This window comes from Enterococcus sp. DIV1368f (genome assembly GCF_051712245.1).
In the GTDB taxonomy this organism is placed as follows: domain Bacteria; phylum Bacillota; class Bacilli; order Lactobacillales; family Enterococcaceae; genus Enterococcus; species Enterococcus faecalis.
The window spans coordinates 2435172-2492842 of the sequence record NZ_JBIOON010000001.1 but is presented as its reverse complement, the minus strand read 5'-3'; the positions used below and the strand labels follow the sequence as shown (position 1 = coordinate 2492842).

Genomic DNA, 57671 nt, shown 5'->3' with positions numbered 1-57671 from the left:
AAATTTACGCCCGTGGTTTTTCCGAGTAACATTTAATTACTACATTACGATGTATCGAAAAAAGAAACGAGAACGTACTTTTGTGGCAAACAGCCATCCTGTGCAATCAATAGAAAAAATGGAAGGGCAAGAGTTATTATTATTGATCGATTCCTTAAAAGATGAGGAACAAGAACTATTACTTTTGAAATATTATTATCAATTATCGTATGCCGAGATTGCGTTGATTTTAGAATTATCTGTTGAAAATGTTCGCAAAAAATTGTATCGCACACGTCAAAAATTAAAAAAAGAACTGGAGGAATAGAAGTGGATTTAAAAAAAAGTATTCGTAAAGCGAAAAGAAAACAATTTATCATGATTGGTGCAATAACAGTTGTTAGTTTTGCCGTATTGTTTGTCGGTTTTTTTGTGGGAATGGATAAACTTTCGACGAAAAACTATCATACCCTACTAGAAGTAATTAATGATCAAGAAATGATTGCTTCACCAAACACTCAATTAGATTCCCAAGTAATTGTTAATAGTTCGCCTTTTGGGGGCGAAGTTGTAACTAATCGTTCAAAAAATATTGATGGTTACACGGTGGAGTGGAGTAATTTACGTAGCAGATATAGCTTTTTCAGAAATTCGATTGACTGGAATGAAGTCTATCCTGGTAGCTATTATTCTTCTAAGAATTTTTATGAATACAACCGACAAACCAAGCAGAAAGTAGCATCTTTTTATAACCCAGCGATTACCAATTACTATGGTGATGTTAAAAACGAATTAAGTGAATTAGATAAAATGGAAAACCAAGTAGCGGAAGTGGCGATTTCTTTTGATAAACCTTATCCATATGAAGAAGTCCGCAAAATGTTACCGAGCAATGTCAACTTAGTTTGGCTCTATGTTTACTCCGAAACGGTTAATGAAAAAGGGGGTCCTTCTGGTACGCTGCCTTATGGTTTTCAATTAAGCATGGACGATCAAAATGAAATATTTGATCCTGAAAACGACAAGCAACACTTTTTTGAAACCTTAGAAAAATCCCCCATGTTTGCTGACAACCAAGAAGGCCAAAAGTTTATCCAACAAAATAAAAATAAAAAAGTCGAAAAATTACCTATTTGGGGAGTCATGCTCACCGGACAAACTAAAAATTTCAAAGCCTTACAAAATGAACCTTTTGTTCGTGGTGCTTCAATTGGCGTGACCGCACCTATCGTTCCTTATATTCAGCCAGAGAAATAAACGTTCTTCAAAACTCTAAGCCTTCCGACTGATTTTGCTTCAACGATATTGTCAGTAAAAATAGAAAACGTTATAATAGAATGGATCACAGGAAGTGCTTCTACAATGCGTGGGAGCACTTTTTTTACTTATCTATGAGGAGGGCAAGTGAATGTTTTTTAATTTTATTGGGTTAACGTTATTTTTTGGTATCGGGATCTTAGTTGCGAATGGCGCCAAAATTGTAGCGAATAAAGGGAAAAAGAGTAAGGGGACCATTCTATTAATGGTGATGGAATTGCTCTTGTTAGGTATCTTTTTATTTGTGACTTTGCCAAGTAAAAATCTTTCAACCGTGTTGTGGATTAATCTGATTGGCGCAGTGATTGCTAGTGGGGTGTTATTAAGTACGCGCTTAGCTAGTAAAGTCGAAGTTCCTGGTATCCAAAAGGGCCGCAAAGAAGTAGGAAAGAATACCAACAAAACGGCTAACAAAGACTGGTCTGGCAAAATTTTGGGTGTTGCCGTTTTGGCAATGATTTTGTTGACCATTGTCAGTAGTATTACCAGAATTTCTTCTATTGATGAAATTTATCAAACGATTCCTTTAAAAACGGAAGAAAAAGCTGAAGTTTTAACTTCGGCGAAAGAAACACCCATTGCGATTGCACCACAAACGGCGAAACGAAAAATGTTACAGAAATTTTCCGTCATTCCCAATTCCAATATGTTTACTTTGGATGGTATAACAGCACAAGTTGTCAATGGCGAGTATGTTTATGTAGCAACAGTCGAATTTAATGGCTTCTTTAAATGGCTAAAACTGGGGGAAGTACCTGGCTATTTCATCATTAGTGCGACAGATATCAACGCACAGCCAGAATTTGTAGAAAAACCAATTGTTTATACTCCTTCAGCTTACTTTGGCAAAGATGCCGCACGAAAAATTTATTCCGCTTATCCAGGTTATGCAGCAACTGGCACAATCAATTTAGAGCTGGACGACCAAGGGAATCCTTACTATATTCAAACGCTTTACAAAGAGTATGGGGTTTCTGGTCGCATGCACTATAATGAATTTAAAACGGCGGTATTAAATGCTACAACAGGAGAAGTTAACGTTTATGGCAGTCAAAAAGCCCCAAGTTTCGTTGATGCGCCGATTACTAGCTCAGCGGCGAATAGCTTAAATGAATTCTTTGGTCGTTATAGTCAAGGCTGGTGGAACCAGACAATGTTTGGTGCCAAAAAAGATGTCAAAATTCCAACTGAAAATGGTATTTATGCATCAGGACAAATTACGCCGATGATGAACAAGGAAGGGAACCAGTTGCTTTATTTTACGGACTTTACAAGTAGTGAAAAAGACCAAGATTCCGCTTTAGGTTACTCCTTAATCAATGCCCGAACAGGTCAAGTTACGTATTATCGTGATACTAAAGTCGGCATTATGGATAGTGATGGCGCCATTTCTATCGCCTCAAAAATTTATCCAGAAAAGAAATGGAAAGCTAGTATGCCAGTCCTTTATAACATTGATGGCGTGCCAACGTGGATTGTTTCGTTAATGGACAGTAAAGGGATTTTCAAAAAATATGTCTATATAAACGCCGTAGATAATGATATTGTGATTGATGCAGACACGGCACAAGGCGCATTAGACGCTTATCGAATTGAGTTAGTAACCAAAGGAAGTAACAATGAAAATACAGACAAAGCCAACTTGAAAACGATGCAAGGTAAAGTAGCTCGTGTCTCAGTAGTAGCTGGGGAAGCGCAAACGGTAGTTTCATTTTTACTAGAAGATGAAAAAACCATTTTTAGCGTAACGACTAATAACAGTCCGCTGGCGCTATTCCTAAAAGAGGGTGACCAAGTGACATTTAAAGCCGTAGTGACTGAAAATGCTAAAGCAGCGAATGTTGAAGAATTGAAAATTGCAGGATTAAACTAAGAGGTCGGGACAGAAGTGTTTAACTCCGAGAACCAAGTAGGTACTGTTCAACATCTATTTGCTTTGCCAATAGTGTTTCTCAGCAATAAGAAGGAATTTCCGAAAATTGTTCTTTAATTTTTGGAGACCAAGTAGGTATTGTTCATCATCGAATCACTACGTTCTTCGTGATTCTCAACAATTTCGGCTTATTTCCGAAGGACCTTCACCAAGTAGGTACGATGATTTCATCTGTTCATGCTTCACAGTGAAACATCGCAACTCTTAGAGCTGTAGCTCTTTTGAATGCTGTACTGTGACGAGACGCATGTCGAGAAAACACCTTAGAAGTTGTTGAGATCGGAGCAACGCGTAGTGTTGCTTTTGTTCCCGCCGTTTATCAATTTTTAAGCCTGGAACAAAAATCCAAAGTGATTTTTGTCCCAGGCTCTCTTGGAAAAGAAGAAAAATCCACCTATTTCTGCTATGATAAGAGAGAAAAAGAATACGAAGGAGCTTCGCCCATGCGCAACATAAAATTAATCATTGAATATGATGGTAAAAGATACTCAGGTTGGCAACGACTAGGCAATTCAGAGAAAACGATTCAAGGGAAAATTGAAAGTATTTTAAAACAAATGACGGGTGAACCGATTGAAATTATTGGCTCAGGCAGAACGGATGCCGGCACACATGCACGTGGTCAAGTAGCGAATTTTAAAACGACTAGTTCACTAACAACAACCGAAATGTTATCCTTTTTAAATCGATATTTACCTGGCGATATTGTTGTTAAAGAAGTTACAGAAATGCCTGAACGTTTTCATGCACGGTATAACGCCACAGGCAAACAATACAGCTACTATGTTTGGAATAGCCCAATTCCTAATGCCTTTGAACGGTATCATAGTTTTCACTTTCCCAAAGCGTTGGATCAAGAAAAAATGGAACAAGCTTGCCAAAAATTAATAGGGACCCATGATTTTATTGGCTTTTCAGCATTGAAAAAAACCAAAAAATCGACTACTCGAACGATTGAAAAGATTACGATTGAAAGAAACGGTGAAATGTTACAGTTCACTTTTGTGGGCAATGGTTTCTTGCATAAAATGGTCCGCATCCTCGTTGGGACACTTTTAGAAATTGGTGCAGGCACCAAAGAATTAGCGATAATTGATGAATTGTTCGCAACAAAAGTCCGAGAAGGCGCAGGTGAAACGGCTCCTGCACAAGGATTGTTTTTAGATGAAGTGTATTATAAATAAACAACTTTAGAGGTGGGGGAAAAGTGAATAAAGATTGGAGAAAACTAAAAGCGTCTAATGAAGGTATTCCAACATTTGAATCATTAATGCCATATACTTTAGAAGTTTTGAAAGATGGAGATGTACTGAACAGAAAGATCATTTTAAAGCGTATTATTCAGTTCTTAGATATTCCGGATGAAATTGCCTCAATGATGTATCCAAACTACCCTCAAGGAGATGGGATTTTAGCAAATCGTTTCAGCTTTGCTATCAGCGATTTGTATAAAGCTAGAGCTGTTGAACGGATTAAACGAGGTATGTATCAAATAACAGAACTAGGTTTGGATTTATTAAATAATTATGGTGAAAAAATCAATAGAAAACTTTTGGAACAACAACCTGCATATCAAAAATATATGCAAGAATTAGTCGAACGAAATAATCGTGTTGGAACGACTACTATCGAAGCAAGCGCACCAATTGAAAGTGCTAAAATAGACATTGAGGATATGATCAACAATCAAAATAATCAAATTGCGATTGAACTATTAAATAAAGTTCGACAAGTGGAGCCAGTATTTTTTGAAAAGTTAGTTATACATTTATTGGAGACAATGGGATATAGTGGAAAACACGGAACGGCAGTTGTTACATCCAAATCAAATGATGGTGGAATAGATGGTATCATCAATCAGGATCCATTAGGAACTAGTACTGTTTATGTTCAAGCAAAGCGATATCACGAAACTAATACCATTGGTCGCCCTGCTATACAAGGATTTTATGGCGCTTTAGCTGCTGTAAATGCAGATAGAGGAGTTTTTATAACAACTTCTAGTTTTAGTGCTAATGCGCACGAATTTGCCAAAAATCAAGGGATAGTTTTAATAGATGGTATTAAATTAACAGAGCTCATGTTAGAGTTTGGTGTTGGTGTAGAAATAGCCAAGACGTACAAGCTATTTAGAATTGATAATGATTACTTTGAAGATGAGCTTTAGCTTATTATAAATAACAAAAAAATAAATTTTCTTTAACCACACCAATTAAAAAGTTGAACTTTATCTAAAAAGTGCTAACGTTAAGAAGAGATTAACAATAGAAAGAGGTCATTTTTTTGCTATCTTTACTTATTTCTGTCAAAAAACTATTTTCATCTTTTTTAGGTATCTTAAAAAAAGAAGACACTCGTGCCTTGTTCTTTTTACTGGCAACCACGTTGTTGAGTGGGACTATTTTTTATTCAACAGTGGAAAAATTGTCGCCATTAGATTCGTTATATTTAAGTTTCATGACGTTAACCACGATTGGTTATGGAGATGTTCATCCAGTTACTGACTTGGGAAAAATCTTCACTATGGTTTATGCTACAGTAGGCTTGGGAATTATGGCTATGTTTATTTCGGTCGTAGCAAAATCCTACTTGTATTCTAAACAAAGTCATCACCACCATCACCATAAAAACAAAGAACATTCAGCGGAAAAGTCTTCAGAAAAATAGACGAAATTGATGAGTTGACCAAGTGTTTCTCGAAAAATGAAAGTTTTTTGAGAAACACTCTTTTTTTATCTTAATAATTATGGTAGTATGTCCCAAACTGTATTTTATTTTAAAGGAGCGTGAAGTGAATGGTCAAAGCGATTCGGAAATTATCGTTAATTCAAAAAATCATGATAGGGATTGTGATTGGAACCACCTTGGGTTTCTTGGTGCCGGAATGGACCTTCATCAGCGTTCTTGGTGAATTGTTTGTGGGCGCCTTAAAAGCAATTGCGCCGATTTTAGTTTTTGTCTTAATTATTGCGTCGCTAGCCCAACAAAAGGCTGGGGCGAAAACATATGTTGGATCAATTTTAGTTGTGTATCTGTTAGCGACATTTTTGGCAGCTGTTGTTGCCGTCACGGCAAGCTATCTGTTTCCCGTTAAGATTGTTTTGGAGGCGGTGCAGGAAGCGCAAGCAGCCCCAACGCAACTTAGTGATGTTTTAAGCAATGTGTTAACAAGCGTTGTCCAAAATCCGATTCAAGCGATGATTGAAGGCAATTATTTATCTGTTTTATTTTGGTCCTCATTAATCGGTATTGGGTTACGTCAAAGTTCGGTCGCTACCAAGGATGTGATTGCCAATCTTTCAACAGGGATTACCACGGTCGTTCAAATGATTATCGGCATTGCCCCAATTGGAATTCTAGGTTTGGTGTTTCATTCGGTGGCAACCACAGGCATTGCAGGGTTAGCCAAGTATGGTCAGTTACTATTATTGTTAATTGGTACGATGGCCGTGGTTGCTTTAGTCGTTTATCCAGCGATTGTTTTTTGGAATATTCGGCAAAATCCGTATCCGTTAGTCTTTTTTGTATTAAAGGAAAGTGCGATTCCCGCATTCTTTACACGCAGTTCTGCGGCCAATATTCCCATTAATATGGAATTGGCGAAAGCAATGGATTTAAATGAAGAATCTTATGCGGTCTCTATTCCGCTAGGCGCAACGATTAATATGGGCGGCGCAGCCATTACGATTACTATTATGACATTGGCGGCAGTCCACACATTAGGCATGTCCGTGCCAATCTATTTAGCCTTATTGTTGAGCATCATCGCCGCTGTTTCTGCTTGTGGGGCTTCAGGAATTGCTGGTGGCTCCTTGTTGTTAATTCCGCTTGCATGTAGTTTGTTTGGCATTTCCAATGACATTGCCATGCAAGTCGTCGGCGTTGGCTTTATCGTCGGCGTAGTCCAAGATTCCATTGAAACAGCGTTGAACTCTTCTAGTGACTTGTTGTTTACCACCTCAGTTGAGTTAGCAGACCGACGTAAAAATGGTGAAATTATTGATGTCAAAGCATTAATTGGCAAAAGTCAATTGGTGGTCGAACAAGAAAATATTTAAAAGAAAGGAACAACCCACTAAAATGCGGGTTGTTCCTTTCTTTAATAATCTCGGCCCCATTTTTTTCAGGGGCCACTGAAATTATCGACCATTTTGTGAAGAAAATTCTCTCTATAATAAAGGTATCAAGTAAATAGGAGGTACACGAAATGAAATGGTATCAACTTTCCTCAACAAAAGTAATCGAGCAGACTAAGACGAAGCAAACGGGTCTTTCTAGCGAAGAACGTCAGCAACGTTTACAAACGAATGGTCCAAATAAAATTGAAGAAAAACAACAACTGAAAACGTGGCAAAAGCTAGCCAAACATTTTACAGATTTACTAATGGTGGTCTTACTCGCTGCCGCAATTCTAAAATTTGCCACAGGCGAAGTGGTCGAAGGAAGTATCATTTTTCTAGTGGTGCTTGTCAATGGCTTTGTCGGTTATTGGCAAGAGCGTAAAGCAGAAGAATCATTAGACGGCCTTAAACAGATGATGGGCCAAGAGGCAGTCGTTCTAATTGATGGACAAAAAACAACCGTTTCTTCTGAAACATTGGTTCTGGGAGATGTAGTCACGTTACAAGCTGGCGATGTAGTTCCAGCAGATTTGCGCTTATTTGATGTTCATAATCTGATGATTGAAGAATCAATTTTGACAGGTGAATCAGAAGCCGTGGAGAAAATTACCGGTTCCTTGAATGAGGAATTGCCAACAGGCGATCAAAAGAATTTGGCTTTTTCAGGAACACTTGTCCAAGCGGGCTCAGCCTTAGGTGTTGTAGTAGAAACAGGAGATGCCACTGAAGTTGGAAAAATTAATCACGCGTTGCAGTCAGTAGATCAAAAAACAACGCCGCTCGTGCGGAAAATGCACCAATTAAACAAGCAAATTTTCCAAGGGATTATGGTCTTGATCGTGTTTCTGATTTTCTTTACCACTTTTCGTCATGGCATGGAATGGAGCCTCTTATTTTCTGCGATGATTGCATTAATTGTAGCAATGATTCCAGAAGGCTTACCTGCTGTGTTAACGATGATTTTATCGATGGGTGTTCATGAGATGGCTAGAGAAAATGCGATTATTAAAGGCATGCCTTCCGTTGAAACATTAGGCTCAATGACAGTTATCTGTTCAGATAAAACAGGAACGCTAACTAAAAATGAAATGACGGTAATGGATGTAGTGACTGAAGAAATGACCATTGTCAAAGAGATTATGGCCAACTGTCAAGAATTGAAATTACAAGACCAACAAAAAATCGCCGACTTGCAGGGGAATCCTACCGAGTTAGCTTTACTACAATATGTTGATCAGGATCAACTGTCTTTACGCCCTGTAGAAAAGAAAATTCCGTTTAGTTCAAGTTATAAATACATGGCCACTCGCCATCCGCAAGCAGAAGGTTCAATTATTTATGTCAAAGGTGCGCCAGAAGTATTGTTACAACTTTCTATGTTATCTGATAATCAAAAAGGTGCTTGGCAAGCACAAGCTGCGCAATTAGCGCAAAAAGGACAACGGGTATTAGGTTTCGCTTATAAGACAGTTACGTCACAACAGGAACTGACACATGAAACATTGTCAGGATTGACGTTTGCTGGACTGGCAGGCATCATCGATCCGCCAAAAGAAAGTGCCATTCAAGCCGTCAAAGAATCTCAAGAAGCAGGTATTTCCGTCAAAATGATTACCGGAGACCATAAAGATACAGCGCAAGCCATTGGCGAGCAAGTTGGTTTAAAGCATACGAAAAAAGTCCTTGAAGGATTAGAAATTGATGCTATGTCAGATGAAGAATTAGCTCAGCACGTTCAAAAAGTCGATGTATTTGCACGAACGACGCCAGAACATAAATTACGAATTGTCACGGCTTTACAAAACAATGGTGAAATTGTCGGGATGACCGGCGATGGCGTGAACGATGCGCCAGCACTAAAGAAAGCTGATGTCGGAATTGCCATGGGAATTAAAGGAAGTGAAGTAACCAAACAAGCCGCAGATATGGTTTTGGCAGATGATAATTTCCATACGATTGCTAAAGCCGTGAAAGAAGGACGCCGCATTTTTGATAACTTGAAAAAGACGATTACCTTCTTCTTGCCAACCTCTTTAGCACAAGGTTTAATTGTTGTCTGGGCGCTTTTAATGAATCATCCTCTACCGTTGACACCTGTCCAGATATTATGGGTAAACATGGTAACTACGATTACTTTGTCTTATGCATTAGGTTTTGAAAAAGCGAGTGCTGATACCATGAAACGACCACCAAGAGATGTCAACGAAGGCATTTTAACAAAGTACAGTATTTTTAGAATCGTCTATGTGTCGGTACTCATTATGGTGCCAGGTTACCTCATGGCGTTACAATTTGAGGGCCAAGCCTTACAGCAAACGTTCCTCTTACAAAGTATCGTCTTAGCGCAAGCAGCGTATATGATCAACTGTCGTAAGTTGGTTGATCCGTCGTTAAGCACAGGGTTTTTCCAAAATAAAGTGTTGTTTGCTTCATTAGGAATCCTCTTTTTACTACAAGCGCTAGTAGTTTACTGGCCAGTAGCGCAGCAATTAATTGGCACAACTTCTTTAAATGGCCTTCAATTAGCAATGATTTTCGTCCATGTTGTGAGTCTGTTCTTCCTTGTCGAAGGGGAAAAATATATAACCAAACGATTCATGACGAAAGAAAGCCAAAAAACTAGCGAATGTCCTCGCTAGTTCCTTTAAAAATAAGAATGAAGAGTGAGCTCTGCTAGTCGGCGGAGTTCATTTTTTGTTGGAATTAAAGAGAGATAAAAGACAGGAAGATCAAGGTGATCCAAGGGAAAATTGGAAATAATTATGTCGGCTTCATTTAACGTCAACTGGCTTAGTTCCACATATTCAATAGCTTGTAATTTCACACGAGTACCTAAATAAGCAGCTAATTCTTGTTGCAAAAAAGCTTTCCAAGCAGGTTCCCCTTGAAAGAGGAAATAGGCAGTCATCGTTTGCGCCTGAATGGAATAACTGGCTTGTTTTTTTAACAAAGAAGCCAAACTAAGAAAATAAGTCGGTTCTTCAATCGTGGTGTAGCGAGATAAAATCTCCAAAAGTTCTTGGTTGCTCTTTGATAACGCAAGGTCCTCTGCGGCTTGTTCGGTCATTAATTCTTGATATTCCAATTGAAATTGCTCAGAAAGTGTTGGGGACTCGGTATATTTAATGAATAACAATAACAGATTATCCAATAAATTTGTTTGGATTAAATCAGGCCGGGCTTCTTCAGTGGACAAATTAGTGACAAACTGTTGTAACGACTTTCGCAGCTGACTGTAATGAGTGTGGAGCGCAGAAGCCAACGTTTCGCCATAGACATTATCGTAATTCCAGCTTTCTAAGAAACAAAAGAAGGCAAAAAAACTTTCTTCTCCTTGCAAATAGATGCCTTCAGAAGCATAAAGTTTTGCCAAGGACGGTTGATAAAGTTGAAACAAGACATCTTTTGAGTCAAAAGAAAATTGACTCACTCGGCAATTGGCTTTGTTGCGAATCGTGTTAATAAAAAACCAACAAGCGCCAAAAATTTCTTCCGTTTCCACCGTCAACTCACTACTGTAAACTTGTTTCAAAAATTGAAAATAATGCTCCTCATGAATAGAATAATCGTCAAAAAAATAATTATTATGAGTAAAAGGCACCAACAAACGGTGATAAAAAATCCGAATATTGCTTTCTGCCCCGATTAGCTGAATGGTCGTCGTGGTTAGTTGAATCGTTAAATGAAAATCACGTAAGGCCTGATTCATTTTTTTGATATGTCGCTTCAAAGTTTCATAAGAAACACCACTAGTGCTCAAAAAAGAAGTTGTCACTAACTCTTTCGTAAATAGTAGCTCTTTTAATAGTTGAATACTAATGGATTGAGGTAAAAATAATGACCAAAGCTCATTGGTTTGCGCATTCCCCTGATTGCGTAACCGAATACCACTGCTATCGGTTTCAATGGACCAGTCGGCGGGTAATTGACTGCGAATATACTGTAAATCCGAAAAAACGGTTCGCTCTGTCGTCTGGATTTGCGTGGCTAAACGCTTGGCTGTCAGCTGAGGAACATTTAATAACTGTTCCAACAAACGAATTTGCCGAAGCAAATCTTTTTCCGTTATCACACGTTTTAACATGGAGTACATGGCAAAACCTCCTTTTGCTTAAGAATACGGATAAAAAGGGGATTGGTCAATTAAAAAAAGCCTGGAACAAAAATCACTTTGAATTTTTGTTCCAGGTTCAAAACCTGATAAACGGTTCTGTCCCGACCTTTTTATTCACTATACAAAAATATCAAATGTATGCAAAACGGCTGACAATAAAATGGTTACAACAGCCATTCCTGATACAAAGCCGACAGCACCAGGAACAAACGGAGGTAATCGTTTAGCAATATAGTTACCGACAGGGGCCGCACTGATTCCTGCTAAAACGGCGATGGTCAGAGAAAGCCAAAAGCCACCACCCATCATTAAAATCACACCAGGAACAATACTGACCAGTGGCATAAACGTTGGATACCAACCTTCTTCAGCGAAATGTTTTCGATAAAGAAAAACACCAACAGCCGAAGCAATCATTTGTCCCATTAAAATGTCAGGAACCAAGCCAGAACCATTTGTAATATGATTAATATTGACAAACCAATCTGTTAAAACGCCTAGAATTACCAAACCTCCAACTAACTCATTTCCATAAAACCAAGCTTCGGAGAAGTCAGCAAAAGTGCGTCGTATTGACCATTGAAAGGTTTGCGTATTTTCAATTTTAGGTTGTTTTTGCCGCTTCTGAGCGATTGGTGCAACAGAAGGAACCATCCAAGGGAGTTGATGACAGATGGCTGAAACAATCCAGCCAACAAAAGCCATTGTGGTAACGTTGGAAACTGTCCCAGGTACATTTAAAAGGGGCATCAATTGCGCATTCAGCCAATTGGCAAACGGAAAGGTGAAAAGCGCACTCAACAGAGAAATCGTTCCTAATTTTTTCCAGCCAGGACCATAAACGAGCGTTAAAGCTGGCGGCGTGCCGACAACCACAATAAACGTTGGTAACCACAACACTTCTTTTGTAAAAAAGCGTGTAAAATCAAAAACATAAATAGTTAAAAAGAGGGAAAGTAGCTGAGAAGCAAGTACCCAAGGCCAAGCACCAGAACCACCAGCAATTGCAAATCCCTGCCATTTTGAATTTTTCCGATAAAGTTGCCAAGCAATCAGACCGCCGATTAGTAAGAAAAGCGTTGTAAAAAGTCCACCGTAAAATTCCCCTTCCGTGAAGTTCATAACAAAATAGATAAATTTGTAAAATCCCTGCTGATTCACTTTGGTAACTACGTCATTGTAAGGAAAAAAGTTAGACACATGTCGAAAGCCATTCATGATCCAATACAGGAACATTCCCAAAAAAATTTTTACAACAAGAGCTAAAACGGCTTCGTAATTGATCGATTTATTTTTCATATGATCGCTCCAAAAAAATGACATTTTACTAAGTTTTTGAAATTAGTTTATTTTAGCTACTAAAGCTTTTAGTGCCTCGTTAAAGACATTTGCTGGCGGATTAGTCAATCCAGCGCCAATCATACCAATCCCCGGTTCTTTATGAGCAATAGCAGTATTAATGACAGGCAGCATCCCTGTTTCTAAGACTTTTAAGACATCGATGCCTGTAGGAATCCCCATAAAATCTAAAACAGGAATCGTGACATTGGGATTTTCTTTCGTAGTAATTTCCAGCATTTCTTTTGAATAATTCAATGCTTCTGCCACTGTTCCGCCAACTAATGGGACAATTGCTGGTGCAGCTGCCATAGCAAATCCGCCAACACCATACGTTTCTGTAATAGCACTATCGCCCATATCCAAACCAGCATCTTCTTGTGTGTAACCAGCAAACATCGGACCAATCACCCGTTGGGCAGGCCCCGTAAACCAGTGATTTCCGCCAATCCCACTGACACGAATTCCAAATTCGACCCCATTGCGACACATGGTGGTGACAATTGTACTATTCTCCACATTATGCCCAGCATCTAACGCACATTTAGCGGCGCCCATCCAAGTTGGACCAGAAAAATAGTCAGAACTGCCAAGAAATTCAAATACTTCTTTTAATTGTTCACGAGAAAAATCAGTTTGAACCATGTAAGGCGTTAATGCTTGGACTAACAACGTACTTCCAGCTACATTGCGATTATGACACTCATCGCCCATATGCAAGGCTTGCGAAAGCATTAAGCGTAAATCAATGCCTTCTGGACAAAAAGTCATGGCATCATGAAGTAATGGACCTAAAACATCGCGCATCCAAATCAGACGATCCACGACGGATTGATCATTTGCACCAAATCGTAAAACTTTTGCCAATTGTTCACTTAAATTAGTAAAAGCCGTGTTGCCGTACGTTTCATTTTTGATAATATGAACGTACATATTCGGAGAAGTCACGCCAGCCATAGAACCAACGGCATCATGTTCATGACAAGGAGAAAACGTAATCGCGCCAGAACGAGCAACCCGATCAGCATCAGCTAGATCTTTTGCTAATCCTTCAAAAACAAGCGCTCCTTGAACGGCACCTTTCATCGGTCCGCACATATTTTCATAAGTAATGGGTGGCCCAGCATGTAAAATGGTCGTTTCAGTCATATCGGGCATGACATTAATTGCTTTATCAAATCCCACTAAAATAGGTTTTGATTGAATAATGCGGGTAACCGCTTCTTCGTTGGCTTGTTGGATTTTTTCATAAAGTGTTGGATTTTTTAATTGATCCAATAATTTCAATAGCTCTGGGTCACCATTGGCTGGCGGTGCCCAATTTACTTGATGTGAAGGAATCCCTTGTTTTTTCATATCTTCATGAATAAAGTCAATGCCTACATTGATCGTATCTAAAGGCTGTTTAAAAAGATCATTTCTGCTCATGTTCGTTCGCTCCTTTTACAAAAGTTTTGGTGGCTTCGCAAAGTTGATGACTGCTGTCGACAACGAGAACCTCTAAATCTTCTAAAATTTTCCGTTGTTCATGAATATCTTGTGGATCTTCTTCGGTCCCTAAAACATAGCCAATAATGGCTAACTCACGACCATCTGCTTTCGCTATTGCTTTGGCTTCCTTTAACGCCTCCGCTAACACGCCAACAGGATTTTCGTGAGAACCATAACCTAATTCAAAATCTAACGCTAAAACTGCCACTTCAGGATCTTTGGCTTCTTGAAGAATGCGAGTAATCCGAGAAGTCGGATCGATCATTGGATGTGGGCGGCCTTCTGTGAAACGATCATCACCGAAATCAATCAATGTATGTGCTTGGCTGTGGTCAGGATTTGCTAATTGCCGTTCAGGAATTTTATGAATATTACTATAAACATCATCAGAGACTTCTGTTAAAGCATATAAAAGTTCATCACAAAGAGTGCCACCACAGAACAACCCACGAACAAATTTTTGAGAAGGGGCTTGTTGCTGTTGGATGGCTGTTAACGTTGCACCTGTCGGATTTTGATAGAGGCTGGTTTCCGCTTTCTGTGTTTGACTAAATTGAATCACCTTTTGAACTGCATCCAGAGAAGAAGTAGCAAAAGTGACGTTGTCTATTTTTCGTTCCGTTTGTTCACTGCCGATAAAGTAAATAACAACTGGTTTAGTTGAAACAGCTAATTTTTTTAAAATTTTCTCTGTTACTTCTGGAGCAGGCGGTTTAGAAATAAGTAAAATTGCCTTAGTTTGTTCGTCAGCCATTAAAGCATCCAGCCCGTCAAGCATCATCAGCCCACCAATTTCAGCAGACAAATCACGGCCGCCAGTACCGATTAATTGTGAAATCCCATAACCATATTTATGGATTTGAACACTAACTTCTTGGCTGCCTGTACCAGAAGCGCCGACAATTCCAATATCTCCTGAACGTACCTCGTTAGCAAAACATAACCCAACGCCATTAATAATCGCTGTTCCACAATCAGGGCCCATCACAAACAGTTCTTTTTCGTGTGCTTTTTGTTTTAACGCTAATTCCTCGTCAACCGTCACGTTATCACTAAAGAGCATGACGTGTTTTTGCTGATCTAAAGCTTTATGCGCTTCTCGTGCAGCAAATTTTCCATTGACAGAAATTACAACTAAGTTGGCATCAGGCTCTTCATGAAGGGCTGAATCTAACGTCTTATAGGTTACTTCAGAAGAAGCGGTTTTCTTTTTCTTCGTAAATAACTCGTCGACTTGCTGTAAAATTTCTTCTGAGTTCGCTTGGTCATCAAGATCTAAAACAATTAATAAATCACCCGTTGTAACATGATCCAAGGCGGGTGTATATAAACCAACATTCCGAATCACTTCAAGATTCATGTCGGTTCCCATCCCAATCATTGCAGTTTTAACTCCAGCCAGTTCATTGGCTCGTGTTGAAATGGTCATTAAAGTAACTGAATCAAAATAGGCGTTCTCTTTAATTACTGTTTGAATTGTCATGATTATTCTCCTCACAAAATAGTTTTAAACCAAAAATAATGCCGCAAAGTATGTCGCTTCCTGAAGTTGAGCCCACCTCCTCTAAAGCTGAAACCGCTTGAGCCATTTCGTTTGTATTTCCACTTTCAATTGATAAAAAAACACGCTGAACTAGCTGAGAAAACCGTTCGTTCACTGCTTCATGGATTTCCGCATAACTGACCGCATTCGTTCGTTCCTTGGCTAGCACAGCCAGCTGTTGGAAATTCGAGGGAAGTTGCTGTAATGCAGAAAAACTAGCAAGTAATCCTGTGATAAAATCATCGCCAGTGGGGGTTAAACCAATCCCCAATCCCAAAATCTTCGTTAAACAATCAAGAGCTATTTTAAAAGATTTTTGCGCCCAAGCCTGTTGAAAATGAATCATTTCTTTTTGAATCTGGGTCCGACTATAAGAATCAAAAAGAAAGGTTGACGGCGAAGCAGGAAAAAGCGCTTGCCAAGGATTGAAACGAGTTTGCTGAATATACGTTAAAAAAATAGCTATCTTTGTTTTACTGGGTGTTAAATAAAGTGGCGTTGGTTGCCAAATTTGGGCATCGGCTAGGGTTAATTGTCGTCGGCCTAACCGGATAAACAGGGGCTCAATTTGGACAGGTAAATCAGCGAAATGGCTAAGTTTTTTTTCATCGAGTATAATCGTGTTAGGTGCTATATGTTCGGGATGCGTTGAAATGGTCAAGAGAATTTCTTGGGTGTCTACATGACCATAATTAATAGCGTGCGTAAAACATTGCAAACTAGTCAATGTTTGATGAGGGAGTTTCGATAAAATCGTTTGGTCATAAGCTAAAATTTTTGTCATTCCAACGACCTCCTTTTTAATAGCGCTTTCACGACTTCATAATAAAAGAATCCAGCACGCTAAACAATTGCTAAAAATGACATTGATTTACAAGTTTGAATGGACAATTTGTACATTGGGAGGAAAAATGATGTTAAAAGTGAGTGATTTATTAACGTTAGAAGAATTACCTGGCATTACCTTAGTGGCAGGACATAAAAATCAGGACCAACCGATTTTAAAAGTCAATATTTTAGAAAATCCTGATATTTTAGATTGGCTAACAGCAGGTGAGCTGCTGTTAACGACAGGGTACATATTTAAAGATGATCGGAAATTACAGAAAAATTTTTTGAAAGAACTAGCCAAACACCATTGTGCTGCCTTAGGATTTAAAACCCAACGTTATTTTGAAGAAGTTCCACCAGACTTAATCAAACTAGCAAATGAAATGAATGTACCTATTTTAGCAATTCCTTACAATTACACCTTTTCGCAAATTGCTGACGTGTTGAAAAGTCGTGTCACGTTAGAACAATTTGACATGAATGCGCAAGAAACCGCATTGCATAATAAAATTTATCAAATCTTAGAAACGGGAAGTAGCAGTTTTCATTTGCTGCAGGATCTAGCAGAAACCATTCAAAATCCTGTCTTGTTATTGGATGACCACTTTGAAGGAGTTAATTTTTTTGACTTGCCTAAAAATCCAATTCGTATTTCTAGCATTTTAGAAGATAGACAAGAAACCTCAGAGTTCCAAAAACAATTACTAGAACAAAGTCATCCATTATTACGCTTTTATCAAGAACCGATTCATTTACAGTTGAAACTCCAGAACCAAGTGGTGCCAATTGAAATTTATCCAATTAAAAAGAAAAATGTTATTTTATATTATTTACTCGTCTGGAACACCTTGGCCCCATTACGACCAGTCGACGTGGCTCATTTTAAAATCACAGCCCATTACTTACTTTTACAATTGCAATTGGAATACTCACGGAAATTTGAAGAATACCAACAACGAAACGAATTATTTTTTAAGCTGATTGCGCATGAAAAGAGGGACCAAGCTGTTTTCCAACAATTTCAACAATATTATCGCTTGGCAATAGATAAGCCCTATGCGATTTTGCTAATTTCATTAACCTTAAATGAACGCCAAAGGCAAGAAAGAATGTCTATTTTAGGCAACCAGCTAAACCAAGTTATCTTAGGGGACAAACAAAAAATTGTTTGTATTGAAATTGACAGTTCCTTTGTCTTATTAGTTGAAGATCCACCTGAAAAAGAAGGCGATTATCTGAAAATGATGCAACGCCTAGCAAAAAGCAGCATAAATCAGTTAATGAAAGTACAAGAAGATGTGGAACTTTTCCTAACAATAGGACCTAAGATTCAGGGTCTGACCCAGATTCATGAATCTTATCAACAAGCGATTGACGTTTTAGCCTTTCAACGCCAATTCGTTGCAGAAAAACCTGAAATGAGGATTGCTTCCTACGCGAATTTTCATTTTAGACAGACACTACAACGTTATTTTTTAGAAGAAGGACAAGCAACCCTCAGAAAAAAATATCTTCAACCATTGCAGAAAAGTGATCAACAGCAACATACCGACTTTGTCCATACACTGAATGTCTATTTTCAATCAAAACGAAACTTGTCTCAAACAGCCAAAAAGCTCTTTATTCATCGTAATACTTTGTTACAACGATTGGAGAAAATTGAACAGCTAGTGCTGTTGGATTTTGATAAGGAAGTGGACTTGTTGGCGCTGGAAGTGGCGTTGTTTGTGGGAACTTAAGATGCAATATAAGTGGTGGTTTTTAATTTAATAGAATATATAAAAGAAACGATTATACAAGAAGGATAATTTAATCAATAAAAAATGGAATCTTTTCAATAAAGATTCCATTTTTTATTGAAAAAGTTGGGGTAATTCATTACACTTACACTGTTCCCACTCGTCTTTATACAAATACCTCTGCTATATACAATCAAAAATTACATCATGCTATATATAATAAGAACCAACAACTACAACAAAAAAATCATCTAGAAAGAAGCCCAAAAATGAACCTAACCCATCAAGACTTCAATCTATTCAACCGAGAAATCTTCACATTTAAACAACTCAAAGAGCAACAAAAATCAGCAGAAATCGATGCCTTAAAGCAAACCTACAAGCAACATTGGGAAAAGTGGAAAGCCTTAAACCTCGCAATTGCCCAAGGTTTACCAGCTGAACTCGGCATCACTAAGCCGAAAATCGAAAGCTGGACCAACGGCTGGAATTTACGCAGTCATTTCTGGGCTGCATATCGCAGTGAGCAACGCCAAGCGGAAAATGCTTGTCTGGCGTTGTTATTAAATAAAAAGCAATTTCAAGTGTATTTGATGTTTCAACATTACAAAAGTGAGGAGCGGGCAGGCTCAGTTGTCGCTTACAATCAATTGCTTAATCGTTTAGAAGCTTGGAGTCAAACCATCGACTGCGAAGGCTATTATATTTGGCCACAGGAGGAGCATGAACTAGTGGACCATTTGCCTTTAAAAGATTATTTAGCAGATGAAAAACAACGGAAAATTCTAGAAGAGCGGATAGGCAATCGTTCATTTCAGATCGGTAAGTTGTGGTTTGCGACGGAAAAGCTTGAAACGATTGAAGAAAAAAGTTGTCAGGCGCTTCAAGAATTAGCACCGTTGTATAACGCATTATCTGAAAAATGAACGAAACAACGTCCTTGACCAAGTACCTAGTCAGAGACGTTGTTTGTGTTTTTATTGATTTAAATCTGTTAGTAGTAGCTCGTTAGAAACAGCAAAAGTAGTAACTTCTGTTAAAGCTGGATCCAAAGTGTATTTTGTAAATGAGGTAGTACTTTCTGGTTGGACATACATGGTTAGATTAGTCACATCATATCCTGACCAATAATGTGTGAAATCAGACAGAGAATTACTTTGACCTAAATGGCCAATCCCCCGAGGAATCATCACTGTTTGGAAGGCGCGATAGAGTTGCATAATCCCTTCAGAGCTATCAAATTCTTGGAGATTGTCAGAATAGTATAACGCACGAATGAAACGTGACGGCGAAGTGAAGTCTCCTGGGATTCCTAGTAGTCCGTAAGAAGTCCCGCCTTCAATTGGGTCAAGTGTTGCGCCTGATTTTAAAGTGTAAGGTTCCTTAATAGCATAGTTGCGCATCCCGATATAGTTTCGTGCATTGGTTAAATGATAATTGTATTCTGGGCTGTTTGTGACTACGCCAATCGAATCATAAATGACGAACGCTCCGTTATCTGTTGGTTGCAAAACGATACTATTATTATTTTTATCATTAATGGTCCAGTGTAAGGTAAAATGAACTTCCCCCAATGAATCAAGTTGGAATTTTTGATCTAACAGGCCGATTTTTTCAAAAGCTACTTTTACTTCGTCAACGCTTTCAAAATTACTCAAAATATAAGCGAGTACTTCTTCTGCAATATGAGGTGTTAAACCACGCTCTGCTAAACTTTCAGCAGGTGCTGTTGAAGATTCCATTAAATATTGAATATCACCAGATAAGCCGGCTTCGTTGATACCATCTGTGATAGCAAGGCTGACGGTTTTACCATCGTTCGCTGGTTGATCTGTGCCTGACATTGCTAGTCCCATAAAGGCATATTTTGCCGTCCAAGGATTTAGTTGGCTGTTTAGAACTGTACCTTTTGGAAATTGAGCAATTAGAGTAGGGATTTTTGGTGCAATTGGATCTTCGTTGCCGAAAAAGTCAAACGTAAAATCCATCGTACGTCCATAAAAAATATCATTTGTTTTGGAAATAATCTTGATGCCTGTACACATAATAGTTTCCCCCAATTAATGTAAGTTTGTGAAGCCTGTTTACTAGTTAAGCATATCATACTCTAGGAAACAGCGGTGGCTAAATTCCTAAAATATTAGACAATTTTGTCTAAATGAGGTGAAAAAAATTTTTTAGCGATTTCCTTCACAAAACACCTTATTATCTTTCCGAAAATATGATATCTTTAGAATGGAAATTTCATGAAAAGAGGATGCGAATGTTTAAAAAGTACACACAAATGATAAGGGATGAATTTAAAGGGTATAATCAAAAAAAATTGAAAAAAGATTTCTTGGCAGGTTTGACTGTCGCAGCCGTCGCGTTACCGTTAGCGTTAGCGTTTGGGGTCTCTAGCGGCGCCACTGCAGCAGCTGGCATGATCACGGCGATTATCGCTGGAATTGTGATTGGAAGCCTTTCAGGTGGGTTTTATCAAATTTCAGGACCAACAGGTGCGATGGCAGCTATTTTAATGTCAATTGCGGCAGTGCATGGCATGCAAGGGATTTTGTTGGCCACCTTTTTGGCGGGAATTTTCTTGCTTTTGGCAGGGATTTTGCGTTTAGGGAGCTTGACTTCTTTTATTCCGTCACCGGTCATTACCGGGTTTACTTCAGGAATTGCTATTATTATTGCGTTGGGGCAGCTTGATAATTTCTTTGGGGTTCGTTCAGAAGGCCACAATTTAATTGAGAAAATCAGCAGTTATCGTTCATTGGGCTTTGATTTAAGTATACCAACGACGGTTATGTCGATTTTAGTGGTGCTTGGATTAGTATTCTTTCCGAAAAAGTGGAATGGGATGATACCAGCTTCATTGGTGATGATTATTTTAGCTACGTTAGCAACAGTGGTTTTTCAACTGCCAGTGGCCACTGTAGGGAAAATTCCGACAAGTATTTTTAGTGATACACGTTTAGAACTTGGTTCGCTTCAATTAAGTGCGTTTCAGGATATTTTGGTGCCTTCGATTAGCATTGCTATGTTAGGTATGATTGAAAGTTTGCTTTGTGGCGCTTCGGCTGGTCGCATGACAGGGAAACCATTAGACAGTAATCAGGAACTAGTGGCACAAGGAATTGGCAACTTAATTTTGCCATTTTTCGGTGGCGTTCCTGCGACAGCAGCGATTGCCCGCACGAGCGTAGTGATTAAATCTGGTGCGCAAACACGTTTAGCGGGTATTTTTCATGCGGTCTTTTTATTGTTATCGATGTTGCTTTTATCGCCAGTCATGTCTAAAATTCCCATGCCTGCGTTAGCTGGTGTTTTAGTGGTGACAGCGTGGCGAATGAATGAATGGTCGGTGATTAAAGAATTCTTCCAGAAACGTTTCCACACAGCCTTATGTTTATTCTTTTTAACGATGATAGCGACCGTTATTTTTGACTTGAGTTTAGCGATTGTTTTAGGGGTCTTAGCGGGTTGCCTGTTTTTCATTGCGAAAAGTGCCGTGATTACGATTAATGTCGAGGAAGTTGATTGGTCAAGAATGGGGCTAGTACCGACCGATTGTACGGAAAATTGGGTGGTAGTTTATTTGAGTGGCCCGTTATTTTTCATGTCTTCTGAACGATTGAAACAAACGTTACTGCAATTGGAAACAAAAAGTGGTGTAGTATTTTCAATGCGAGGAGTTCCTAGCATTGATAGTACGGCGTTAGATATTTTAGAAGAATTTTGTCTTGCAGCAGAAGGTCGCGGACAACAAGTTCAATTTGCCGCTCTGCAACCAGAAGTTGAAAAAATGATTCGAACCATTCAAGGAAATCATGAGAAGGAATACCATTTCTCAGTCGCAGAATTTTTACAAACGGTGCATGTTGCAGAACAATAAGTCATTTTCAAATGAAATGTTCTATTTTCTATTGCGTGCTTAATGTGTGAAGAAATAAGAAAAATAAGTGGGGACTAAAACGAGTTTCTAGAGGAGTTCCTAAAAAATAATAAAGAGAAAACTTCTAAGTATGAAGTTTTCTCTTTATTATTTTTTTTGGTTATTTATTGAATTACTTCTAGCATAACGTCTTTTTGATCATCCGTAACATTGCCTGCGTAGTTAGGAGTGATTAAAGATATCGAACCATTTTTATTGTTGAATAAGTATAAAGTACCCGATCTATTTTGTTCATCGTTTGAAGAAATATTAGTTCCTAAAATTAATTCTGTATTTACTTTAACGGTGCGAATACTGTTATCGCCCGCCGAAAATATTCTAATCTCTTTTGTAGGAATTGTATTTATAGATAGCTCATATTTATTAATGGCTTCTTTCACTTGACCATTTTCAGTCCCAAACAATTTAGTTCGGAAGGTAGCAGTTGGTGTTGAATTTAAGTTCTCTAACGTAATTGAAGTTGGCACATTCATTCCTTTAAAATTAAATACGAGTGGATTGTTTAAACTACTAAGATCGACAGCATAAGGTGTTGCTTCTAAAGAATTTGTTTCTCCGACATTTGTAGATACTTCATTTTTCGACTTTGACGAAGTTTGAGTGGTGCTGGCACTTTCTGAAGTTTCTTTTAGTTTATTATTAGAGCTTGTTTCTGTGCTAGAACTGTAATGATTAGTACTGCTTTTTATTGATGTTGTATGATTGGTAGAATTTTCTTGTTTTTTAGGTTCATTCGCTTTCTGAGAACTACAACCTGTTAAAAAAATAACTAAAATAACACAAACTAATTTTTTCATACTATTCCTCCTATAGACGCTATAACTAATTTTATCTTACTTGTTAATATAACAAAAGAAATAATTATTTTATTTTCACGAATGCTCAAATTGTTTAAATCTGTAGTTTTTATACTCATTTTTGTTGCATTTGCAACAAAAATGAGTTAAAGTAATGACAATCATAAAATATTAGCGAAAGGAAGTGTCCTAGTGACAGATATTTTAAGAGAAATTGGCATGATTGCGCGGGCCTTAGATTCAATCAGTAATATTGAATTTAAGGAATTATCTTTAACACGAGGACAATATCTTTATTTGGTCAGGGTCTGTGAAAATCCTGGAATTATCCAAGAAAAGATCGCCGAACTGATTAAAGTTGATCGAACCACAGCGGCGCGGGCGATTAAGCGTTTGGAAGAACAAGGCTTTATTTATCGTCAAGAAGATGCAAGCAACAAAAAAATTAAGCGGATTTATGCCACAGAAAAAGGGAAAAACGTTTATCCAATCATTGTGCGCGAAAATCAACACTCGAATCAAGTTGCTTTACAAGGCTTGTCAGAAGTGGAAATTTCACAATTGGCAGAGTACTTAGTCCGGATGCGTAAAAATGTCAGCGAAGATTGGGAATTTGTCAAAAAAGGGAACACTCGAAATTATTAAGGAAAGGACGACTGATTGATGGGAGAAATAAAACAATTAACAATAGAAGATGCACCAGCGTTACAAGAAATCAGCATTGAAACTTATACAGATACTTTTGGACCGTACAATACGCCAGAAAATATGCAAGCCTATTTAGTAGAAGCCTACAATTTAGAAAAATTACAAAAGGAATTGGCTAATCCCTACTCTGACTTTTATTTTATCTTGGTCGATAATCAATTGGCTGGCTACATGAAATTAAATCGTGAGACGGCACAAACGGAACCGATGGGGTCAGAAAAGCTCGAGGTTGAGCGATTGTATATTTTACCTGCGTTTAAAGGAAAGAAGCTGGGAACACAGTTGTTAGAACTGGCGGAAGAGAAAGCTCGTGAATTTAGTAAAAACGCACTGTGGCTTGGTGTCTGGGAACACAATGATGCGGCGCGGTCATTTTATAAAACGATTGGCTACCGCTATTACAGTCAACATTCATTTTTTATGGGAGACGATGAACAGACGGATTTTATTTTGTTAAAGGAATTATAGCAAGAAAATTTAGAAACAAAGATTTCTGATAAAATCAGAAATCTTTGTTTATTTTTTTGATTAAAATTAAGCATTTTTTTATTTTCAAAATGTTATTTTTTAAAACGTAAAAATTGAAAAAGAAGATTTTGAATCTGTGAAAAGTTGTCGATCTTGTGAGAAAACTCTTTTGTCAGTGTCTTTTTTCAGGATGGGTCTCTTCCTGAAAATCCACTTCAGTTTATCTGTTTTGTGTGTGTTTGATTAAAAAATGTTGTGTTGGATTTCATTTAAATGTATAATTTATTTATGTCATTTTTAATAATAAGCGTATTTTAGCATTGAAAAAGAGAAGTTGTACATAATATGTGAATAAAAAGATTTGTTTCTTATTTTCTAGAGTGAGAGGGCGATATAAAAAAGGTTGCTATTTTTTCGTTCAAAGTGAACAAAGAATCGTTTGTTATTTAGTTGGGGTAACTAATGATTCTTGTTATAAAAAGCGCTTACAATTCGTGTAATGAGAGTAGTACGCATGTTTGTGCAAAAGTGACAAAAAAGAGAAGGCAGGGTGTTTTAATAGAAAAAATTTTTTAATAAAAAGGAGAGTTTGTCGTGGAGAAAAATGTGTCTCAAGTAACAGCTCAAGAAGAAACAGCGATGAAAGCACGTGGCTACAATGAGGATTTGTTGCCAAGTAGCCCGAAACAACGGACGATGGGCGCGCGCAATTTTTTTACATTATGGATGGGTTCGATTCATAATATCCCGAATTATGCAGCAGTGGGCGGCTTTATTTTCTTAGGTTTATCGCCGCTGCAAGTTATGTTGGCAGTTGTGTTAAGCTCATTCATTGTAGCAACTTTCATGAATTTGAATGGCGTGGCTGGCTCTAAATATGGCATTCCTTTTGCGATGCACTTACAGTCTACTTACGGCAGTCTCGGGGCAAAACTGCCAGGGTTCTTAAGAGGTTGTGTGGCCGCGATTGCTTGGTTTGGTCTTCAAACATTTACAGGCTCGCTCGCTTTATTAATTATTCTCGGGAAATTTTGGCCGAACTTTTTAGAAATTGGTGGATCATTCCAGTTTTTTGGTCTCAGGCTACCTGAATTAATGGCGTTTACTCTTTTCTGGCTCTTAAATGTGGCAATAGGTTTCGGTGGTAGCAAAATTTTGAACCGGTTTACCGCCATTTTAAGTCCGTTGATTTATGTCGTTATTATTGGATTAACGATTTGGGCCATTCGAGCTGGGGGCGGTTTAACACCAATTTTGTCCTATCAAGTTTCTGGTGCGATTCGTTCAGTCAATCCACTGGTGGCGTATCTGATTATTTTTAACTCGGTTGTGGCCGTTTGGTCAGCGCCTGGTGCGAGTGTGGCGGATTTTACTAAGAATGCGCGCTCGACGCGTGCTCAGGTTGTGGGGCAAACAGCAGGTTTAGTTGTTGGTTATGGGATTTTCGCTTTTTCCAGTGTGGTTATTCTGTTAGGTGGTTCGCTGTATTTTGGGATTCAAGAATGGAATATTTTAAACATTATTGATCGTTTAGATAATGTGGCGGTGGTGGTCTTAGCCATGTCGGTTTTCTTATTAACGACTATTTCAACGAATGCAACAGGGAACATCATTCCGGCAGGTTATCAATTGGCAGCACTGTTTCCTAAAAAAATGACGTATAAAAAAGGCGTCATGATTGCCAGTGTTATTAGCTTTCTTATTATGCCTTGGAAACTGATGGAAAACGCCGATAGTATTTTTATTTTTCTGAACGCAATTGGGGCTGTTTTAGGACCAGTCGCTGGTGTGATGATTGCGAATTATTATTTTGTTCAAAAGCAACAAATTGACTTAAATGCTTTATACGTAGATAAACACAAAAAAGAGGAAGCCAATCCTTTTTACGGATTAAACAAGCCGGCATATGTCGCTACTATTCTGGCGTTGGCTCTTTCCTTAAGTGGTCAATTTATTCCACAGGTTAAAATCATTGCTGATATTTCGTGGTTTGTGGGCTTTGCCACAGGTTTTGTGCTGTACTTAATGTTAAAAAAATGGACTTGGGATTCAAAAAAAGTGAAAGAAACAGCTTATCAGGAGGGAAAATAAATGCAAGCAGAGTTAGTGATTAAAAACGGGTTAGTTATTTTAGAAACTGGAGAAGTCATTACGGATGTCGCCGTTCAAGGAGGAAAAATCGTAGCGATTGGGCAAGACTTGTCAGGAGAACGTGTGATTGATGCGACGGGTTTAGTCGTTAGTCCTGGGATGGTGGATGCCCATGTTCATATTACCGATCCTGGTGGTGGTTACCGCGATGAATGGGAAGGGTATGTCACAGGAACGGCCGCTTGTGCCAAAGGGGGCGTGACGACCTTTATGGAAATGCCTTTAAATCAGATTCCAGCAACCGTGGATAAGACCTCTCTTGAGATCAAATACAAGGCAGGAGAAAATAAACTAAAAGTAGATGTAGGGTCATTTGGCGGCGTGGTCCCGACCAACTTGGCTGGCGGGATTCAGGAACTTGATGAAGGAGGCGTTTCCGGCTATAAATGCTTTTTAGGAACGTGCGGCGATCGTTCAATTGAAGGAGATTTTCAAAATGTCGACGATTATTCACTATATGAAGGAATGAAACAAGTCGCCAAAACTGGCAAAGTGCTAGCAATCCATGCAGAAAATGCGCCAATTACGGATAAATTAGGCGCGTTAGCTTATCAAAATGGCGAAACGACTTTAGCGGCATATGTAGCTACACGTCCTGTGTTTACCGAAGTTGAAGCGATTCAAAAAGCCATTTTATTTGCCAAAGAAACAGGTTGTCGGATTCATATTTGTCATGTGGCTTGTCAAGAAGGTGTGGAAGAAGTTTTAAAAGCCCAAGCAGAAGGGGTAGATGTGACTTGTGAAACATGTACGCATTATTTATATTTTACCACGGATGAACTTGATGCCATTGGTCCAGTTGTCAAATGTTCGCCGCCGATTCGTGACGCGGACCAACAAGCCGCCTTATGGAACCACGTGCAAACAGGCGGAATCGCGTTTGTAACCTCTGACCATTCTCCTTGTACGCCAGACTTAAAAGATACAACCAATGCTTTTGAAGCTTGGGGCGGCATTTCTGGTGTTCAAAATAACGTCGACGTGTTATTCGATGAAGCCGTCCAAAAACGTGGTTTATCCTTGAAACAATTCGCGGATATGATTGCAGCAAACCCAGCTGACCGTTATCACTTAGCACAAAAGGGCCGCATCAGCATTGGTAAGGATGCCGATTTTGTACTAATTAAACCTAATGCGCCGTATATCTTAAAAGCAGAAGATTTAGAATATCGAAATAAAATTAGTCCTTACATTGGTCGTGAAATTGGGGCCCAAGTGATTCAAACAATTTTAAGAGGCGAAACAATTTACGCACAAGAAACTGGGGTAACCGAAGCGTTTAACGGCGTATTTATCAAAAATTAAACATTTATTTTAGAAATGAAAAGGGACAGAAGCGTGATTGAATTAGCGCCTCTGTCCACGAGTTAGAGGATGTTCATTGGTTGTTTTGCACAAAAAAACGCTTAATTTTGTTCGATAAGTACAATGAAGATAATTAGGGAAACGTTTACAATCAGAGTGTAATCAGTCAGGAGGTTTTGTGATGGACTTGGAAAAAGTTTTAAAACAAAGAATCGAAGAGTTGTCAGCAATTGGGAGTGATCCTGCTGGAGGGATGACACGCTTACTTTATACAGATTCGTGGTTGGCAGCACAAAAGTATGTGCAAAGCCAAACTGAGGCGTTTGGACTGGAAACGCAATTTGACGAAGTCGGGAATCTGTTTTGTCGAGTGGCAGGAACGGAATTTCCTCAGGAAACGATTTTAACTGGGTCACATATCGACACAGTAGTTAATGGTGGGACCTTAGATGGTCAATATGGTGTCATTGCTTCCATGACGGCTGTTCAATATTTATTAGACAAATATGGGAAACCACGGCGTTCTTTAGAAGTGCTTTCCATGGCTGAAGAAGAAGGGAGTCGTTTTCCAACGGTTTTCTGGGGAAGCAAAAATGTCGTTGGTGAAGCCAAACGTGAAGAAGTAGTCGACATCTCTGATAACGAAGGCAAAAAGTTTGTTGATGAGATGCATCGCCAAGGCTTTGATTTTCGGCAAGAGCAAACTAGACGTGAGGACATTGAAGCATTTGTCGAAATTCATATTGAACAAGGCAATATTTTAGAGAACGAAAAGCTCCAAGTCGGTGTTGTTCATAGTATTGTAGGGCAACGTCGCTACACGGTTAACTTAAAAGGGCAAGCCAATCATGCAGGCACTACGCCAATGAGTTACCGTCATGATGCGGTGTACGGCTTTGCTAAAATTTGTGCAGAAGCCATTGATCGTGCGAACGAAATTGGGGATCCGTTAGTTTTAACATTCGGCAAAGTCATCCCGAAACCCAATACAGTCAACGTGGTGCCTGGAGAAGTGGAATTTACAATTGACTGCCGTCATACCGACGCTGCTTTTTTACGACATTTTACCGGTGAATTAGAAGAACGGATGAAAACAATTGCTCAAGAATTAGGCTTGACGATTGCAATTGACCGTTGGATGGATGAAGCCCCTGTACCGATGAATCAAGCAATTGTAGAAGTTATTGAACAAAAAGCCAAAGAAGGCAAGTATCAGTATCGTATGATGCATAGTGGCGCTGGGCATGATTCGCAAATTATTGCGCCCCATTACCCGACAGCGATGATATTTGTGCCAAGTATTGGTGGGATTAGTCATAATCCAGCAGAAGCAACGGCATTTCCAGATTTGGTTGAAGGCGTCAAGCTTTTAGCAGATACCTTATATGAATTAGCGTATAAATAAGATAGAAAAGGAAGAATTGTGATGGGTTATAAAAATAATCGAGTTGGTTACCAAAAAGAATTGTTAACATCAAGAGCTGTGATAAAAAAAGACAATTACGCCATTATTCCCCATGATGGTTTGGTGCAAAATGCAGTACCTGGTTTTGAAAATGTCGATATTTCCATTTTGGGATCGCCTAAATTAGGTGCGACATTTGTGGACTACATTGCTACGTTTCATAAAAATGGTCAACAAACAACTGGTTTTGGTGGCGATGGGATCCAAACGTTGGTTTATGTCATTGACGGTCGTTTGCGCGTTTCAGATGGTCAAGAAACCCATGAGCTTGAAGCCGGGGGCTATGCCTACTTTACGCCTGAAATGAAAATGTATTTAGCGAATGCACAGGAAGCGGACACAGAAGTTTTCTTATATAAAAAACGCTATCAGCCGTTGGCAGGCCATCAACCTTATAAAGTGGTTGGGTCAATTCATGACCAACAACCCGAAGAATATGAAGGAATGACAGACGTTTTACTTTGGAGTTTATTGCCGAAAGAGTTTGACTTTGATATGAATATGCATATCTTATCTTTTGAACCAGGTGCTAGTCATGCCTACATTGAAACGCATGTCCAAGAGCATGGTGCGTATTTAATTAGTGGCCAAGGGATGTACAATTTGGACAATGAATGGTATCCAGTGGAAAAAGGGGACTATATTTTCATGAGTGCCTATGTGCCACAAGCAGCCTATGCGGTTGGCCGTGAAGAACCGCTAATGTACGTTTATTCCAAAGATGCCAATCGTGAACCAGAATTATAACGAAAAGCCGAATGAAAAGTAATGACCTCGGAACAATAGGATTTGAACACGCAGTGGTGAACGGTAGAGTCCTTTTTCTTGGTAGACGTTACTTTTATTCGGCTATTTTCCTGTTAATTATTTTTCTGAAAGTTCCAGCGCTACCCGTAAGAGTAAACTCGTCTCAGGCTCTTGAATAGAGGTACCTAATAATTTTTCACATTGATTCATGCGATATTTAATGGTGTTTCTGTGAAGGTAAAGAGCGTTAGCCGTTTTAGTAATTTCGCAATTGAAATCTAAAAAAACTTTCAAGGTTTTTCGTAATTCTTGTAACGTCGGTTCCGTCGGATAGGCCAACTCTTTCAATTGTTGCTGGCAAAAGTATTCAACATCTTCAGTGCCAATCTTTTCAAAAAGTCCAGCTAGGCCTTTGGGATGGAACAATTGCACAGTCGCTGGTTTTTGAGCGTGTAAAGAAGCCTCTAATGTCGAGGAAGCTTCAATATAAGAATTAGGCAAATCTTCTAGGTTTTCATAAGCATTGCCTAAAGCAAAGCGAATGGTAATAGGCAAAGCCTGTTGCAAACGTTCAGCGAGGTTTTGCAAAATCATCAAATGGTCATTTTTCTTAGATTGAAAAATCAAGATACTTTTATTTTGATTTTTTAATTTAAACAAGGCGACATCTGGCAGGATTTCCGGCAATTGTTCTTTGAGCCATTGGAAAATTAGTTGCCCTTCCGCTTGCTGATAACGAATATGGGTTTCATTTTCTGGTTTAGTCACACCGTAGACAATCGCTAATTGATAATAATCACTGTTGATTAAACGATAATTTTTCCAAAGTTCCAACCAATTTTGATGTTTACTCAGCGCTTCTTGATGTGTATCAAGCAAGCGGTCCAAAAAGTCTGTTTTGAGATGCTCAAAAGATTCAGCAATTTTCTGGTTTTTAAATAACATAAAAGTCAAAACTAAAATGGCCTGATCAATGGCAAATTCAGAAATAGGATAAGGAATCTGTTCAGGAGATAAGACCAATAAATAATAGGGAAAATAATCGTTCACACGAATTGGAAAGCCAGCTACTTGAATGTTTTCTTGTCGCTCATCCTGTAAACGAAAGATTTTCTTTTCTTGTGCCAATTGTTGAAAGTGGTCTTTTGATAATTGTTCGATGAAAAACTCCGCTGATTTTTGATTGCCATAAAAATAGTTCGAGTGAGCAATCACCTGTTGCCAAGGACTTAATAAAATAATTGGCGCATTTAAAATTTTCGCAAATTCAGCGATGAAACGCGTAGCATCAACATCTTGCATTAATAATGTTGAAAAACGCTTTTGGATGTCAAATGCCACAGACATCTGTTCAGTTTTGCTATCACGAAGATATCCTACAATTTCATGCAACAACCCGCCTAGTGGCTGTGTGCTAGGAATTTTAATCAGGGGCAAATCAACGGCACTGGCATAGGCAACAATTTCTGGTGAAATTTCGTCAAGGAACCGCCCAACTTTGATTCCTAAAGCCGTACACTCTGCTTGTTTTAGCGAGTCAATAAAAGGTTTCAATTTTTCTTGATCATCTTTATAAATCATTGCCGTTGTTAAAATCATGACATTTTTAGGGATAAAATCAGCCACATCAGGTGTTTCCGTGATTTCTACACTTTCCAAGGGCTGCGTTAAGTTTGAGTGAGACGATAATAATTGTAAGTCAGAAAATCTTGGTAAAGCCAAGACCTCAGCTAATATTTTCATCACAACAACCTCCTTTTTTTATAGTATAGCGAAGAATAAAAAGGAGTACAAAAGATAGTTATTGAATATGTCTAAAAAACAAAGTCAAAATAGTGCAAATTGAACAATGAATTTCTGGGTTTTTCCAAAGATAATAAAAGAGAAGAATTAAAAATGAAGTGAGGGATTACTATGTATCAACAACCAAATTTTGTACGGCGAACGATCATGACGCCGGGACCAGTCGAAGCGCATCCATCGGTACTTCGTCAAATGGGTCAACCAATTTTAGGGCAATTTGATCCAGAATTTCTACAGATTATGGACGAAGTTCGGGAAATGATTAAAGTACCTTTTGCCACAAAGAATCAACAAGCCTTTGCCATTGATGGCACGTCACGTTCAGGCTTGGAAGCGGGGTTATTTGCATTGATTGAGCCAGGCGACAAAGTGCTTGTGCCTGCGTATGGCCGGTTTGCTTATTTATTAGGTGAAATTTGCGAACGCGCCCGAGCCGAAGTTATTTATTTAGAAAAGGACTGGCTCGCACCGTTTGAACAAACAACGGTGATTGAAGCGATTAAAGAACATCAACCAAAAATTGTTGCGATGGTCCACGGCGAAACGGCGAATGCACAAATGCAACCACTGGATCAAATTGGCGCCTTTTGTCGGGAAAATGAAATTTTCTTTGTAGTAGATATGGTGGCGACTTACGGCGGTGTCGAAACAAAGGTCGATGATTGGAAGATTGATATTGCGGTAGCAGGCACTCAAAAATGTGTCAGTGTACCTTCAGGCCTTTCTTTGATTACTTACAACCAACGCGTGGCCGACTATCTGGCGGGCCGTTACCAAAAAGAGTTAGGACTTGGCGCGGATGCGCGGAATGAACGGTTCATTCAAAGTAACTACTTGGATTTATCGCAATTAGAAAAATATTGGGGACCAGAGCGCTTAAATCACCATACAGAAGCGACTACAATGATTTATGGGCTACATGAAGGGCTGCGCTTGTTACTTCAAGAAGGCATGGAAAATGTCTATGCACGCCATCGGAAAAACGATCGTATTTTAGTTGAAAGTCTGCAAAAAATGGGCTTAGAAATTTTCGGGAAGTTAGACACAAAAACACCAACAGTCATTCCTGTGGTCATTCCAGAAGGAATTGATGGTGAAAAAGTGCGGAGCTTATTATTGGATCATTTTAAAGTTGAAATTGCCTCTTCCTTCGGTGATTTAAAAGGAAAAATTTGGCGGGTCGGTAATATGGGTTACAGCAGTCGCGAAGACAATGTGTTGCATTTCTTAAGTGCCTTTGAGACTGTATTGAAACACCAAGGCTATCAATTTGAAGGTGGTAGCGGTAGTACTCATGCATTGGCTGAGTATTTAAACTAAAAAAGAAGGTAGGACAAAGGTCACTACGTAAAAAAGCGTAGTGCTTTTGTTCCTTGTGAAACGTTAACCAAAAAAATGATTGGTGGAGGAAAAGAAAATGACAGACAAGACAAAAAGTTCGTTGGCTTATTGGAAAAAAATCGTTATTTTACTATGTATGGGCTGGGTAACAATCTGGATTTATCGTTCCGCGCTTTCTCCTGTTTATCCACAAATTCGTGCGTCTCTAAATGGTAACGCTTCCGATACGGCACTAGGGTCCATTTCTAGCTTTTATTTTCTCGGTTACGTAGTCATGCAGATTCCTGCAGGCTTCTTGGTAGACAAGATTGGGAAAAAACGTGTATTAATTCCAGGCTTTATCTTGTTTGCGCTGGCAGCGTTACTGATTGCCCAAGCCCAAACGATTGGAACAATTTACTTAGGTAGCTTATTGGCAGGCTTAGGATGTGGTTCTTTCTATGGCTCGGCTTACTCGTTGACGTCGCAAAACATTCCTCAAGCCAAAAAAAGTTTTGCAACAGCTATTGTCAACAGTGGTTCAGCCGTTGGTTCAGGTTTAGGGATGATTTTATCTAGTTATTTAGTAGCCCAAAAAGGATTGCCTTGGCAAGTGATGATGTACATTTCCGCCTTTATGATTATTTGTATGTTAGTGGCTTTTCAAGTGATTATTCGCAATCATAAAGAAGACATGGCCTTGATTCAGCCAACCGTTGTTGATGAAAAAGATAACGGAGCGGTAAAAGAAAAAGTGCCCTTTAAAAAACTGTTTGCGCCACATATGCTATTTGCGTATATTTTATATTTTGGCACTTGTTATGCATATTATATGATTGTGACTTGGTTACCTAATTTTTTAAGTACCGAACGTGGTTTCCAAGGAGCGGCAATTGGATTGTCCTCTTCGCTGGTCGCATTTGCCTCTATTCCAGGAGCGTTATTTTTTAGTCGGTTGGCGGATAAGTACATGCATAAAAAAGTTCAATTCATCGTTGTTTTAGAATTTTTAGCAACAGCCATGCTTTTGTTAACTGTACAAGTAAGTAATGCAACGTTGTTATTAATTGCTTTAATTATGTATGGGTTCTTAGGGAAATTAGCTGTAGAACCGATTATTATTTCTTGGCTAGGTGAAAATGCACCAAAAATTGGAATTGGCACTACTTTGGGTGTTTTTAACTTTTTCGGCATGATGTCATCTGTGATCGCCCCAGCTTTGACTGGAAAAATTTCAGACACAACGGGTTCGAAAGTCATGGGCTTTTATATCGCCGTCGTGATTTTACTAATTGGCACGATTCTTTTTATGCTTGTTAATTTAAAAAAACGCGGGGCAGATTCGTCTAATAAATAAAAAAACAACGCAAACTTATCTTTCGCTGAATAAGTTTGCGTTATTTTACTTTTTGACAATCATATTAATTGCTTGTGCTAATCGCTCTTCTTGTTCTTTAGGATCTTTTTCAGGATTTTCAAAGCAATGCTTTAAATTTTCCGCAACAATCATCCCCATTACGCGATCAATACTAGAACGGACCGCACTCAACTGAGTGATAACATCGATACATTCTTTTTCTTCATCAATCATTTTTTGAATCCCGCGAATTTGACCTTCTGTGCGGCGTAAACGATTCAGCACTTTCTTTTTTTCTTCAGTCATTTTGCCCCTCCTTAAGAGTAGTGATTGGTTTAAAATATACCTACACGAGGTATTTTTGTCAACTATCTTTTCTTTGAATCTAAAAATGGCAGAAATCTCTTCAGTTGACAAGTCTAACTTTTTCATGTTAAATATACCCCGTAAGGTATATAAGAGAAGGAGAACAAAATGTTATTTCAATTGTTTAAAAAAACGCCAAGTATTTCAGCAAAGGAATTGCAGTCACGTTTATCTAAAGAGATAACGTTATTAGATGTCCGAACACCTAGCGAATACCGCGCAGGGCATATTCCACAAGCGATTAATGTCCCACTTAACAAAATTCCCGCCTACAACAAATCCGCTAACGAAGTCTATGTGATTTGCCAGTCCGGCATGCGCAGCAAAAATGCGGCCAAAATTTTAGCGAGAAAAAACTATCACGTGATTAACGTTCGTGGCGGGATGTCCCAATGGTCTGGTCAAATTAAAGGAGGAAAATAAATGAAAATTGTAATTATCGGAGGCGTAGCTGGTGGCATGTCAGCAGCGACACGTTTACGTCGCTTAATGGAAGATGCTGAAATTGTTGTCATGGAAAAAGGCCCTTTTGTTTCATTTGCAAACTGTGGTTTGCCTTACTACGTTTCTGGCGAAATCGCAGAAAGAGAGCAACTGCTTGTTCAAACACCCGAAGCGTTAAAGGCACGGTTTAATTTAGATGTTCGTCCTCACCATGAAGTCGTGGCGATTGATCCAATAGAAAAAGTGATCACAGTGAAACATGAAACAGAAATTTTAACAGAACACTATGACAAATTGATTTTATCACCAGGGGCGAAACCTTTTGTGCCACCAATTACAGGATTGGCAGAAGCCAAAAATGTTTTTTCATTAAGAAATGTTCCTGATTTAGATCAAATTATGACAGCCTTGACACCAGAAACAAAACGAGCCGTCGTGATTGGCGCAGGCTTCATTGGCTTGGAAATGGCAGAAAACTTGCAAAAACGCGGATTAGAAGTCACTCTCGTGGAAAAGGCACCCCATGTTTTACCGCCATTAGACGAAGAAATGGCCGCTTTTGTCAAAGCTGAATTAAGCAAAAACAATGTTCAAGTAATTACGGGACAATCTGCGGTTGCTTTTGAAGAAGAAGGGCAAGTGATTCGCTTAGAAGACGGTCAAACATTAGCTTCTGATTTAACCATTTTGTCGGTGGGGGTCCAACCAGAAAATACCTTAGCAGTTGAAGCAGGTGTAGCAACTGGTTTACGTGGCGGTATTGTTGTTGATGAACACTATCAAACGAATCAACCCGATATTTATGCGGTTGGGGATGCTATTGTAGTGAAACAACAAATCACTCAAGAAGATGCGCTGATTTCTTTAGCTTCTCCTGCCAATCGCCAAGGACGTCAAGTAGCGGATGTGATTGCTGGGTTAGAGAGAAAAAATCAAGGAAGCATTGGGACCGCCATTGTGCGAGTCTTTGATTTAACCGCTGCTTCAACTGGTTTAAGCGAACGGGCTGCTAAAGCTGCTGGACTAACAACAGCTGTTGTGCATATCAGTGGAAAAGACCATGCGGGGTATTATCCTGGCGCAACAGATCTTCAGTTAAAATTAATTTTCCATCCTACGACAGGGGAAATTTATGGCGCACAAGGAATTGGGGCAAAGGGCGTAGATAAGCGGATTGATATTCTTGCGACCGCTATTAAAGGACAGTTAACTATTTTTGATTTGCCTGAATTAGAGTTTACCTATGCTCCGCCGTTTGGTTCAGCGAAAGATCCTGTGAACATGTTAGGCTATGCAGCGATGAACCTTGTAGAAGGATTGAGTGAAAACGTTCAATGGTATGAGTTATCCAACGAATTAGCTAAGGGGGCTGTTTTATTAGATGTCCGTAATCCCGCCGAACGAGCCAATGGTCAATTTAAAAATGCTGTGTCTATTCCTTTAAATGAGTTAAGAGAACGTTTGGAGGAATTAGACAAGTCAACGGAGTACATTGTTAGTTGTCACAGCGGTTTGCGTAGTTATATCGCAGAACGGATGCTAAAACAAGCGGGCATATCAGCCAAAAATTTAGATGGTGCTTTTGCGCTATATAGAATGGTAAAACCGGAGGAACTAGAAAATGTATAACACGATTGGCATGCCTGAATTTTATCAGGAAGCAAAACGAAAAAAATTACCGATTATTGATGTACGAGAAGAAATGGAATACCAACTGGGGCATGTCCCCCAGGCCATCAACTTACCTTTAAGTACTTTAACCGAAAATTATCAGCAATTAGATAAAAAACAACCCTATTATCTGATTTGTCAAATGGGATCGCGCTCCGCACAAGCATGTGCGTTTCTCAGTCAACAAGGGTATCAAGTAACCAATGTTCTAGGTGGTACATCTGGCTGGTTGGGCCAATTAGAACAATAAAATAACAAAAAACGTTTATCCTTTTACACAGGATAAACGTTTTTTTGTTAGATAAAGATGTGTCAAAACTGTAAGAGGAATGATAGGAAGATGAAGGGACCAGTTTTTTTATTCATTATATACTAAATAAAATGACAAACTCGTCAACAGAAATCAAGGAGGAACAAATAAATGAAAAAGTCAGGCCAGAAGAAGCGAAATAAAAAAGTGTGGTTCGGTATTGGTGCCGCAGTGGTCGTCGTCGGATTTATCGGAGCAAAAACAGTTTTTTCTTCAAAAGAAGTTGAACCTGAATACACAACGTATACCATTACAGAAATGGCCTCATTAAAATTAGATGGTCAAGTGAGTTTTCTAGATACTCGGGATATTTTCTTTGATCCTTCTTTAGGAAAAATTGCCGAAATAAATGTTGAAAATGGTAAAGAAGTCAAGAAAGATAGTCCATTGTTAACGTACAATAACTCAGACATCCAAGCCACAGAAACAGAACAAGCGAATGCTGTTAATCGAAACAATCTTCAAGTCCAACAAGCACAAGAGAACGTTAACTTAGCCACTCAAAAATACAATGAAGCCTTAAACAAAGTTGCTGCAGCCAAGCAAAAATTAAACACCGCAAAAGAGGCTGAAGAGAAAGAAACACTAAATGCGGAAATTCAGCAATTGAATGAAGCTGTTAGTGCTGCGAATAGTGAAGTCGCCCAAGCTAACCAAGCCCTTCAATTAGCCAACAGTGATGCCGTCGGAGCAGCAAACACGCTTGAACAAACACGTGGCAAAGTCAACACAGTTGTTACAGCACCAATTGATGGTCAAGTCACTGTTGATGCTAGTGCCATGAGTAGTACTGACAAACCAGTCATTAAAATTGCAACACAAAAGAAAAATATTCAAGGAAAAGTAACCGAGTATGATTACGATAAATTACAGACAGGGGAAGAAGTAACAGTGACGACCGTTGGTTCAGGCAAAACAGCGCCAGGCAAAATTGTTTCCATTGCGCAAACCCCAATAGCTAAAAATGAAGGCAATCCAGTAGTGAGTTATCAATTTACAGTAGAAGGTGATTTTCCTTGGGCAGAAGGCTTGTCTACTAGCATCGCTGTGCCGCAAAAGCAAATGATTATACCGACAGCAGCAATCCAAAAAGAAGGCGGAAAAGAATTTGTCTACGTTTACAAAGCGGGCAAAGCGAAAAAAACACCGATTGAAACAGAAACAAATTTAGGACGTAAAGTTGTCAAAAGTGGCTTGAACTGGAAAGACCAAGTGATTGCCAATCCCAATAAAGAATTGAAAGATAATCAAGATGTTCAGGTAGCTGCCAATGATTAAGCTAGCCCATATTCATAAATATTATTATTCCGAAGAAGAAACACTGCATGTGTTAGATGATATTAACCTCCAAGTAGACGCTGGAGAATTTTTAGCGATTATGGGTCCTTCTGGTTCTGGGAAATCGACTTTGATTAATTTGCTAGGCTTTATTGATAAAAAGTTTGAAGGAACGTATTTATTTGAAGACCGTGAAATTGGCGACTTTTCTGATAAGGAACTATCCCGAATTAGAAATGAAGCAGTCGGCTTTGTCTTTCAGAATTTTAGTTTAATTGAAACACTAACAGTTGAAGAAAACATTGAATTGCCTCTTTTATATAGTGGGTTAACCCCAAAAGAAGCCAAAGATCGTGTCCACGAAGTTCTGACAAAAGTCGGCTTGCCAGATAAAGGCAAGAAGCATCCAAAACAACTTTCGGGCGGACAACAACAACGTGTTGCCATTGCGCGTGCGATTGTCAATCGGCCAAGTTTTATTATTGCAGATGAACCAACTGGGGCTTTAGATAGTAAAACATCGGAAGAAATTTTAACGCTCTTTCAGCAATTAAACAATGAAGGTGTCACCATTATTTTAGTGACACATGATGAAGAAACAATTGAATACTGCAATCGTTTGATTAAAGTTCGTGATGGAAAGATTTTAGAGGAGGTGCTGACATGAAACGTTCAATTATTTGGAAAACCGCCTTCCGTTCCATTTTGAAAAATAAGCGACGCAGCTTGTTAACGATGCTAGGGATTGTCATCGGGATCGCTTCGGTGATTACCATCGTGGCTATCGGTAACGGCTTTAAAGAAGACATGGTCGATAAATTATCTGCTGAAAAACAAAAAGAAAATGTGAAAAAGATTTCTTTTTCGGCCTACAACACTTCGGATATGTTTAGTGACCAAGCGATGTTTACCGACAATGATTTAGGGGTCGTGCGCATGGTTCCTGGCGTAGAAAAAATTGATTTTGATCAAAGAGAAGTTGATGGCGCCCAAAAAGGTACACTGAATTTTCAAGCAGGACCGAAAAATCTTTCCGTAACCTATGAACTTGCCGACAAAACCACCAAAGAATTGTTGGCGGGACGCCAACTGAATGATGGAGACAATGCAAAACTGGATAAAACAGTGGTGGTGGATGAACTGGTTGCCAAAGAACTCTACCAAGACCCGACTGCAGCAGTTAATCGAACTTTTCCATATAAAGATCAACTTTTTACCATTGTTGGCGTGACAACCAATACCAGCGGTGCCATTGGTCCAGGTAATGATGACTCATTGCTTTATTTTCCCAAAAAGACCTATGAACATTATTTCGGCAAGCTAAAAGATACATCTACGTTGAAGCTAACAGTAGCACCTGGCTACCAACCAGATCAAGTATTGAAAGAAACAATAAAAACTCTCTCTCAACAAGGAACCATGAAAAACAGCGGGACGTATCAAGAATATAATGTTAAAGATACCATCAAAGAAATGGGCTCTTTATTAAATAATTTAACCTTGTTTATTTCCGCAATTGCGGCCATTTCACTGGTAATTGCTGGGGTCGGCGTTATGAATATGATGTACATTTCGGTCTCAGAACGGATTAAGGAAATTGGTATCCGACGTGCATTGGGCGGGACAGCCAGTGATATTAAAAAGCAATTCTTAACAGAAGGGATTGCCTTGACCTTAATCGGCGGAATTACTGGTTATCTTTTAGGAATGATTATTGCCTACTTAGCCTCAATGGCATTACCGTTTTCTGTTCGTCCAGATTTAATGACGGTTACATTAGCCATCGGGATTTCTGTCTTTATCGGGGTTGTATTTAGCTATTTCCCTGCCTCGGCCGCTTCAAAAAAAGACTTAATCGATATTATGAAATAAATATAAATAGCAAAGAAACAGCCACTTTTGGCTGTTTTTTTTAGTGAAAGCAGAAAAAAATCCAAAGATTTCAAGAGAAAATAGCTAACAAACGTCAAAAGGTTGGTAGCTAATGTTAACCTTTTGACGTTTGTTAGCTAAATAAAAAAAGAAAAAATTGAAAAAATAGCACGTTGAGGATTAAATAACAAATATTTTTTAAATAAGACTATTGGAAAGACTTTATAAATCAGGGATTATAGGAATGACTGTTAATGACTGATTTGCTTGTAAATTTCTAAATTTTAATTCGAAAAATTTCCAGTATACTAAATATATCAAAACAAAACACGAAAATTGAGAAAATTTTGAATCAAAAAAGAATTAAGGAGGAATCAAGAATGAAAATAATGGTCATCACAAAAAATATCTTAGCAGAAACTGCTTTTCAAAATCGCTTACAGCATTTAGACCACCAAGTTTTTTGCACGACGTGTCTGATTGGTGAAATTAAGGAAAGTCATTTGTTTTATCGGAAATTTGATGCCATCATTCTCAGCGAAACGATTCCTCGCAAAGAACAATATTTATATCTAAAGGAATTAGCCAGAGTTAAAACGCCGTTGTTTCTTCGTTCCGAAGACATTCCTACCTCGGAAGAATTGAACATTAGCTATCAATATGGCATTCTCAATTGGCTACGATTGGATGCGACTTTGGATACATTAAGAGAAAATCTCCTTTTGGCAGAATTAAATAAACCCATCCAACGAGAAGATGAAAAGTTAGATGTAGAGGGGATAAAGCTAACAGCTACAGAACGTGCACTACTCGCTATCTTGTATAGTACGCCGAAAGAACACTTACCAATGGAGCGCCTGTGTAAATTAATATATGACACAGAAGAAACAGCCAATAATCGAAAAAAAATGACCAAGCAGCTGACAAAATTAAATAAAAAAATTCAAGTAGGGGGCTTTAAAAAACAAGGTATCCAAAATACACGGTATAAAGGCTACAAACTGCATCCGCAGTTGCTTCCTTACATTGGCGAATTATTTACTTAAAATAGAGAAGCACTTGACGAATGAAAATCACCATCACAGGATGACCCCTAAAAACCATGCTATACTAATAAGGAATAGTATAGGAGGTGGGTCTGTATGAAAGACGGACTATATTGGGTACAACAATTAAAAGAACAGAAAGTAAGTCACACAGAACTCTTAAAGGATATTGAGAAAAAAGTCCAAAAGTTAAATCCAAAGCTCAATGGCTTTGTAACCTTTGACAGCCAAGAAGCAGAAGTAACTTATCAAAAAAATGAACAGCAGGACACACTATTTGCTGGTTTGCCATTTCCTTTGAAAATGTTAGGCCAAGAAAAAGCGGGGTGGTCAGCAACGGCCGGCTCGCAACTTTTTAAAAATAGTACTGCAACAACGACCTCTAACTTTGTCAAAAAAGCTGAAACGATTGGTTTGATGCCCTTAGGACAAACCAACGCCCCAGAGTTTGGCTTTAAAAATATTACGGATCCTGCGCTTTACGGGCCAGCCCGCAATCCTTGGAACCTGGAACATTCGCCAGGCGGTTCCAGTGGCGGCGCTGCCGCAGTTGTCGCTAGCGGGATTGTTCCTATCGCCGGCGCTAGTGATGGCGGTGGCTCCATCCGAATTCCCGCCTCTTTTAGTGGCTTAATTGGCTTAAAACCTAGCCGTGGCTCCATGCCTGTCGGCCCAGAAGGCTGGCGAGGCTGGCAAGGTGCCTCGATTGACTTTGCGTTGACTATTTCTATGAGAGACACCAAAGCGTTATTTTATGGCCTACGTGGTAGCCACAGTGGCGCCCCATACCAAGCACCCTTGGCAGAATGGCAAACACACCCTAAAAAACAACGGCTAAAAATTGCTCTGTGTACCGCTTCGCCTATCGGCTCAATGATTTCGCCAGAAGCAACACAAGCGGCGAAACAAGCGGCTGATTTTCTGGCAGCCGCTGGCCATGAAATCATTGAGATTCCTTATCCAGTCGATGGTGCAGCGCTGATTCGCTCCTATTATCAAATGAACGGCGCAGAAACTACAGCGATGATGAACAGCATTCAACAGGGGCTCGGGCGCCCAATTCGCAAAGAAGAAATCGAACCTTTTTCATGGACCATGCATCAATTTGGCCAAAAGATTCCAGCAGCCACCTATGTTCATTCATTACAGTTATGGGATCAAGCAGCAGTAACGATGGAAGAACTTTTTCAAAAATTTGATCTGTTTTTATCACCAACAACGGCTTTTTCAGCACCAAAAATTAACGAAGATTTGCAAAGTGAGCACATTCGTCAACGAATGGAACAGGCAGCTGAATTAACAGAAGCAGAATTAGCTGAATTAATCTATGATTATTTTGATAAAAGTTTACAGCTAACACCGTATACTCAACTAGCGAACTTGACAGGACAACCAGCCATCAGCTTGCCCACACATGTGACGGCAACGGGGTTACCCTTAGGCATTCAATTGCTGGCTGCTCGTGGACGTGAAGATCTCTTATTCCAAGTAGGCGAACAGTTTGAGCAAGAAGGTAAATTTAAATTACCAGAAAGTTACCGCTAAATAGGGTGTTATTGTGACCAAATTTCAGATAAAATAGACACAAGACAAAAAACTGAGGTGGAAAAATGCTGTACGTAGTGAGACATGGTGAAACAGATTATAATGTGGCCCGTAGAATTTGTGGTCATGCGGAAGCGCAATTGACCGAAAAAGGCTATCAACAAGCGGAATTGGTAGCTGAAAAAATTGCCAAACAAGGAATTCAAATCGACCGTTTACTGGCGTCGCCTTTAAAACGGGCGCAAGAAACAGCACGTAAAATTGCGGAACGAAATCAATTGACGATTGAAACAGAACCTCGTTTAATTGAGATGAATTTTGGCATTTATGATGGTGAACCGATTGAAACAACGGCTTTCCAAGAAAATCGTTCTGAGATTTCCTTGCCGTTTCCAGAAGGGGAATCGGTCCTAGATGTTGCGGGTCGAATTTATCCCTTGATTGAGGAAGCCGTGGCTTCAGAGGAAACTTACCTATTTGTTTGCCACAATGCGGTCATGCGAGTCATTGATAACTACTTCAATGGTAAAAAAATCCAAGATTTCTTGGACTTTCATTGTGAAAATACACAACTTGTACAATACGGAGAATAAAAATCAAGTCTTTAATCTTTTGGTTAAAGACTTGATTTTTTTATGGTAAATAAGAAACCGCTTCCGTTTTAATGTATAATAAATTAACTTTTGGATCAAAAAAGAAATGGGGAAAAGACTATGAGAATTGATAATATTCATCAAGCGTTAAAACAGTTTCACGTACAAAATCCAAGTAGCAAAGCAACCTTGTTACCCGCAACGGCTTCGCAATTAAGTCAGGCCTCTGGCTATACCCGAACTGCTGTTAGTGAAGAGCTTTCAAAATTAGTGAGAAAAGACCAAGTCGTTAAAGTTAAATCTAGACCAGTGTTATTTTTTGATAAAGACTACTTAGAGGAACAGTTTCCTTTTTTTAAAAGTAGCACGTGCTACGATTCCCTCGCTTCGCTGCAAGAGGACATTTATCAACAGACAGAACAGATACATAAGAAAAAGCAACTACTGAAAATGAATCCATTTGCGAACGTAATTGGTTTTGATGGGAGCTTAGCAGACGCCATCAAGAAGTTGAAAGCCGCTATTTTATATCCGCCTAATGGCTTGAATATTTTACTTACTGGAGAATCTGGGGTGGGCAAAACCTTAATTGCAGAACAATTACACCAATTTTATCAAGTTAAAATGAACCAAGAAGTCCCGTTTATTTATTTTAATTGTGCAGAATATTTCAACAATCCAGAATTATTAACTTCGCATCTGTTTGGCTATAAAAAAGGCAGTTTCACTGGTGCCGTCAATGACCAAAAAGGCTTGGTGGAGTTGGCAGATGGCGGTTTTTTATTTTTAGATGAAGTCCATCGATTAACGAGCGAAGGCCAAGAAAAATTGTTTACAGTTTTGGATAAAGGGTATTTTACACGGATGGGCGAAGCCGAAAAACAAAGAAATGTATCGATAAAATTTATTTTTGCAACAACCGAAGCAGTCAATCAATATTTTTTGAAAACGTTTTTAAGAAGGATCCCTGTGACATTAGCCATTCCAGCTTTAGCCGAGCGCTCTTTGAAAGAAAAAATTCAATTGATTTTGTCCTTTTTCTTAGAAGAAAGTCAACGGATTCAAAAGAATATCCACATTCGTTATGAGGCGTTGAAACAATTAACGTTTACTCATTTTGAAGCCAACGTTGGTGAATTGAAAGCGGCGATTCAATTTATGAGCGCACAAGCCTATTTAGAAGTGTTCGACCAATTAACGGAAACTATTTGCATTGAAGCAAACGAGGGGACAGTCAAAGAGCAACCTGATGTAGAAAGTCTGCTGGCTTTTAATGAGTGGATACCTAACGATGGCCTCACGATTCAATACAACCATTTTTATTTAAGCAGTCAAGAGTTACTTAAATCAGAAAGTCTGAAAAATGATCGTTTTTATAATTTTCTATTGAAAGAATATGCGGATTTGAAAAAATTAACTCTTTCGACAGAGGATGCGCTAGCAATCATGCAAAACAAAGTCGAGCAACTTTATGATATGGATATTTTTGCTCAAGAACCGCTAGCCTTAGAGGCCATTGACGAAACATTGCAGCCAAAAATTCAAGAAGCCATTGTCTTTTTTGAACAATTAATCCAAGAAAAATTGACAGAGGATTTCCAGAATATTTTAATTGTCCACCTTTATTCTGCTGTTTTTTATTCTGCACAAATGAATGAAACATTTTATTCAGATACCAAAAATATCTATTCTGGCAAAGTAACCCAGTATCAAGCTGCTAAGACCATGGTGGACTTTCTACAAACGTTGTTTGGGATTTCTTTTGCTGATACGGAAATCCTCTTTTTTGATCTATTTATTCGTAAAGTCACAGCTAAAAAAAGAGCGCACTCAGTTGAAGAAAACTGTGGCGTTATCGTCGTTGCACATGGTGCCGCGACGGCCAGCAGCATGGTTGAGTACACCAACCTTCTGTTCTCAACAACTGTCATGCGTGCAGTTGATATGCCGATTAATCAATCAGTGGAAGAAACATTAGAAAAAGTCCGTACAATTGTAAAGCAAAATCAGTATAAAAAAATTATTTTGATGGTGGACATCGGTTCCCTGGTTTACTTTGGTAATGCTATCAGTCAAACGTTTCAAATGGAAGTGCTGCTAATTAGCAATATCAATCTCTTAACATTGCTAGAAGTGGCGCGAGAAGTCATTTATGAATCGACGGCGTTTGAGTATCTATTACCAGTCTTAAAAGAAAAAAATCATCGCGCCTTGATTTGCAGTAAAGGTCGCTTCAACGAGGCAAAAGTTCTCATTATTTCCTGTCTAACTGGCATGGGGACTGCTATTAAAATTGAACAGTTGTTACTAAAAACTTTTCCTAATGAATTACTAACGAATGTACGCATCATTACTTTAGAGAAAAGAGAAGTGGAAGACATTGATCGTTTGCATTCTTTTGTTCGGAAAGAAGAGAAAATCGTTGGCATCATTGGCACCGTAAAGACAGAAGTGCCAGATATTCCGTTTATTTCTTTACAAGATTTACTATCGAAGCGGGGCATTCAGCTAGTTTTCGAATTATTAGGCCATCATTTAGAAGAAAAACAAAACCAAGAGTTACTAAAGAAAGTTTCAGCTAAATACATTCAAGGATTATCAATCGAAGCTATTACAGACTTACTAACGGTTTTGAATCCTACAACCATTTCAATCGAATTAGCTAAGATTTATTCAGACATTTGCTTGCAAACCAAAATAAAAAGTGACGAAAAGATTTTACTTCGTTTTATCATTCATTGTGCCTGTATGTTAGAACGGCAATTATTGAATCCAGAATATGACCCAACAGCTTATGAAGTGTCATACCGAGAGTTGCCAGAAGCAGTATCTGTCATAAAAATGGCGTTTCGACCGCTTGAAGTGTCCTATAATTTGTTGATTCCACCTTTGGAAGTGCGCTATATTTATGAATTGCTCTTTGAAAAGGCTTAATTCAAACAGAAATGAAAGTTGGCACACTTATTGCTTTTAATAAAATGATTAATTAGCAAAGGAGTTTGTTTATGGAAAATGAACCAATTTTACTTTTAACACACAATGGTTGGGGCTTGGAATTAGTCAAAAGCGTCCAGATGATTGTTGGAGAAGTTACAAATGTACATGAAGTTGCATTACAAGCAGAGGATTCACTGGGGGATTATTTAGAACGAGTCACAGAAAAAATTGACCAATTAACGTGGCACAACCAGTTGCTAATTTTAACAGATGTTAAAGGCGGCACACCTAGTAATGTTGCATTACGTTTATCAAAAGATTATGACCTCCTGATTGTGTCCGGATTATGCACATCGTTATTATTAGAATCCGTCATGAAACAAAGTGGTCCTGGGTTTTGTTTACAAGATGCAGAGATGATTCAACAAGCAGCAGTAGACAGTTGTCAAATTTTAGAAATTCCAAAATAAGAAAGTACAGGTGAACAGAATGTCAAAAATCGTATTAACAAGAGTCGATAGCCGTTTAATCCATGGACAAGTAGTGACTAAATGGTTACAACAATCAGGTGCAAATGAAATTTTGGTAGTGAGTGATGAACTAGAGCAAGATGAATTTTTACAAAGTATTTATTTAATGGCGGCGCCTCCAGGGGTTTCTGTAGTAATTAAAGGGATTGAAAGTGCCAAAGAATATTGGGAATCGCAAGAAAAGGAAGAGAAAAAGGTGTTATTTTTAGTGCCAGATTTAACGACCTTAAAAGCGATGGTGGACCAAGAAATTATTAAAGAGGAGATTCAAGTTGGTGGCTTAGGTGGCGGACCAAATCGGAAAAATGTTTTAAAAAATATCAATTTATCTGAAGAAGATGTTGCAATTTTGACTGAACTTTTAACGAAGGGCATCCATGTTTTCTTCCAAGCGATTCCCGAAGAAAATCCCCTACCAATTCAAAAATTAATTGAAAAATATCAATCACTATAATCAGAGAAAAAGGAGAGAATCATATGGGCGTTTTAGGTGTTTCAATTATTATGGGACTTTATTATTGGTTTGCACGTTTGCGTTTTGGGTACACATTTTCAGGCATGCTGTCTCAGCCATTAGGTGCAGCGTTGGTGGCTGGTTTAGCAACAGGAAAACTTAGTGAAGCAATGGTTGTGGGGGCGGGGATTCAACTTGTTTATCTCGGAGTCACCTCCACACCGGGCGGCAATGTGCCTAGTGATCCGGCTTTAGCTTCAGCAATTGCGATTCCAATTGCTTTAGGTGTGGGAATGAATGCCGAGGCGGCTGTTGCACTAGCTGTTCCTTTTGGTGTGTTAGGCGTCTTTATGGATCAATTACGGCGCACCATCAATGCGACGTGGGTGCATATGGCTGATAAATATGCGGAAGAGTTAAATTATGGGGGGATTTACCGAGCTGCGTTTGTTTATCCAGCTTTAGCGGGATTTTTAATTCGCTTTCCGTTAGTTTTTGCGGCGAACTTTTTTGGTCAATCTGTGGTGAATAAAGTCTTAGAAGTTATCCCAGCATGGTTGATGCACGGCTTTGAAGTAATGGGTGGTATTTTACCAGCGTTAGGATTCGCCTTAACAATTATGGTAATTGGCAAGAAAAATTTGATTCCTTATTTTTTAATTGGTTTTGTTGCAGTAGTATATTTTGGCGCAGAAGTTATGGCCGTCGCTATTTTAGGAATCTGTATTGCCTTTTTAGTTAGAAATAAGGCATTGAGTGAGGAGGCAGCATAATGGAACAAATGACACAAGCAAATGAACAACAATTGGAACAGAAAAAAATTACTAAAAAAGAATTATCCAAAGCCTTTTGGATTTATCAACTAGGCTGTGAATTATCAAATTCTTATGAACGTCTTCAAAGTTTAGTTTTTTGTGCATCGATGATTCCTGCAATTAAAAAACTTTACGCAGACGATGAAGAACAACAAAAAGAAGCTCTGAAACGTCATTTGAATTTTTTTAATACTGAAGGAACAGTAGGGGCTTCCATTCAAGGGATTGCAATTGCTATGGAGGAAGAAAAATCCAATGGCGCAGCGATCTCTGATACGGCGATCACATCGATTAAAACTGGGCTGATGGGTCCGCTGGCTGGGATTGGCGATTCGATTATTTGGGCAGCATTAATGCCGTTAATCATTTCCATTTTTATTCCAATGGCTAAAGGAGGTAACGTGATTGGAAGTATCGGTCCGTTGGTTCTGTACACAGCCATTACGTTATACATCAGTTGGACGTTAGTAAATAAGTCCTATACATTAGGGCGTAATTCAATCTTAAGTTTGTTAAAAGACGGCAAAATTAAGCAAGTCATTTATTCAGCAAATGTTTTAGGAATGATGATGATGGGCGCTTTAAGTGCGAGTTATGTTAAAATTGCTAGCCCGATGACGTTTAAAGTTACTGGCGGTGCCACGATTGTTTTACAAGATATCCTAGATCAAATTATGAAAGGGTTACTTCCTTTAGCAGCAGTTATGGCTATTTATTTCTTCATGGTAAAAAAAGGCCCACGTTACGGTATCATTATCGGCACGATTGTCTTAGTTAGTTTGGTCACTTCATTCTTTGGTTTGTTATAAAGGAGAAAATAATGAATAGTTACGAAAAATTCCACTTGAAAGAAGTCATCAATGCTTCTGGCAAAATGACCATTCTAGGTGTCTCCAAAGTTTCGGAGGCAGTCCTAGCGGCTCAACGATTCGGCGGCGAACATTTCTTTGAAATGAGTGAACTTAGTGTGCAAACAGGGGCCTTTTTAGCCAACTTGTTGAAGGCAGAAGATGCCCAAATCGTTTCCTCGGCTTCGGCGGGGATTGCCCAATCGGTGGCTGCCTTGATTGGAAAAGGCAGCTTGTACCACGCGTATCATCCCTATACAGAAAAAATTGAACAGCGGGAGATTGTTTTACCTAAAGGGCACAACGTGGACTACGGCACGCCTGTAGAAGTCATGGTAGCGCAAGGCGGCGGCCAAGTAGTGGAAGCTGGCTACGCCAACATGTGCAGTCCAGAACACGTGGAAATGATGATTTCCGAAAAAACAGCGGCCATTCTATACATCAAAAGCCATCATACCGTGCAAAAAAGTATGCTGACGGTGGCCGAAGCGGCCAAAGTGGCGCAACGCCACAAGGTGCCGCTAATTGTTGACGCGGCAGCAGAAGAAGATCTTTTCAAATACACCGAAGCAGGCGCTGATTTGGTGATTTACAGCGGCGCCAAAGCCATTGAAGGGCCAAGTGCCGGTTTAGTGGTCGGGAAAAAAGAATACGTTGACTGGGTGCGCCTACAAGGCAAAGGCATTGGTCGAGCAATGAAAATTGGCAAAGACAATATCTTAGGATTTACGCAAGCAGTGGAAGAATACTTGGCACATGGCAGTGAATCAGGGGCTTCGATGCAAGAGCGCTTAAAACCGTTTGTTGAAGCCATCAACAACTTGTCAGATTTAACCGCCAAAATCGTCCAAGATGGCGCTGGCCGAGACATTTATCGCGCCAGTGTTAAAGTGGACGGCAGAAAAACTGCCAAGGAAGTCATCCAAGCATTAAAAGCAAAAAGTCCAGCCATTTATACGCGAGAATATCAAGCCAACAATGGCATCATTGAATTTGACATTCGTTCTGTCAATCAAGAAGAAATGAACAAAATCGTGCAACGATTACAAGAAATTATGGACACAAAGGAGAAATAAGCCATGTCATTAAAACCTAATTATTTAGAAGAACGCATTTGTTTAAACGTCTTAGCCAATTCAGTAGAAAATGCCCAAGCCTGTTATGAAGCAGCAGAAGGGCATGTTGTGTTAGGCGTCCTTTCAAAAAACTATGAAACCGATGAAGCAGCCATTGACGATATGAAAAAATACCAAGCAGCAACCAACAACGCTTTATCTGTCGGCTTAGGGGCTGGCGATCCAAATCAAAGTCAAATGGTGGCTCGCTTATCAGAAGTTTTACAACCGCAACACGTGAACCAAGTCTTCACAGGTGTCGGCGCTTCGCGGGCCTTACTTCGTCAAGACGAAACAGTAATTAATGGCTTGGTTTCACCCACAGGCAAAGTTGGCTATGTTAACATTGCGACAGGTCCGTTAAGCTCGGGTGCGCCAGCGGCAGAAGTACCTATCGAAACTGCCATCAAATTGTTGAAAGACATGGGGGGCAGTTCCATTAAATATTTCCCGATGAAAGGCTTGGCTCACAAAGAAGAATACCAAGCAGTAGCAGCAGCTTGTGCCAAGTATGACTTTTATTTAGAACCAACAGGGGGCATTGATTTAGAAAACTTTGAAGAAATTGTTCAAATTGCGGTGGATGCCGGCGTTAAAAAAATCATTCCTCATGTTTACAGCTCAATTATCGATCAAGAAACAGGGGACACTAGAACAGAAGACGTGAAAACGTTACTAACCATGATGAAAAACACATTGAATAAGTAAAGGGCCAATCTTTATTTGACTTTCTTCGCCAGATTTGCTACTCTCAAGTGGAGAATAAATAAAAACCAACAAATGAATGTGGGGTATTTTGGTGAGTGTCGTAGGTATCTAATTGATAAGTTGAATAACCAGTGAACCAAGCAAGGTTTATTTGGTGTGCTTAGAAAGTGATACCTGTCAGTCATCTCAATTACTAAACACCTCCTTTAAAAGAGGTTTCTTTAGTAACCTTTATCCAATGATAAAGAGGACAGCGGTAGAACGCTGTCCTCTTTTTTCTATAGAAACTGGTTTTTATTTAAAGGCGCCAGGTATTCTTTTCGTGATAGAAAGGAAGAAAAAACAAATGAATCATGAAACCATTCAAAAATTACAATTTACAACAATTCTTAAAGAAGTTCAAACACGTGCGATTGGCGAGTATAGTAAAGAACGGTTGGCGAAAATGGTCCCTGCAACACGTTTAGAAACAGTGCAGTCCCGCTTAACGGAAACAACCGAGGCCCGCTTAATTATTGATAGCGGACAACACGTCCCTTTCATGGGCTTGAGTCAAATTACCCGCTTGCTTCAACAAGTGAAAAAAGGCTTAATCCTTACACCAAACGAATTGATTGAGGTCGCTGACTTTTTAAGAAGTAGTCAGCGAATCCAGAAGTTTTTTGAAAAAAATCAATACCAAACGCCGCGTTTATTTAGTTACAGTCAGCACTTAGCTGATTTCAGAGCAATCGAAGAACAAATTTATACGAAAATCCATAACCAAAAAGTTGCCACCGATGCTTCTCGACAACTTCGGAAAATCCGTCGTCAAATCAATGAATGCCAACAAGAAATTGAAACAAAAGTCACCAAATTTTTACGCAATAAAAATAATCAACTATATATTCAAGAAAATATGATGGTGAAAAAAGGGGAACATTACACGGTACCAATCAAAGCTAGCTATAAAAATAAGGTTTCAGGCACAATCATTGAGCAATCCAATAAAGGCCAAACGGTCTTTATTGAACCTGTAGCAATTAGTAAATTAAATGAACAACTGACACTCTTAAAAGCGGAAGAAACAGCGGAAGAATATCAAATTTTGGCAGAACTAACAGGGTTAATTAATGAGCAAGAACGACTAGTCGATCAAGCCGTCGATACAATGACCACCTTAGATATTATTTTTGCACGAGGAAAGTATAGTCGCGAAATAGGTGGGATCACGCCAAAAGTCAACAAAGAAGAACGCTTGCGCATTGTTCAAGGAAAACACCCTCTTTTATTAGAACACGCAGTACCACTGACGTTTTCTTTAGGAGCAGAGTATCGAGGACTTGTCATTACAGGTGCCAATGCTGGTGGTAAAACGGTTGTCTTGAAAACAGTTGGCTTATTGACTGTCATGACACAATTTGGGTTGCAAATTCCAGCACAAGCGGGCACAGAGATTCCAGTATTAGATGAAATTTTTGTCGATATTGGTGATCAGCAAAATCTGGAAAATGCGTTAAGCACTTTTTCTGGGCACATGAAAAATATTGCGGAAATGTTGCGTAACGTTAAGCGACATACGCTTGTTTTATTAGATGAAATTGGCAGTGGCACCGAGCCGAACGAAGGAGCTGGCTTAGCGATTGCTATCATGGAAACGATGTATCAAAAGGGTGCCTTGGTAGTTGCAACGACCCACTATGGTGAAATTAAACGTTTTGCCCAAGAGCATGACGATTTTGTGCCCGCCGCAATGGCCTTCGATCGTGAAACATTAACGCCCAAATATCAATTGAAAATTGGTGAAGTTGGCGATAGTCAGGCGCTTTGGATTGCACGTAAAATGAAGATGGAGCCACAGCTCATTGAAAAGGCGGCCCATTATATTCAGCGGAAAGAATACCCTACTAATCGAAGTCTATTTAAACCCCTGAAAGCAAAAGAAACGACCTTTACCACGTTTGTAGAAGAAACAGACCGTTATCAAAAAGGTGATCGTGTCCTATTGACAGAAACACAACAAATTGGGTTGGTTTTTACAGATGAGGGTGAACAAGAAATCCAAGTATTTGTGAATGATAAAATTGAAAATGTACCACGAAGACGGTTGAAATTACAAGCGAAAGCACAAGATCTATATCCGCAAGACTATGATTTAGAAAGTTTATTTACAGATTTCCATGAACGAAAGAAACTCAAAGATATTGAACGCGGCTCAAAAAAAGCGCAGAAACAATTACGCAAAGAAGCCGAAAAAAGAGCAGCAAGACGCGAAAAATAAGGAACTTAACAGAAGCAATACAACAACTTAACACTTTGTTTACTTGTTATTTATCAGAAATCAACTAAGACTTGTTATAGTCAATGTATGGGTAGAGATATGAAGGAGGAAACAAGGAAATGAAGAAAAGAGCTTTGCTAGGGGTTACCTTATTAACATTCACAACATTAGCGGGTTGTACAAATTTATCTGAACAGAAAAGCGGCGAAAAACAAACAGAGGTTGCTGAAGCGAAGGCAGCTGAATCCGAAAAAGCACCAGTAAAAAATGTTATTTTTATGATTGGAGATGGCATGGGGAATCCGTATACAACGGGCTATCGCTATTTTAAAGCCAATCACTCAGACAAGCGTGTTCCCCAAACAGCTTTTGATACCTATTTAGTCGGACAGCAAGCCACTTATCCAGAAGATGAAGAAGAGAATGTCACTGATTCAGCGTCCGCAGCGACAGCGATGGCTGCTGGAGTGAAAACCTACAATAATGCTATTGCACTCGATAATGACAAGTCCAAAACAGAAACAGTGCTAGAACGTGCGAAAAAAGTGGGGAAATCAACGGGGCTTGTAGCAACATCTGAAATAACACATGCAACCCCTGCTGCATATGGCGCCCATAATGTTTCACGCAAAAATATGGCAGAAATCGCCGATGACTATTTTGATGATCAAATCGACGGACAACACAAAGTCGATGTGTTACTTGGCGGTGGCTCCGAATTATTTGCGCGGAAAGATCGTGATTTAGTCAAAGAATTTTCCCAAGCGGGTTATGGTCATGTCACAGACAAAAAGTCGTTAAATGAGAACCAAGACGACAAAATTTTAGGCTTGTTTGCACCAGGTGGACTACCTAAAATGATTGACCGAACGGAAGAAGTTCCTTCATTAGCTGATATGACAGAAGAGGCTCTTCAACGTTTAGATAAAAATGAAAAAGGCTTCTTTTTAATGGTTGAAGGTAGCCAAATTGATTGGGCCGGGCATAGCAATGATATTGTTGGCGCGATGAGCGAAATGCAAGATTTCGAAGCGGCGTTTGAAAAGGCTATCGATTTTGCCAAAAAAGATGGTGAAACATTGGTGGTTACAACTGCAGATCATTCTACTGGTGGCTTGTCTTTAGGTAAAGGAGATCAATACAATTGGTTGACGGAGCCTTTACATGCGGCAAAACGCACGCCTGATTTCATGGCAGAAGAAATTATTAAAAATGGTAATGTGGAAAAAACAGTGACTGAGTATATTGATTTTCAATTAAGTGAGGCTGAATTGAAAGCAGTGAAAACAGCGGCGGAGTCAAAAGATGTTGAAAAAATTGCTCAGGCATTAAGAAAGATTTTTGATCAACGTTCGAATACTGGTTGGACTACAGGCGGACACACAGGAGAAGATGTAAATGTCTATGCTTATGGACCACAAGCAGAAGCTTTTTCAGGACAAATTGATAATACAGACCAAGCGAAGATTATTTTTGGCTTAGTAGATGGCACCGGGCAAAAAGCTGAGATTAAAGATAAAGGTATTGGTAAATAACAAAATGAAGAAAAAGCAGAACGTATAGAAGTTCTGCTTTTTCTTCATTGAAGGCATAAAAATTTTATCTCTGTTATAATGAAGGTAACCAGATAAAAGTGAGGTCAAATAATGAAAAAAATGCATGTTGAAAGTGAATTTGCACCGTTACGTTCAGTTGTTTTAGCACAATCGCAATTTTGTTTACCAGATAAATTTGATGAAGCGGATACGACTTTTTTAACAGAGGAAAATGCCCGTTTAACACAGAATAATGAAGGGCGCGATTTAGCAGACTTTGCACCAGAACAACAAGTGCGTTGGGAAAAAGAAAAAGAAGTCATGCAAGGAGTATTAGAATCTTATGGCGTAGAAGTATTTCGTCCACGTTTATTGACACCCTATGAAAAAGAACATGGCAAGGAATTGGGCGTAGGATATAGTAACTTCTTTTCACGAGACCCCTTTTTTACAATTGGCAACCTCTTAATAGAAGGAAACTTAAGATTTCAACACCGTCGACAAGAAATTTTACCAATTCGTCCGATTATTCAGCAGTGGACACAAGAAGCAGAAGGCTATTATTTTGCTGCGCCACAACCTGACATTTCTGAAGGCGTTTTGAGTGAAGCAGGTCCCTTTATTGAAGGCGGTGATGTTTTAGTTCTAGGAACAACAATTTTTGTGGGCTACTCTGGTTTGGCGAGTAACCTAGCAGGGATTCAATGGTTAGCCAATATGATTGGTCATTTTGGTTATGAAGTGGTGCCGGTTCGGTTACATCCGCATATTCTCCACTTAGATTGTGCGTTAAGCTTGTTGAGAGAAGGCTTGATGATTGTTTGTGAAGAGGCCTTTTTGGATGGAATCCCTGCACAATTAGACAACTGGGAAAAAATTCACGTTACTTTGCAAGAAGCAGCGTATTTAGTGACAAATGGTCTACCGCTTAACGAAGAAACATATATAACAGACCAATCGTTTACAACCTTAATTCCTCAAATAGAGGCAAAAGGTATCAAAGTTGAGGCAATTGATTACCATGTCTCTAGAATGTTAGGTGGTTCCTTCCGTTGTACAACACAAGCGTTGATTAGGGAATAGTCAGGAAGTAGTTGTCAATCTTTGTAAGAAAAAATGCCTCTTTTGTTTATGAAAACGATGTAATTCTAGTTTTCACTATTTTTTTTAAAAAAATTGAGGAAATTTTGATTTAATAAATGCGAGAAAACGTCAAAATGTCAGTATTTGTTACTGACATTTTGACGTTTTCTCGCTGTTTTTTTATAAAATCACTACTTTATAAGTGGGAGAAAACAGCATCTCTTTTGAAAATTACGTTTTCAAAGACGTTAAAAGTCGTTGAAACCTTGCTATTATAATAAATTCAATTTTTTTGCATGAGGTGTTTAAAATTTGAAATCACAAGCAGGCTTTTTTTCGCTATACTTAGTTTACGTTCTACCGAGATAGAAAAGTTTTTCACTTTTTTATCCATTAATTAACCAAGATACTAAAGGAGAGAGTAAAATGAAGAAAAAAACATTGGTAACTTTATTTGCAGGAACAGCTATTTTAGGCGCAAGTATTGCTCCTGCAGCAGCGCATGCAACAACGACTGGTACAACGCCAGCAAACGTAGAAATGACAAGTGGTTCATTACCTGATGGGCCTGGTGACGGAGAAGATGGAAGTACACAAGAACCAGATCCTACAAATCCAAATACTAACTTTGATTTATTATATGTCCCAACTGAATTTAAATTTGCTGCGACAGAAGTTAACTCTGACTTATCAGCGATTTCATTAGATGCAACAGGCACACAAACAAAACGCTATGGAGTTGGGGATGTTCGTGGAACACAAGCCGGCTGGACAGTTACTGCAGGCATTACTGAAATGAAAAATGGAGCCGCTGCTTTAGAAGGCTCAATTACTTTTGCACAAACAGGAGCAGTAGCTAAATACAATGAAACAGCAAAAACATACTCACGTGATGTGGCTGCCTTTGCAGCAGACCCAGGAAGTCCTGAATTTGCTGGAACAACTATTCCAGTAGGTGGAGCAGCTGTACCAATTGCTACAGCAGCAGTTGGTAAAGGACAAGGTACATGGGATTCTGAATTATCAAATGTAAAATTAAACATTACAACACCTAGTTCACAAATTACAACTGGTGCGTATACAGGTAACGTAACTTGGACATTAGTGGCTGCACCGTAAATAGTTACTAACGAGAATACTGCATTACTAGAAAAGGAGCTGCGCAGTGGTGCACGGCTCCTTTTCGATACATAGGAGGAACAAATAATGAAGACAATGCGCTGGCTAATCGTCACAGTTTTTATTTGTGTGATGGCATTAAGCATCCCTTCTGTTGCACAGACAGAAGAAGCGGATGACAACATGAATACAAAATTTACAGTTAAACCCAATATTCCCGAGAATCAAGCGAAAAATACGCAATCCTACTACGATCTCATTGTAAAACCAGGACAGAAACAAGAAATCGAATTATCGTTAATTAATAAAACAGATGAAGAATTAACAATTGATTTAAATTTGGCGAATGCTGTGACGAATGATAATGGTTTAATTGTGTACAATGATTTCGAGAAAAAACCGGATTCAAGTTTGAAAGTACCTTTGACAACATTAATTAAATTGCCTGAAGAACATGTAAAAGTTCCTGCTAAGAAAACCGTAACAGCCAAAATGACTGTCGAAATTCCAGCAAATGGCTTTCAGGGATTAGTCTTAGGTGGTGTTTATGCTTCGCTTGCAGAAGATGAAAAGGAAGAAAAAGGAAATTCAACGGGGTTAACCAGTCGATATGGGTTTAACGTAGCGATTGCTTTGCGAACGTCAGAAGATACGCCAATGTATCTAGCAGAG

Annotated in this window: 49 protein-coding genes (2 of these 49 cut by a window edge); 40 read left to right on the top strand and 9 right to left on the bottom strand. The window is 39.0% G+C overall.

All coding sequences use genetic code 11. The features are described from left to right. The 8 genes from IGL07_RS12160 to IGL07_RS12125 form a co-directional block, all read left to right on the top strand. A protein-coding gene (locus IGL07_RS12160; RefSeq protein WP_002383292.1) for an RNA polymerase sigma factor crosses the window boundary here: on the top strand, positions 1-307 show its 3' portion. The gene continues 158 nt to the left of window position 1, outside the view; only the last 307 of its 465 coding nucleotides appear in the window; its start codon lies beyond the left edge, outside the window; it ends in the stop codon at positions 305-307. A gap of 2 nt (positions 308-309) precedes the next feature. Next, entirely contained in the window at positions 310-1236 is a 927-nt protein-coding gene (locus IGL07_RS12155; protein WP_010712876.1) for an anti-sigma factor, read from the top strand. A gap of 151 nt (positions 1237-1387) precedes the next feature. Continuing rightward, positions 1388-3169, top strand: coding sequence for a DNA-binding protein (locus IGL07_RS12150; protein WP_075575569.1), 1782 nt, complete (start codon positions 1388-1390; stop codon positions 3167-3169). Positions 3170-3672: 503 nt separating this feature from the next. Further along, on the top strand, positions 3673-4413 hold the full coding sequence (gene truA, locus IGL07_RS12145) for a tRNA pseudouridine(38-40) synthase TruA (RefSeq protein ID WP_010712874.1): 741 nt from the start codon (positions 3673-3675) through the stop codon (positions 4411-4413). A 23-nt stretch (positions 4414-4436) separates the two neighbouring features. After that, entirely contained in the window at positions 4437-5396 is a 960-nt protein-coding gene (locus IGL07_RS12140) for a restriction endonuclease (protein ID WP_010817670.1), read from the top strand. A 116-nt stretch (positions 5397-5512) separates the two neighbouring features. Beyond that, positions 5513-5896, top strand: coding sequence for a potassium channel family protein (locus IGL07_RS12135; protein ID WP_002355036.1), 384 nt, complete (start codon positions 5513-5515; stop codon positions 5894-5896). Positions 5897-6024: 128 nt separating this feature from the next. Continuing rightward, positions 6025-7287, top strand: coding sequence for a serine/threonine transporter SstT (gene sstT, locus IGL07_RS12130; protein WP_438747435.1), 1263 nt, complete (start codon positions 6025-6027; stop codon positions 7285-7287). Between the two features lie 149 nt (positions 7288-7436). After that, positions 7437-9989 carry a cation-transporting P-type ATPase gene (locus tag IGL07_RS12125; protein WP_010817669.1) on the top strand — a complete coding sequence of 851 codons (2553 nt, stop codon included), beginning with the start codon at positions 7437-7439 and terminating at the stop codon, positions 9987-9989. A gap of 5 nt (positions 9990-9994) precedes the next feature. On the opposite strand, the gene IGL07_RS12120 is transcribed toward IGL07_RS12125, so the two are convergent. The 5 genes from IGL07_RS12120 to IGL07_RS12100 form a co-directional block, all read right to left on the bottom strand. Next, on the bottom strand, positions 9995-11434 hold the full coding sequence (locus IGL07_RS12120) for a helix-turn-helix domain-containing protein (RefSeq protein ID WP_025189589.1): 1440 nt from the start codon (positions 11432-11434) through the stop codon (positions 9995-9997). A 147-nt stretch (positions 11435-11581) separates the two neighbouring features. Further along, positions 11582-12763, bottom strand: coding sequence for a hypothetical protein (locus IGL07_RS12115; protein ID WP_002370060.1), 1182 nt, complete (start codon positions 12761-12763; stop codon positions 11582-11584). A gap of 42 nt (positions 12764-12805) precedes the next feature. Then, on the bottom strand, positions 12806-14230 hold the full coding sequence (locus tag IGL07_RS12110) for a DUF1116 domain-containing protein (RefSeq protein WP_010817667.1): 1425 nt from the start codon (positions 14228-14230) through the stop codon (positions 12806-12808). Then, on the bottom strand, positions 14217-15776 hold the full coding sequence (gene fdrA, locus IGL07_RS12105; RefSeq protein WP_010817666.1) for an acyl-CoA synthetase FdrA: 1560 nt from the start codon (positions 15774-15776) through the stop codon (positions 14217-14219). The genes IGL07_RS12110 and fdrA overlap by 14 nt, the downstream gene beginning before the upstream one ends. After that, positions 15754-16620, bottom strand: a complete 867-nt coding sequence (locus IGL07_RS12100; RefSeq protein WP_010817665.1) for a DUF2877 domain-containing protein — start codon at positions 16618-16620, stop codon at positions 15754-15756. The genes fdrA and IGL07_RS12100 overlap by 23 nt, the downstream gene beginning before the upstream one ends. A 127-nt stretch (positions 16621-16747) precedes the next feature. Between IGL07_RS12100 and IGL07_RS12095 the strand changes: the two genes are divergently transcribed. Together IGL07_RS12095 and IGL07_RS12090 are read left to right on the top strand one after the other, a co-directional pair. Then, complete coding sequence (locus tag IGL07_RS12095; protein ID WP_025189588.1) at positions 16748-18406, top strand: PucR family transcriptional regulator; 1659 nt, start codon at positions 16748-16750, stop codon at positions 18404-18406. 269 nt (positions 18407-18675) lie between these two features. Next, positions 18676-19332: a glucose-6-phosphate 1-dehydrogenase family protein gene (locus IGL07_RS12090; RefSeq protein ID WP_010817663.1), complete on the top strand. Its 657-nt coding sequence runs from the start codon at positions 18676-18678 to the stop codon at positions 19330-19332. 51 nt (positions 19333-19383) lie between these two features. Here IGL07_RS12090 and IGL07_RS12085 read toward each other — a convergent pair whose 3' ends face one another. Further along, the gene (locus IGL07_RS12085; RefSeq protein WP_002370058.1) at positions 19384-20451 is read right to left on the bottom strand and encodes a choloylglycine hydrolase family protein; all 1068 of its coding nucleotides are present in this window, start codon (positions 20449-20451) and stop codon (positions 19384-19386) included. 176 nt (positions 20452-20627) lie between these two features. Here IGL07_RS12085 and IGL07_RS12080 point away from each other — a divergent pair, with 176 nt between their 5' ends. Next, positions 20628-22289, top strand: coding sequence for a SulP family inorganic anion transporter (locus IGL07_RS12080; RefSeq protein WP_025189587.1), 1662 nt, complete (start codon positions 20628-20630; stop codon positions 22287-22289). Positions 22290-22453: 164 nt separating this feature from the next. On the opposite strand, the gene IGL07_RS12075 is transcribed toward IGL07_RS12080, so the two are convergent. After that, a complete protein-coding gene (locus tag IGL07_RS12075; protein WP_010817661.1) occupies positions 22454-23146 on the bottom strand; it encodes a hypothetical protein in 693 nt (230 codons plus the stop codon). A gap of 192 nt (positions 23147-23338) precedes the next feature. Here IGL07_RS12075 and sylA point away from each other — a divergent pair, with 192 nt between their 5' ends. The 6 genes from sylA to allE all read left to right on the top strand — a co-directional run bounded on the left by sylA (position 23339) and on the right by allE (position 29990). Then, positions 23339-23791 carry a transcriptional regulator SylA gene (gene sylA, locus IGL07_RS12070; RefSeq protein WP_002383314.1) on the top strand — a complete coding sequence of 151 codons (453 nt, stop codon included), beginning with the start codon at positions 23339-23341 and terminating at the stop codon, positions 23789-23791. A gap of 18 nt (positions 23792-23809) precedes the next feature. Continuing rightward, positions 23810-24322, top strand: coding sequence for a GNAT family N-acetyltransferase (locus IGL07_RS12065; protein ID WP_010817660.1), 513 nt, complete (start codon positions 23810-23812; stop codon positions 24320-24322). A gap of 594 nt (positions 24323-24916) precedes the next feature. Next, complete coding sequence (gene allW, locus IGL07_RS12060; protein WP_010817659.1) at positions 24917-26413, top strand: allantoin permease; 1497 nt, start codon at positions 24917-24919, stop codon at positions 26411-26413. Next, on the top strand, positions 26414-27778 hold the full coding sequence (gene allB / locus IGL07_RS12055) for an allantoinase AllB (RefSeq protein ID WP_002367359.1): 1365 nt from the start codon (positions 26414-26416) through the stop codon (positions 27776-27778). A 181-nt stretch (positions 27779-27959) separates the two neighbouring features. After that, on the top strand, positions 27960-29183 hold the full coding sequence (gene allC, locus IGL07_RS12050) for an allantoate deiminase (RefSeq protein WP_002383320.1): 1224 nt from the start codon (positions 27960-27962) through the stop codon (positions 29181-29183). A gap of 21 nt (positions 29184-29204) precedes the next feature. Beyond that, complete coding sequence (gene allE / locus IGL07_RS12045) at positions 29205-29990, top strand: (S)-ureidoglycine aminohydrolase (protein ID WP_002384779.1); 786 nt, start codon at positions 29205-29207, stop codon at positions 29988-29990. 117 nt (positions 29991-30107) lie between these two features. Here allE and IGL07_RS12040 read toward each other — a convergent pair whose 3' ends face one another. Continuing rightward, positions 30108-31733 carry a PucR family transcriptional regulator gene (locus IGL07_RS12040; RefSeq protein ID WP_002365289.1) on the bottom strand — a complete coding sequence of 542 codons (1626 nt, stop codon included), beginning with the start codon at positions 31731-31733 and terminating at the stop codon, positions 30108-30110. Positions 31734-31904: 171 nt separating this feature from the next. On the opposite strand from IGL07_RS12040, the gene IGL07_RS12035 reads away from it, so the two are divergent. Next, positions 31905-33113: a pyridoxal-phosphate-dependent aminotransferase family protein gene (locus tag IGL07_RS12035; RefSeq protein ID WP_002355061.1), complete on the top strand. Its 1209-nt coding sequence runs from the start codon at positions 31905-31907 to the stop codon at positions 33111-33113. A 97-nt stretch (positions 33114-33210) separates the two neighbouring features. Then, positions 33211-34470 (top strand): MFS transporter, encoded by a 1260-nt coding sequence (locus IGL07_RS12030; protein ID WP_002368361.1) that lies wholly within the window; start codon positions 33211-33213, stop codon positions 34468-34470. 45 nt (positions 34471-34515) lie between these two features. Here IGL07_RS12030 and IGL07_RS12025 read toward each other — a convergent pair whose 3' ends face one another. Continuing rightward, positions 34516-34776, bottom strand: coding sequence for a metal-sensitive transcriptional regulator (locus IGL07_RS12025; RefSeq protein ID WP_002355063.1), 261 nt, complete (start codon positions 34774-34776; stop codon positions 34516-34518). Between the two features lie 168 nt (positions 34777-34944). Here IGL07_RS12025 and IGL07_RS12020 point away from each other — a divergent pair, with 168 nt between their 5' ends. From IGL07_RS12020 to IGL07_RS11920, 21 genes are all read left to right on the top strand, one after another. Further along, positions 34945-35259 carry a rhodanese-like domain-containing protein gene (locus IGL07_RS12020; protein ID WP_002375669.1) on the top strand — a complete coding sequence of 105 codons (315 nt, stop codon included), beginning with the start codon at positions 34945-34947 and terminating at the stop codon, positions 35257-35259. After that, complete coding sequence (locus tag IGL07_RS12015; protein ID WP_010817657.1) at positions 35260-36909, top strand: FAD-dependent oxidoreductase; 1650 nt, start codon at positions 35260-35262, stop codon at positions 36907-36909. Further along, complete coding sequence (locus tag IGL07_RS12010; RefSeq protein ID WP_010712853.1) at positions 36902-37201, top strand: rhodanese-like domain-containing protein; 300 nt, start codon at positions 36902-36904, stop codon at positions 37199-37201. The genes IGL07_RS12015 and IGL07_RS12010 overlap by 8 nt, the downstream gene beginning before the upstream one ends. 171 nt (positions 37202-37372) lie before the next feature. Continuing rightward, positions 37373-38539: an efflux RND transporter periplasmic adaptor subunit gene (locus IGL07_RS12005; protein ID WP_010817656.1), complete on the top strand. Its 1167-nt coding sequence runs from the start codon at positions 37373-37375 to the stop codon at positions 38537-38539. After that, a complete protein-coding gene (locus IGL07_RS12000; protein WP_002365285.1) occupies positions 38532-39206 on the top strand; it encodes an ABC transporter ATP-binding protein in 675 nt (224 codons plus the stop codon). The genes IGL07_RS12005 and IGL07_RS12000 overlap by 8 nt, the downstream gene beginning before the upstream one ends. After that, on the top strand, positions 39203-40411 hold the full coding sequence (locus tag IGL07_RS11995; RefSeq protein WP_010817655.1) for an ABC transporter permease: 1209 nt from the start codon (positions 39203-39205) through the stop codon (positions 40409-40411). Before IGL07_RS12000 ends, IGL07_RS11995 begins: the two co-directional genes overlap by 4 nt. Before the next feature lie 380 nt (positions 40412-40791). Beyond that, on the top strand, positions 40792-41457 hold the full coding sequence (locus IGL07_RS11990; protein ID WP_010712851.1) for a helix-turn-helix domain-containing protein: 666 nt from the start codon (positions 40792-40794) through the stop codon (positions 41455-41457). A gap of 96 nt (positions 41458-41553) precedes the next feature. Then, positions 41554-43002 (top strand): amidase, encoded by a 1449-nt coding sequence (locus IGL07_RS11985; RefSeq protein WP_010817654.1) that lies wholly within the window; start codon positions 41554-41556, stop codon positions 43000-43002. A 65-nt stretch (positions 43003-43067) separates the two neighbouring features. Continuing rightward, complete coding sequence (locus IGL07_RS11980) at positions 43068-43595, top strand: histidine phosphatase family protein (RefSeq protein WP_010712849.1); 528 nt, start codon at positions 43068-43070, stop codon at positions 43593-43595. 120 nt (positions 43596-43715) lie between these two features. After that, positions 43716-46529, top strand: coding sequence for a sigma 54-interacting transcriptional regulator (locus tag IGL07_RS11975; protein WP_010817653.1), 2814 nt, complete (start codon positions 43716-43718; stop codon positions 46527-46529). Positions 46530-46600: 71 nt separating this feature from the next. Continuing rightward, positions 46601-47002, top strand: a complete 402-nt coding sequence (locus tag IGL07_RS11970; RefSeq protein WP_010817652.1) for a PTS sugar transporter subunit IIA — start codon at positions 46601-46603, stop codon at positions 47000-47002. 19 nt (positions 47003-47021) lie between these two features. Further along, a complete protein-coding gene (locus tag IGL07_RS11965; RefSeq protein WP_002355078.1) occupies positions 47022-47516 on the top strand; it encodes a PTS system mannose/fructose/N-acetylgalactosamine-transporter subunit IIB in 495 nt (164 codons plus the stop codon). A gap of 23 nt (positions 47517-47539) precedes the next feature. Further along, the gene (locus tag IGL07_RS11960; RefSeq protein ID WP_002355079.1) at positions 47540-48289 is read left to right on the top strand and encodes a PTS mannose/fructose/sorbose/N-acetylgalactosamine transporter subunit IIC; all 750 of its coding nucleotides are present in this window, start codon (positions 47540-47542) and stop codon (positions 48287-48289) included. Further along, positions 48289-49140 carry a PTS system mannose/fructose/sorbose family transporter subunit IID gene (locus IGL07_RS11955; protein WP_002355080.1) on the top strand — a complete coding sequence of 284 codons (852 nt, stop codon included), beginning with the start codon at positions 48289-48291 and terminating at the stop codon, positions 49138-49140. Before IGL07_RS11960 ends, IGL07_RS11955 begins: the two co-directional genes overlap by 1 nt. A gap of 11 nt (positions 49141-49151) precedes the next feature. Further along, entirely contained in the window at positions 49152-50255 is a 1104-nt protein-coding gene (locus IGL07_RS11950) for a DgaE family pyridoxal phosphate-dependent ammonia lyase (RefSeq protein WP_010817651.1), read from the top strand. 3 nt (positions 50256-50258) lie between these two features. After that, positions 50259-51002, top strand: a complete 744-nt coding sequence (gene dagF, locus IGL07_RS11945; protein WP_002361094.1) for a 2-dehydro-3-deoxy-phosphogluconate aldolase — start codon at positions 50259-50261, stop codon at positions 51000-51002. A gap of 346 nt (positions 51003-51348) precedes the next feature. Beyond that, entirely contained in the window at positions 51349-53262 is a 1914-nt protein-coding gene (locus tag IGL07_RS11940; protein WP_010817650.1) for an endonuclease MutS2, read from the top strand. 119 nt (positions 53263-53381) lie between these two features. Next, positions 53382-54797, top strand: coding sequence for an alkaline phosphatase (locus IGL07_RS11935; protein WP_195526214.1), 1416 nt, complete (start codon positions 53382-53384; stop codon positions 54795-54797). 111 nt (positions 54798-54908) lie between these two features. Beyond that, complete coding sequence (locus IGL07_RS11930) at positions 54909-55880, top strand: dimethylarginine dimethylaminohydrolase family protein (protein ID WP_010817648.1); 972 nt, start codon at positions 54909-54911, stop codon at positions 55878-55880. Between the two features lie 426 nt (positions 55881-56306). Continuing rightward, on the top strand, positions 56307-56999 hold the full coding sequence (locus IGL07_RS11925) for a WxL domain-containing protein (protein WP_002375694.1): 693 nt from the start codon (positions 56307-56309) through the stop codon (positions 56997-56999). An 87-nt stretch (positions 57000-57086) separates the two neighbouring features. Beyond that, positions 57087-57671: the 5' portion of a DUF916 and DUF3324 domain-containing protein gene (locus IGL07_RS11920; RefSeq protein WP_010817647.1), read on the top strand. It continues 549 nt past the right edge of the window; 585 of the gene's 1134 nt are visible here — the first part of the coding sequence; its start codon is at positions 57087-57089; the stop codon falls past the right edge of the window.

Coding starts and splice junctions, on each gene's coding strand:
- IGL07_RS12150 (WP_075575569.1), top strand. CDS start 1,388: ATGTTTTTTAATTTTATTGGGTTAACGTTATTTTTTGGTATCGGGATC.
- truA (WP_010712874.1), top strand. CDS start 3,673: ATGCGCAACATAAAATTAATCATTGAATATGATGGTAAAAGATACTCA.
- sstT (WP_438747435.1), top strand. CDS start 6,025: ATGGTCAAAGCGATTCGGAAATTATCGTTAATTCAAAAAATCATGATA.
- IGL07_RS12125 (WP_010817669.1), top strand. CDS start 7,437: ATGAAATGGTATCAACTTTCCTCAACAAAAGTAATCGAGCAGACTAAG.
- IGL07_RS12120 (WP_025189589.1), bottom strand. CDS start 11,434: ATGTTAAAACGTGTGATAACGGAAAAAGATTTGCTTCGGCAAATTCGT.
- IGL07_RS12115 (WP_002370060.1), bottom strand. CDS start 12,763: ATGAAAAATAAATCGATCAATTACGAAGCCGTTTTAGCTCTTGTTGTA.
- IGL07_RS12110 (WP_010817667.1), bottom strand. CDS start 14,230: ATGAGCAGAAATGATCTTTTTAAACAGCCTTTAGATACGATCAATGTA.
- fdrA (WP_010817666.1), bottom strand. CDS start 15,776: ATGACAATTCAAACAGTAATTAAAGAGAACGCCTATTTTGATTCAGTT.
- IGL07_RS12100 (WP_010817665.1), bottom strand. CDS start 16,620: ATGACAAAAATTTTAGCTTATGACCAAACGATTTTATCGAAACTCCCT.
- IGL07_RS12095 (WP_025189588.1), top strand. CDS start 16,748: ATGATGTTAAAAGTGAGTGATTTATTAACGTTAGAAGAATTACCTGGC.
- IGL07_RS12090 (WP_010817663.1), top strand. CDS start 18,676: ATGAACCTAACCCATCAAGACTTCAATCTATTCAACCGAGAAATCTTC.
- IGL07_RS12085 (WP_002370058.1), bottom strand. CDS start 20,451: ATGTGTACAGGCATCAAGATTATTTCCAAAACAAATGATATTTTTTAT.
- IGL07_RS12080 (WP_025189587.1), top strand. CDS start 20,628: ATGATATCTTTAGAATGGAAATTTCATGAAAAGAGGATGCGAATGTTT.
- IGL07_RS12075 (WP_010817661.1), bottom strand. CDS start 23,146: ATGAAAAAATTAGTTTGTGTTATTTTAGTTATTTTTTTAACAGGTTGT.
- IGL07_RS12065 (WP_010817660.1), top strand. CDS start 23,810: ATGGGAGAAATAAAACAATTAACAATAGAAGATGCACCAGCGTTACAA.
- allB (WP_002367359.1), top strand. CDS start 26,414: ATGCAAGCAGAGTTAGTGATTAAAAACGGGTTAGTTATTTTAGAAACT.
- allC (WP_002383320.1), top strand. CDS start 27,960: ATGGACTTGGAAAAAGTTTTAAAACAAAGAATCGAAGAGTTGTCAGCA.
- allE (WP_002384779.1), top strand. CDS start 29,205: ATGGGTTATAAAAATAATCGAGTTGGTTACCAAAAAGAATTGTTAACA.
- IGL07_RS12040 (WP_002365289.1), bottom strand. CDS start 31,733: ATGAAAATATTAGCTGAGGTCTTGGCTTTACCAAGATTTTCTGACTTA.
- IGL07_RS12035 (WP_002355061.1), top strand. CDS start 31,905: ATGTATCAACAACCAAATTTTGTACGGCGAACGATCATGACGCCGGGA.
- IGL07_RS12030 (WP_002368361.1), top strand. CDS start 33,211: ATGACAGACAAGACAAAAAGTTCGTTGGCTTATTGGAAAAAAATCGTT.
- IGL07_RS12025 (WP_002355063.1), bottom strand. CDS start 34,776: ATGACTGAAGAAAAAAAGAAAGTGCTGAATCGTTTACGCCGCACAGAA.
- IGL07_RS12020 (WP_002375669.1), top strand. CDS start 34,945: ATGTTATTTCAATTGTTTAAAAAAACGCCAAGTATTTCAGCAAAGGAA.
- IGL07_RS12015 (WP_010817657.1), top strand. CDS start 35,260: ATGAAAATTGTAATTATCGGAGGCGTAGCTGGTGGCATGTCAGCAGCG.
- IGL07_RS12010 (WP_010712853.1), top strand. CDS start 36,902: ATGTATAACACGATTGGCATGCCTGAATTTTATCAGGAAGCAAAACGA.
- IGL07_RS12005 (WP_010817656.1), top strand. CDS start 37,373: ATGAAAAAGTCAGGCCAGAAGAAGCGAAATAAAAAAGTGTGGTTCGGT.
- IGL07_RS12000 (WP_002365285.1), top strand. CDS start 38,532: ATGATTAAGCTAGCCCATATTCATAAATATTATTATTCCGAAGAAGAA.
- IGL07_RS11995 (WP_010817655.1), top strand. CDS start 39,203: ATGAAACGTTCAATTATTTGGAAAACCGCCTTCCGTTCCATTTTGAAA.
- IGL07_RS11990 (WP_010712851.1), top strand. CDS start 40,792: ATGAAAATAATGGTCATCACAAAAAATATCTTAGCAGAAACTGCTTTT.
- IGL07_RS11985 (WP_010817654.1), top strand. CDS start 41,554: ATGAAAGACGGACTATATTGGGTACAACAATTAAAAGAACAGAAAGTA.
- IGL07_RS11980 (WP_010712849.1), top strand. CDS start 43,068: ATGCTGTACGTAGTGAGACATGGTGAAACAGATTATAATGTGGCCCGT.
- IGL07_RS11975 (WP_010817653.1), top strand. CDS start 43,716: ATGAGAATTGATAATATTCATCAAGCGTTAAAACAGTTTCACGTACAA.
- IGL07_RS11970 (WP_010817652.1), top strand. CDS start 46,601: ATGGAAAATGAACCAATTTTACTTTTAACACACAATGGTTGGGGCTTG.
- IGL07_RS11965 (WP_002355078.1), top strand. CDS start 47,022: ATGTCAAAAATCGTATTAACAAGAGTCGATAGCCGTTTAATCCATGGA.
- IGL07_RS11960 (WP_002355079.1), top strand. CDS start 47,540: ATGGGCGTTTTAGGTGTTTCAATTATTATGGGACTTTATTATTGGTTT.
- IGL07_RS11955 (WP_002355080.1), top strand. CDS start 48,289: ATGGAACAAATGACACAAGCAAATGAACAACAATTGGAACAGAAAAAA.
- IGL07_RS11950 (WP_010817651.1), top strand. CDS start 49,152: ATGAATAGTTACGAAAAATTCCACTTGAAAGAAGTCATCAATGCTTCT.
- dagF (WP_002361094.1), top strand. CDS start 50,259: ATGTCATTAAAACCTAATTATTTAGAAGAACGCATTTGTTTAAACGTC.
- IGL07_RS11940 (WP_010817650.1), top strand. CDS start 51,349: ATGAATCATGAAACCATTCAAAAATTACAATTTACAACAATTCTTAAA.
- IGL07_RS11935 (WP_195526214.1), top strand. CDS start 53,382: ATGAAGAAAAGAGCTTTGCTAGGGGTTACCTTATTAACATTCACAACA.
- IGL07_RS11930 (WP_010817648.1), top strand. CDS start 54,909: ATGAAAAAAATGCATGTTGAAAGTGAATTTGCACCGTTACGTTCAGTT.
- IGL07_RS11925 (WP_002375694.1), top strand. CDS start 56,307: ATGAAGAAAAAAACATTGGTAACTTTATTTGCAGGAACAGCTATTTTA.